This window comes from Flavonifractor sp. AGMB03687 (genome assembly GCF_017811815.1).
Lineage (GTDB): Bacteria > Bacillota > Clostridia > Oscillospirales > Oscillospiraceae > Flavonifractor.
The window spans coordinates 286,080-339,064 of the sequence record NZ_JADKZI010000003.1; the positions used below are offsets into that span (position 1 = coordinate 286,080).

The 52,985-nt window shown below is 62.3% G+C and carries 71 protein-coding genes and 1 pseudogene (2 of these 72 cut by a window edge); 16 read left to right on the forward strand and 56 right to left on the reverse strand.

The features are described from left to right. The 40 genes from rpsD to J9789_RS07955 form a co-directional block, all read right to left on the reverse strand. Positions 1-3: the 5' portion of a 30S ribosomal protein S4 gene (rpsD, locus tag J9789_RS07760; protein WP_209344235.1), read on the reverse strand. 627 nt of this gene lie to the left of the window's left edge; 3 of the gene's 630 nt are visible here — the first part of the coding sequence; the start codon lies at positions 1-3; its stop codon lies off the left edge, out of view. A gap of 20 nt (positions 4-23) precedes the next feature. Further along, the gene (gene rpsK / locus J9789_RS07765; protein WP_007494608.1) at positions 24-425 is read right to left on the reverse strand and encodes a 30S ribosomal protein S11; all 402 of its coding nucleotides are present in this window, start codon (positions 423-425) and stop codon (positions 24-26) included. A gap of 15 nt (positions 426-440) precedes the next feature. Further along, a complete protein-coding gene (gene rpsM / locus J9789_RS07770; RefSeq protein WP_087335593.1) occupies positions 441-809 on the reverse strand; it encodes a 30S ribosomal protein S13 in 369 nt (122 codons plus the stop codon). A gap of 19 nt (positions 810-828) precedes the next feature. After that, positions 829-942, reverse strand: coding sequence for a 50S ribosomal protein L36 (gene rpmJ, locus J9789_RS07775; RefSeq protein WP_006573428.1), 114 nt, complete (start codon positions 940-942; stop codon positions 829-831). A 114-nt stretch (positions 943-1,056) separates the two neighbouring features. Next, positions 1,057-1,275, reverse strand: coding sequence for a translation initiation factor IF-1 (gene infA / locus J9789_RS07780; RefSeq protein WP_087343141.1), 219 nt, complete (start codon positions 1,273-1,275; stop codon positions 1,057-1,059). Between the two features lie 4 nt (positions 1,276-1,279). Then, positions 1,280-1,558 (reverse strand): KOW domain-containing RNA-binding protein, encoded by a 279-nt coding sequence (locus J9789_RS07785; RefSeq protein ID WP_209344237.1) that lies wholly within the window; start codon positions 1,556-1,558, stop codon positions 1,280-1,282. A gap of 2 nt (positions 1,559-1,560) precedes the next feature. Continuing rightward, complete coding sequence (map, locus tag J9789_RS07790) at positions 1,561-2,313, reverse strand: type I methionyl aminopeptidase (RefSeq protein ID WP_209344643.1); 753 nt, start codon at positions 2,311-2,313, stop codon at positions 1,561-1,563. A 12-nt stretch (positions 2,314-2,325) separates the two neighbouring features. Then, positions 2,326-2,958: an adenylate kinase gene (locus tag J9789_RS07795; protein WP_209344238.1), complete on the reverse strand. Its 633-nt coding sequence runs from the start codon at positions 2,956-2,958 to the stop codon at positions 2,326-2,328. A gap of 13 nt (positions 2,959-2,971) precedes the next feature. After that, complete coding sequence (gene secY / locus J9789_RS07800; RefSeq protein ID WP_209344240.1) at positions 2,972-4,294, reverse strand: preprotein translocase subunit SecY; 1,323 nt, start codon at positions 4,292-4,294, stop codon at positions 2,972-2,974. Further along, a complete protein-coding gene (rplO, locus tag J9789_RS07805; RefSeq protein ID WP_209344242.1) occupies positions 4,295-4,735 on the reverse strand; it encodes a 50S ribosomal protein L15 in 441 nt (146 codons plus the stop codon). A 13-nt stretch (positions 4,736-4,748) separates the two neighbouring features. Then, a complete protein-coding gene (gene rpmD / locus J9789_RS07810; RefSeq protein WP_087187796.1) occupies positions 4,749-4,931 on the reverse strand; it encodes a 50S ribosomal protein L30 in 183 nt (60 codons plus the stop codon). A gap of 14 nt (positions 4,932-4,945) precedes the next feature. Further along, the gene (gene rpsE / locus J9789_RS07815) at positions 4,946-5,446 is read right to left on the reverse strand and encodes a 30S ribosomal protein S5 (RefSeq protein ID WP_087328901.1); all 501 of its coding nucleotides are present in this window, start codon (positions 5,444-5,446) and stop codon (positions 4,946-4,948) included. 17 nt (positions 5,447-5,463) lie between these two features. After that, a complete protein-coding gene (gene rplR / locus J9789_RS07820) occupies positions 5,464-5,823 on the reverse strand; it encodes a 50S ribosomal protein L18 (RefSeq protein WP_209344244.1) in 360 nt (119 codons plus the stop codon). Positions 5,824-5,837: 14 nt separating this feature from the next. Continuing rightward, complete coding sequence (rplF, locus tag J9789_RS07825) at positions 5,838-6,386, reverse strand: 50S ribosomal protein L6 (RefSeq protein ID WP_087187793.1); 549 nt, start codon at positions 6,384-6,386, stop codon at positions 5,838-5,840. Between the two features lie 16 nt (positions 6,387-6,402). Further along, positions 6,403-6,801: a 30S ribosomal protein S8 gene (gene rpsH, locus J9789_RS07830; RefSeq protein WP_007494638.1), complete on the reverse strand. Its 399-nt coding sequence runs from the start codon at positions 6,799-6,801 to the stop codon at positions 6,403-6,405. Between the two features lie 371 nt (positions 6,802-7,172). Further along, entirely contained in the window at positions 7,173-7,358 is a 186-nt protein-coding gene (locus J9789_RS07835; RefSeq protein WP_006573415.1) for a type Z 30S ribosomal protein S14, read from the reverse strand. Positions 7,359-7,372: 14 nt separating this feature from the next. Continuing rightward, complete coding sequence (rplE, locus tag J9789_RS07840; protein WP_087335580.1) at positions 7,373-7,927, reverse strand: 50S ribosomal protein L5; 555 nt, start codon at positions 7,925-7,927, stop codon at positions 7,373-7,375. A 19-nt stretch (positions 7,928-7,946) separates the two neighbouring features. After that, entirely contained in the window at positions 7,947-8,264 is a 318-nt protein-coding gene (gene rplX / locus J9789_RS07845; RefSeq protein ID WP_087187791.1) for a 50S ribosomal protein L24, read from the reverse strand. Between the two features lie 16 nt (positions 8,265-8,280). Beyond that, a complete protein-coding gene (gene rplN, locus J9789_RS07850; protein WP_087187790.1) occupies positions 8,281-8,649 on the reverse strand; it encodes a 50S ribosomal protein L14 in 369 nt (122 codons plus the stop codon). A gap of 12 nt (positions 8,650-8,661) precedes the next feature. Next, a complete protein-coding gene (gene rpsQ, locus J9789_RS07855) occupies positions 8,662-8,922 on the reverse strand; it encodes a 30S ribosomal protein S17 (RefSeq protein ID WP_050617190.1) in 261 nt (86 codons plus the stop codon). Positions 8,923-8,939: 17 nt separating this feature from the next. After that, positions 8,940-9,137 (reverse strand): 50S ribosomal protein L29, encoded by a 198-nt coding sequence (rpmC, locus tag J9789_RS07860; RefSeq protein ID WP_204245918.1) that lies wholly within the window; start codon positions 9,135-9,137, stop codon positions 8,940-8,942. Between the two features lie 2 nt (positions 9,138-9,139). Then, the gene (gene rplP, locus J9789_RS07865) at positions 9,140-9,574 is read right to left on the reverse strand and encodes a 50S ribosomal protein L16 (RefSeq protein WP_209344246.1); all 435 of its coding nucleotides are present in this window, start codon (positions 9,572-9,574) and stop codon (positions 9,140-9,142) included. Next, positions 9,574-10,434 carry a 30S ribosomal protein S3 gene (gene rpsC / locus J9789_RS07870; protein ID WP_087335572.1) on the reverse strand — a complete coding sequence of 287 codons (861 nt, stop codon included), beginning with the start codon at positions 10,432-10,434 and terminating at the stop codon, positions 9,574-9,576. Before rpsC ends, rplP begins: the two co-directional genes overlap by 1 nt. A 15-nt stretch (positions 10,435-10,449) precedes the next feature. Further along, positions 10,450-10,782, reverse strand: coding sequence for a 50S ribosomal protein L22 (gene rplV, locus J9789_RS07875; RefSeq protein WP_209344248.1), 333 nt, complete (start codon positions 10,780-10,782; stop codon positions 10,450-10,452). A 14-nt stretch (positions 10,783-10,796) separates the two neighbouring features. Further along, positions 10,797-11,069: a 30S ribosomal protein S19 gene (gene rpsS / locus J9789_RS07880; RefSeq protein ID WP_087187785.1), complete on the reverse strand. Its 273-nt coding sequence runs from the start codon at positions 11,067-11,069 to the stop codon at positions 10,797-10,799. 15 nt (positions 11,070-11,084) lie between these two features. Then, on the reverse strand, positions 11,085-11,918 hold the full coding sequence (rplB, locus tag J9789_RS07885) for a 50S ribosomal protein L2 (RefSeq protein WP_209344250.1): 834 nt from the start codon (positions 11,916-11,918) through the stop codon (positions 11,085-11,087). A 15-nt stretch (positions 11,919-11,933) separates the two neighbouring features. Next, a complete protein-coding gene (gene rplW / locus J9789_RS07890; protein ID WP_087187783.1) occupies positions 11,934-12,233 on the reverse strand; it encodes a 50S ribosomal protein L23 in 300 nt (99 codons plus the stop codon). Beyond that, complete coding sequence (gene rplD, locus J9789_RS07895; RefSeq protein ID WP_209344252.1) at positions 12,233-12,853, reverse strand: 50S ribosomal protein L4; 621 nt, start codon at positions 12,851-12,853, stop codon at positions 12,233-12,235. The genes rplW and rplD overlap by 1 nt, the downstream gene beginning before the upstream one ends. A gap of 17 nt (positions 12,854-12,870) precedes the next feature. Next, positions 12,871-13,596 (reverse strand): 50S ribosomal protein L3, encoded by a 726-nt coding sequence (gene rplC, locus J9789_RS07900; RefSeq protein WP_209344254.1) that lies wholly within the window; start codon positions 13,594-13,596, stop codon positions 12,871-12,873. 130 nt (positions 13,597-13,726) lie between these two features. After that, positions 13,727-14,041: a 30S ribosomal protein S10 gene (rpsJ, locus tag J9789_RS07905; protein WP_006573401.1), complete on the reverse strand. Its 315-nt coding sequence runs from the start codon at positions 14,039-14,041 to the stop codon at positions 13,727-13,729. A gap of 328 nt (positions 14,042-14,369) precedes the next feature. Beyond that, positions 14,370-15,818 (reverse strand): glycosyltransferase family 39 protein, encoded by a 1,449-nt coding sequence (locus J9789_RS07910; RefSeq protein ID WP_209344255.1) that lies wholly within the window; start codon positions 15,816-15,818, stop codon positions 14,370-14,372. Positions 15,819-15,962: 144 nt separating this feature from the next. Continuing rightward, positions 15,963-17,360 (reverse strand): shikimate dehydrogenase, encoded by a 1,398-nt coding sequence (aroE, locus tag J9789_RS07915; RefSeq protein ID WP_209344257.1) that lies wholly within the window; start codon positions 17,358-17,360, stop codon positions 15,963-15,965. 13 nt (positions 17,361-17,373) lie between these two features. After that, on the reverse strand, positions 17,374-17,829 hold the full coding sequence (gene aroQ / locus J9789_RS07920) for a type II 3-dehydroquinate dehydratase (protein ID WP_209344259.1): 456 nt from the start codon (positions 17,827-17,829) through the stop codon (positions 17,374-17,376). Further along, positions 17,826-18,320, reverse strand: coding sequence for a shikimate kinase (locus J9789_RS07925; protein ID WP_209344261.1), 495 nt, complete (start codon positions 18,318-18,320; stop codon positions 17,826-17,828). The genes aroQ and J9789_RS07925 overlap by 4 nt, the downstream gene beginning before the upstream one ends. Then, positions 18,317-19,480, reverse strand: a complete 1,164-nt coding sequence (pheA, locus tag J9789_RS07930) for a prephenate dehydratase (protein WP_209344263.1) — start codon at positions 19,478-19,480, stop codon at positions 18,317-18,319. Before pheA ends, J9789_RS07925 begins: the two co-directional genes overlap by 4 nt. A 79-nt stretch (positions 19,481-19,559) precedes the next feature. Continuing rightward, a complete protein-coding gene (gene aroC, locus J9789_RS07935) occupies positions 19,560-20,594 on the reverse strand; it encodes a chorismate synthase (RefSeq protein ID WP_348633663.1) in 1,035 nt (344 codons plus the stop codon). Beyond that, a complete protein-coding gene (aroA, locus tag J9789_RS07940) occupies positions 20,591-21,820 on the reverse strand; it encodes a 3-phosphoshikimate 1-carboxyvinyltransferase (protein WP_209344266.1) in 1,230 nt (409 codons plus the stop codon). Before aroA ends, aroC begins: the two co-directional genes overlap by 4 nt. Then, a complete protein-coding gene (gene aroB, locus J9789_RS07945; RefSeq protein ID WP_209344268.1) occupies positions 21,817-22,881 on the reverse strand; it encodes a 3-dehydroquinate synthase in 1,065 nt (354 codons plus the stop codon). The genes aroA and aroB overlap by 4 nt, the downstream gene beginning before the upstream one ends. 45 nt (positions 22,882-22,926) lie before the next feature. Further along, positions 22,927-23,946 (reverse strand): 3-deoxy-7-phosphoheptulonate synthase, encoded by a 1,020-nt coding sequence (aroF, locus tag J9789_RS07950; protein WP_209344270.1) that lies wholly within the window; start codon positions 23,944-23,946, stop codon positions 22,927-22,929. Between the two features lie 373 nt (positions 23,947-24,319). Then, entirely contained in the window at positions 24,320-25,690 is a 1,371-nt protein-coding gene (locus J9789_RS07955; protein ID WP_209344272.1) for an MATE family efflux transporter, read from the reverse strand. A gap of 132 nt (positions 25,691-25,822) precedes the next feature. Between J9789_RS07955 and J9789_RS07960 the strand changes: the two genes are divergently transcribed. Further along, positions 25,823-26,632: a dipicolinate synthase subunit DpsA gene (locus J9789_RS07960; RefSeq protein WP_209344274.1), complete on the forward strand. Its 810-nt coding sequence runs from the start codon at positions 25,823-25,825 to the stop codon at positions 26,630-26,632. Here J9789_RS07960 and J9789_RS07965 read toward each other — a convergent pair. From J9789_RS07965 to thiS, 5 genes are read right to left on the reverse strand one after another with little or no spacing between them, the layout of a single operon-like run. Continuing rightward, positions 26,574-27,170: a thiamine phosphate synthase gene (locus tag J9789_RS07965; protein ID WP_245185147.1), complete on the reverse strand. Its 597-nt coding sequence runs from the start codon at positions 27,168-27,170 to the stop codon at positions 26,574-26,576. The genes J9789_RS07960 and J9789_RS07965 overlap by 59 nt on opposite strands. Further along, a complete protein-coding gene (thiH, locus tag J9789_RS07970) occupies positions 27,157-28,344 on the reverse strand; it encodes a 2-iminoacetate synthase ThiH (RefSeq protein WP_209344276.1) in 1,188 nt (395 codons plus the stop codon). The genes J9789_RS07965 and thiH overlap by 14 nt, the downstream gene beginning before the upstream one ends. 15 nt (positions 28,345-28,359) lie before the next feature. Further along, positions 28,360-29,124, reverse strand: coding sequence for a thiazole synthase (locus tag J9789_RS07975; protein WP_209344279.1), 765 nt, complete (start codon positions 29,122-29,124; stop codon positions 28,360-28,362). Between the two features lie 26 nt (positions 29,125-29,150). Continuing rightward, a complete protein-coding gene (thiF, locus tag J9789_RS07980) occupies positions 29,151-29,780 on the reverse strand; it encodes a sulfur carrier protein ThiS adenylyltransferase ThiF (RefSeq protein ID WP_209344280.1) in 630 nt (209 codons plus the stop codon). A gap of 2 nt (positions 29,781-29,782) precedes the next feature. Then, positions 29,783-29,980 (reverse strand): sulfur carrier protein ThiS, encoded by a 198-nt coding sequence (gene thiS, locus J9789_RS07985; RefSeq protein ID WP_209344282.1) that lies wholly within the window; start codon positions 29,978-29,980, stop codon positions 29,783-29,785. A gap of 180 nt (positions 29,981-30,160) precedes the next feature. On the opposite strand from thiS, the gene J9789_RS17280 reads away from it, so the two are divergent. The 4 genes and pseudogenes from J9789_RS17280 to J9789_RS08000 all read left to right on the forward strand — a co-directional run bounded on the left by J9789_RS17280 (position 30,161) and on the right by J9789_RS08000 (position 32,430). Further along, positions 30,161-30,283, forward strand: coding sequence for a hypothetical protein (locus tag J9789_RS17280; protein WP_280842638.1), 123 nt, complete (start codon positions 30,161-30,163; stop codon positions 30,281-30,283). Further along, positions 30,265-31,716 (forward strand): recombinase family protein, encoded by a 1,452-nt coding sequence (locus J9789_RS17400; protein WP_209344284.1) that lies wholly within the window; start codon positions 30,265-30,267, stop codon positions 31,714-31,716. Before J9789_RS17280 ends, J9789_RS17400 begins: the two co-directional genes overlap by 19 nt. Continuing rightward, positions 31,691-31,843, forward strand: a pseudogene (locus tag J9789_RS07995) (dipicolinate synthase); the annotation flags it as partial. The gene J9789_RS17400 and the pseudogene J9789_RS07995, both read left to right, overlap by 26 nt. Positions 31,844-31,845: 2 nt before the next feature. Next, the gene (locus tag J9789_RS08000; RefSeq protein ID WP_209344286.1) at positions 31,846-32,430 is read left to right on the forward strand and encodes a dipicolinate synthase subunit B; all 585 of its coding nucleotides are present in this window, start codon (positions 31,846-31,848) and stop codon (positions 32,428-32,430) included. A 50-nt stretch (positions 32,431-32,480) separates the two neighbouring features. Here the strand turns inward: J9789_RS08000 and J9789_RS08005 are convergent, their stop codons facing one another. Next, entirely contained in the window at positions 32,481-33,689 is a 1,209-nt protein-coding gene (locus tag J9789_RS08005; protein ID WP_209344288.1) for an NADP-dependent isocitrate dehydrogenase, read from the reverse strand. A gap of 167 nt (positions 33,690-33,856) precedes the next feature. Between J9789_RS08005 and J9789_RS08010 the strand changes: the two genes are divergently transcribed. Beyond that, positions 33,857-35,176: an MATE family efflux transporter gene (locus J9789_RS08010; protein WP_209344290.1), complete on the forward strand. Its 1,320-nt coding sequence runs from the start codon at positions 33,857-33,859 to the stop codon at positions 35,174-35,176. Between the two features lie 3 nt (positions 35,177-35,179). On the opposite strand, the gene J9789_RS08015 is transcribed toward J9789_RS08010, so the two are convergent. Beyond that, positions 35,180-36,208, reverse strand: a complete 1,029-nt coding sequence (locus tag J9789_RS08015; protein WP_209344292.1) for a YeiH family protein — start codon at positions 36,206-36,208, stop codon at positions 35,180-35,182. Positions 36,209-36,410: 202 nt separating this feature from the next. On the opposite strand from J9789_RS08015, the gene asnA reads away from it, so the two are divergent. From asnA to J9789_RS08035, 4 genes are all read left to right on the forward strand, one after another. Further along, on the forward strand, positions 36,411-37,424 hold the full coding sequence (gene asnA, locus J9789_RS08020; protein ID WP_209344294.1) for an aspartate--ammonia ligase: 1,014 nt from the start codon (positions 36,411-36,413) through the stop codon (positions 37,422-37,424). A 310-nt stretch (positions 37,425-37,734) separates the two neighbouring features. After that, on the forward strand, positions 37,735-39,096 hold the full coding sequence (locus J9789_RS08025) for a short-chain fatty acid transporter (protein ID WP_209344295.1): 1,362 nt from the start codon (positions 37,735-37,737) through the stop codon (positions 39,094-39,096). Between the two features lie 147 nt (positions 39,097-39,243). Further along, a complete protein-coding gene (locus J9789_RS08030; RefSeq protein WP_209344297.1) occupies positions 39,244-39,654 on the forward strand; it encodes a DUF3842 family protein in 411 nt (136 codons plus the stop codon). 62 nt (positions 39,655-39,716) lie between these two features. Continuing rightward, the gene (locus J9789_RS08035) at positions 39,717-39,896 is read left to right on the forward strand and encodes a hypothetical protein (RefSeq protein ID WP_209344670.1); all 180 of its coding nucleotides are present in this window, start codon (positions 39,717-39,719) and stop codon (positions 39,894-39,896) included. A gap of 36 nt (positions 39,897-39,932) precedes the next feature. Here the strand turns inward: J9789_RS08035 and J9789_RS08040 are convergent, their stop codons facing one another. Next, positions 39,933-41,018, reverse strand: a complete 1,086-nt coding sequence (locus J9789_RS08040; protein ID WP_245185148.1) for a hypothetical protein — start codon at positions 41,016-41,018, stop codon at positions 39,933-39,935. A 67-nt stretch (positions 41,019-41,085) separates the two neighbouring features. Continuing rightward, positions 41,086-41,991 (reverse strand): selenium metabolism-associated LysR family transcriptional regulator, encoded by a 906-nt coding sequence (locus J9789_RS08045; RefSeq protein WP_209344299.1) that lies wholly within the window; start codon positions 41,989-41,991, stop codon positions 41,086-41,088. Between the two features lie 72 nt (positions 41,992-42,063). On the opposite strand from J9789_RS08045, the gene selD reads away from it, so the two are divergent. Next, a complete protein-coding gene (selD, locus tag J9789_RS08050) occupies positions 42,064-43,107 on the forward strand; it encodes a selenide, water dikinase SelD (RefSeq protein ID WP_209344301.1) in 1,044 nt (347 codons plus the stop codon). On the opposite strand, the gene J9789_RS08055 is transcribed toward selD, so the two are convergent. After that, positions 43,097-43,315, reverse strand: coding sequence for a hypothetical protein (locus J9789_RS08055; RefSeq protein WP_209344303.1), 219 nt, complete (start codon positions 43,313-43,315; stop codon positions 43,097-43,099). The genes selD and J9789_RS08055 overlap by 11 nt on opposite strands. Between J9789_RS08055 and yedE the strand changes: the two genes are divergently transcribed. The 4 genes from yedE (at position 43,309) to udk (ending at position 45,525) form a co-directional block, all read left to right on the forward strand. Then, entirely contained in the window at positions 43,309-44,382 is a 1,074-nt protein-coding gene (gene yedE / locus J9789_RS08060) for a YedE family putative selenium transporter (RefSeq protein ID WP_209344305.1), read from the forward strand. The genes J9789_RS08055 and yedE overlap by 7 nt on opposite strands. Positions 44,383-44,392: 10 nt before the next feature. Next, entirely contained in the window at positions 44,393-44,596 is a 204-nt protein-coding gene (locus J9789_RS08065) for a sulfurtransferase TusA family protein (RefSeq protein WP_209344307.1), read from the forward strand. Further along, a complete protein-coding gene (locus tag J9789_RS08070) occupies positions 44,574-44,834 on the forward strand; it encodes a DUF3343 domain-containing protein (protein ID WP_209344309.1) in 261 nt (86 codons plus the stop codon). Before J9789_RS08065 ends, J9789_RS08070 begins: the two co-directional genes overlap by 23 nt. Positions 44,835-44,907: 73 nt before the next feature. Next, on the forward strand, positions 44,908-45,525 hold the full coding sequence (udk, locus tag J9789_RS08075; RefSeq protein WP_209344311.1) for a uridine kinase: 618 nt from the start codon (positions 44,908-44,910) through the stop codon (positions 45,523-45,525). 49 nt (positions 45,526-45,574) lie between these two features. On the opposite strand, the gene J9789_RS08080 is transcribed toward udk, so the two are convergent. From J9789_RS08080 to J9789_RS08105, 6 genes are all read right to left on the reverse strand, one after another. Then, positions 45,575-45,736, reverse strand: coding sequence for a hypothetical protein (locus J9789_RS08080; protein ID WP_209344313.1), 162 nt, complete (start codon positions 45,734-45,736; stop codon positions 45,575-45,577). Next, positions 45,733-48,360: a M56 family metallopeptidase gene (locus J9789_RS08085; protein ID WP_209344315.1), complete on the reverse strand. Its 2,628-nt coding sequence runs from the start codon at positions 48,358-48,360 to the stop codon at positions 45,733-45,735. Before J9789_RS08085 ends, J9789_RS08080 begins: the two co-directional genes overlap by 4 nt. 6 nt (positions 48,361-48,366) lie before the next feature. Then, positions 48,367-48,726, reverse strand: coding sequence for a BlaI/MecI/CopY family transcriptional regulator (locus J9789_RS08090; RefSeq protein ID WP_209344317.1), 360 nt, complete (start codon positions 48,724-48,726; stop codon positions 48,367-48,369). A gap of 106 nt (positions 48,727-48,832) precedes the next feature. After that, positions 48,833-49,390, reverse strand: a complete 558-nt coding sequence (locus tag J9789_RS08095) for a hypothetical protein (protein WP_209344319.1) — start codon at positions 49,388-49,390, stop codon at positions 48,833-48,835. Further along, the gene (locus J9789_RS08100) at positions 49,387-51,021 is read right to left on the reverse strand and encodes a M56 family metallopeptidase (RefSeq protein WP_209344321.1); all 1,635 of its coding nucleotides are present in this window, start codon (positions 51,019-51,021) and stop codon (positions 49,387-49,389) included. The genes J9789_RS08095 and J9789_RS08100 overlap by 4 nt, the downstream gene beginning before the upstream one ends. Positions 51,022-51,024: 3 nt before the next feature. Continuing rightward, positions 51,025-51,390 (reverse strand): BlaI/MecI/CopY family transcriptional regulator, encoded by a 366-nt coding sequence (locus tag J9789_RS08105; RefSeq protein ID WP_209344323.1) that lies wholly within the window; start codon positions 51,388-51,390, stop codon positions 51,025-51,027. Positions 51,391-51,564: 174 nt separating this feature from the next. On the opposite strand from J9789_RS08105, the gene J9789_RS08110 reads away from it, so the two are divergent. Next, positions 51,565-52,985, forward strand: the 5' portion of a protein-coding gene (locus J9789_RS08110) for a DUF1846 domain-containing protein (RefSeq protein WP_209344325.1). The gene runs 64 nt beyond the window's last position; 1,421 of the gene's 1,485 nt are visible here — the first part of the coding sequence; its start codon is at positions 51,565-51,567; the stop codon falls past the right edge of the window.

The window sequence follows — 52,985 nt, forward strand, 5'->3', positions numbered from 1 at the left end:
CATAATTCGTACTCCTCCTTCTCTTACACGCGGCGGCGCTTAGGCGGACGGCAGCCGTTGTGGGGGATGGGGGTCACGTCCTTGATCAGGGTGACCTCCAGGCCCACGGCCTGCAGGGCGCGGATGGCAGCCTCACGGCCGGCGCCGGGGCCCTTCACGTACACCTCGACGGTCTTCAGACCGTGCTCCATGGCAGCCTTAGCGGCGGTCTCAGCAGCAGTCTGAGCGGCGAAGGGGGTGGACTTACGGGAGCCGCGGAAGCCCAGGCCGCCGGAAGAGGCCCAGGACAGGGCGTTGCCCCCCATATCGGTCACGGTGACCATGGTGTTGTTGAAGGAAGAGCGGATATGCACCTGGCCCTTTTCAACGTTCTTGCGCTCGCGGCGCTTACGGATAACTTTCTTACCCTTGGTAGCGGTAGCCATGTGTTTCTCCCTCCCTTACTTCTTCTTATTGGCGACGGTACGCTTGGGACCCTTGCGGGTACGAGCGTTGGTCTTGGAACGCTGACCACGGACGGGCAGGCCCTTGCGGTGCCGCATGCCGCGGTAGCAGCCGATCTCGGTGAGACGCTTGATGTCCATCGCCACGTCACGACGGAGGTCGCCCTCCACAGTGTAGCTGTGGCTGATGATCTCGCGCAGCTTGGCCTCATCGGCCTCAGTCAGATCCTTCACGCGGGTGTCGGGGTTGATACCGGCCTCAGCCAGGATCTTGTTGGCGCTGGTGCGCCCGATACCAAAGATATAGGTAAGGCCGATCTCGACCCGCTTATCCTTGGGCAAATCAATGCCAGCAATACGTGCCATACTGTTTCAGCACCTCCTATTAACCTTGTCTCTGCTTATGCTTGGGGTTTTCGCAAATAACCATGACCTTGCCCTTGCGCTTGATGATCTTGCACTTCTCGCACATGGGCTTCACGGACGGTCTAACTTTCATGTCATTAACCTCCTGTAGAGCCTGATGGCCCCGGCGCGGCGGAGGCAAGGCCCCGCTGACCCGCACCGGTCATTGATAGGGTCGGCAGGCCTCTGCCCGCCGCAATGAGCCGGATTACTTGCTACGCCAAGTGATCCGGCCCCGGGTTACGTCATAAGGGGACATCTGGACAGTCACCTTGTCTCCGGGCAGAATGCGGATGAAGTTCATCCGCAGCTTGCCGGAGATGTGGGCCAGAATGATATGGCCGTTTCCGATGTCCACTTTGAAAGTGGTGTTGGGAAGGGACTCGGTCACGACGCCCTCCACTTCGATCATATCGTCCTTTGCCAAAGCGTCATACCCTCCTTAATTCCTCAGCTCGGAAAGCGGCCAGCGCCCTCCGCACCTCTCGGTTTGTTATGGGGTTATCCGCCCGGATCGCATCCAGGACGGGGTGTTGGAAGTCCCCGGCATCTGCCGTGTGTACGGCCTTCTTCCGCTTGGGGGACTCTGCCTTTCGCCGTCTGCCGTCACAGAGCAGCAGATAGGGGCCGTCCTGGTCCAGGACGCAGAACAGCTGGCCCTTGTCGTGCCCTGCCAGAGATCGGACGATCCGCGGATGCTCCGGCGCCATGCTCAGTCCTCCGCCACGGTGAGCACTTCGGGCTCGCCGTCGGTGATGAGAATGGTGTTTTCATAGTGGGCGGTCATGCTGCCGTCGGCGGACACGGTGGTCCAGCCGTCCTTAAGCACTTTCACCCGCCAGTCGCCGGCGCACACCATGGGCTCCACCGCGATGGTCATGCCCGGCTGCAGCCGAGGACCGTGTCCGGCAGGTCCGAAGTTGGGGACCTCCGGGGCTTCGTGGAGCTTTGCGCCTACGCCGTGTCCCACAAAGTCCCGCACCACAGAGAAGCCGTTGGCCTCCACATACTGCTGGACGGCGTGTGAGATGTCGTACACCCGCTTGCCCGGCCGGGCCAGACGGATGCCTTCCCAGAAGCTCTGCTCGGTAACGCGAATCAGCCGCATGGCCTCTTCGCTGACCTCGCCGCAGGGGAAGGTGGCGGCGCAGTCCCCATGGAATCCATCCAGATAGGCGCCCACGTCAATGCTGACGATGTCGCCCTCCTGCAGCTTCCTGGGACCGGGAATGCCGTGGATCACCTGCTCGTTGATGGAAATGCAGGCGGAGCCGGAAAAGCCTCCGTATCCCAGGAAAGAGGGCTTGGCTCCGTGGCTTTCGATAAATTTGCGAACCGCGGTGTCGATCTCATGGGTGGTTACACCGGGCCGCACCATGGAACCGGCCAGCGCGCGGGCCCGGGCGGTCAGCCGCCCGGCCCGGCGCATCAGGTCGATTTCACGGGGAGATTTCAGTGAGATCATATCCATCTCAAATCACTTCCCCAGCAGTTCCATGATCTTTGCGTTGGTCTCTTCGATCCCGCCCAGGTCAGGCACGCTCAGCAGCACGCCGTGAGCCTGGTAGTAGTCCTTGAGGGGCTCGGTCTCGTTGTGATAAACCTCCAGCCGGTGCTTGACGGTCTCAGGCATATCGTCCTTACGCTGCTCCAGCTCGCCGCCGCACTTGTCGCAGACACCCTCCTGCTTGGGAGGAGCGGCCACGACGTGGTAGGTGGCGCCGCAGGTGTGGCAGGTGCGGCGACCGGTCATGCGGGCCTCGATGACGCTGTCGTCGATCTCCAGGGAGAGCACGGCGTCAAAGTGGATGCCGTGGGCATCCAGGGCCTCGGCCTGGGCGATGGTGCGGGGCACGCCGTCCAGGATAAAACCGCCTGCGCAATCGGACTCGGCCAGCCGCTCCTGAATGATGCCGATGATGACCTCATCAGGGACCAGCTTACCGGCGTCCATATAGCTCTTAGCCTCCAGCCCGATGGGGGTGCCGGCCTTAACGGCAGCGCGGAGGATGTTGCCGGTGGAGATGGTGGGGATGCCCAGCTTCTTGCTGATGATCTCAGCCTGGGTACCCTTTCCGGCGCCGGGGGCGCCCAGAAGGATGATTTTCATTGCTTATCGCCCCTTACTCAAGGAAGCCCTTGTAGTGACGCATCATCATCTGAGCCTCCATCGCCTTGGTGGTCTCCAGAGCGACGCCCACGACGATGATGACGGAGGTGCCGCCGATGGCCAGGCTGCTGACGCCGATGATGGCGCCGGTGACGATGGGAGCGATGGCGATGACAGCCAGGTACAGGGCGCCGAACATGGTGATCTTACCCAGTACCTTGTGGATGAAGTCGGCGGTGGGCTTGCCGGGACGGAAGCCGGGGATAAAGCCGCCGTTCTTCTTCAGGTTGTTGGCAACCTCCACCGGGTTGAACTGCATGGTGGAGTAGAAGTAGCTGAAGCCAACGATCAGCAGGAAATAGACCACGATATAGACGATGCTGGTGGTGTTGAACACCCGCAGGAACACACCCCAGCCGCCCTCGCTCTCGACGCTCTTGCCGAAGAACATGCCCACAGTGGAGGGCAGGGAGGCGATAGCCTGGGCAAAGATGATGGGCATAACGCCGCTCATGTTCACCTTCAGGGGGATGTGGCTGGACTGACCGCCGTACATCTTGCGGCCTACCACGCGCTTGGCGTACTGGACAGGGATGCGGCGCTCGGAGTTCTGGATGAACACGATGAGCACCACGATGGCCAGCATGCCGATCACGATGAGGATGGCGCCCCACCAGGGGAGATTGAATACCCCTTCGCCGGTGACGCCGTTGATGTTGTTCTGGATGCCGGTGTAAACGGTCATCACCATGCCGGGCACGCGGGACAGAATGCCAGCGAACAGGATGATGGAGATGCCGTTGCCGATGCCGAACTCGGTGATCTGCTCACCCAGCCACATAACAAAGGCGGAACCGGCGGTGAAGCACAGGATGATCACGATGGCGACCCACCAGCCGGGGAGGCCAGCGGTGTCGATCATGTTGTAGCTGTTGATCAGGGTGTAGTAACCCAGACCCTGCAGGATAGCGATAGCCACGGTCACGTAACGGGTGATGGCCGCGATCTTCTTCCGGCCCTCCTCGCCGCCGTCCCGCTGGAGACGCTCCAGAGCGGGGATGGCAACGGTGAGCAGCTGGATGATGATGGAGCTGTTGATATACGGCTGTACGCCCAGGGCGAAAACGGCGGCCATGGAGAAGGCGGTGCCGTTCATGGTGCCCAGCAGGGAGAAGATACCGCCCATGCTGTTGAGCGTGGTGCCCAGCGCTTCGCTGTTGATGAAAGGAACAGGAACCACCGAGCCCAGCCGGAAGATGAGCAGCGCGAAGATAGTAAAGAGGATCTTCTTGCGCAGCTCGGGGATCTTCCACGCGTTACGGATGGTCTCGATCACTTAGACCACCTCGTACTTTCCGCCTGCCGCCACGATCTTCTCCTTGGCGGAGGCGGAGAAAGCGGAGGCACGGACCGTCAGCTTCTTGGTCAGAGTACCATTGCCCAGCACCTTGTAGCCGTACTCGCACTTGGAGAGGATGCCCTTCTCCAGCAGGTCGCACACGTTGACCACAGCGCCGTCCTCGAACTTGTTCAGAGCAGCAACGTTGATGGCCTCCAGGGGCTTGGCAAAGATGTTGTTGAAGCCGCGCTTGGGGATACGGCGGGTCAGAGGCATCTGGCCGCCCTCAAAGCCCACGCGCACGCCGCCGCCGGAGCGGGCCCACTGGCCCTTCTGGCCGCGGCCGGCAGTCTTGCCGTTACCGGAACCGTTGCCGCGACCCTTGCGGTAAGCCTTGGGGTTGGAACCGGCAGCGGGGGAAAGATCATGCAGATTCATTTCGCGCACCTCCTTACTTTTCCTCGGTCACCTGCAGCAGGTAGCCGATGTGGGCAATCTTGCCGCGGGTAGCCTCGTTGTCGGGCTGTACGGTGGTGTCGCCGATGTGGCGCAGCCCCAGAGCCTCGGCGGTGGCCTTATGCTTGGCGATGCGGCCGTTCAGGCTCTTGACCAGCTTGATGTTCAGATTAGCCATGTTCACGGCCCTCCTTAACCTACGATCTCGCTGACGCTCTTACCGCGGATGCGGGCGACCTCCTCGGGGCCACGGAGAGCCTTCAGGCCCTCGAAGGTGGCGGAGACCACGTTCTGCGGGTTGTTGGAGCGCAGGCACTTGGCGCGGATGTCACGGATGCCAGCGGCCTCCATGACGGCGCGGACGGGGCCGCCGGCGATGATACCGGTACCGGGAGCAGCGGGCTTGAGCAGCACGCGGCCGGCGCCGAACTCACCGATGACCTCGTGGGGAATGGTAGTGCCGGACAGAGTCACGTTGCACATATTCTTCTTGGCGTCCTCAATGCCCTTGCGGATAGCCTCAGGCACCTCGGCGGCCTTGCCCAGACCGAAGCCCACGCGGCCCTTCTCGTCGCCGACCACCATCAGGGCGGCAAACTTGAAGATACGACCGCCCTTGACGGTCTTGGACACGCGGTTCAGGGCAACCAGCTTCTCGGTGAACTCGCTGGGTTCTCTTTCAAAACGAGCCATTTAATCTTCCTCCTCCCTTAGAACTGCAGGCCGCCCTCACGGGCGCCCTCGGCCAGGGCCTGCACGCGGCCGTGATAGACGTAACCGCCGCGGTCGAACACGACGTTCTCGATGCCGGCGGACTTAGCGCGCTCGGCAACGGTGACGCCGACCTTCTTGGCGGCCTCACAGTCGGAGCCCTTGCCCTCGAAGCCCTTTTCCATGGAGGAAGCAGACACCAGAGTCTTGCCGTTCACATCGTCGATGATCTGGGCATAGATGTTGGTGTTGCTGCGGAACACGTTGAGACGGGGACGCTCGGGCGTGCCGGAAATCTTGCCGCGCACTCTCTTGTGGCGCTTAAGCCGCTGAGCGTTGGTATCGGGTCTGTTGATCATAGTGGCACACCTCCTTATTTCTTCTTGACGCCGGTCTTGCCTTCCTTGCGGCGGATGACCTCGTCGGTGTATTTGATGCCCTTGCCCTTATAAGGCTCGGGGGGACGCTTCTCGCGCACTTCGGCGGCGAACTGGCCGACCTTCTGCTTGTCGACGCCGCTGATGACGATCTTGTTGGCGCTGGGAACCTCGATGGTGATGCCGTCGATCTCCTCGACGACCACCTGATGAGAGAAGCCCAGGTTCATGACCAGCTTGTTGCCTTCCTTGGCCACACGGTAGCCGACGCCGTTGACGTCCAGCTCCTTCTTGTAGCCCTCGGTCACGCCCACCACCATGTTGTGCAGCAGGGTGCGGGTCAGGCCGTGGAGGCTGCGGTTTTCCTTCTCGTCATTGGGGCGGGTGACATGGATCACATCGCCCTCCTGGGCAATGTTCATGTTGGGGTGCAGCTGCTGGGTCAGGGTACCCTTGGGACCCTTCACGGTAACCAGGTTACCGGCTTCGATCTTCACGTCCACACCGGCGGGGATGGAGATCGGCATTCTTCCGATACGAGACATTTTCTACTCTCCCTCCTTACCAGACAAACGCCAGGACCTCGCCGCCGACATGGGCTGCGCGGGCAGCCTTGTCAGTCATGACGCCCTTGGACGTGGACACGATGGCAATACCCAGGCCGTGGAGGACCCGGGGCAGCTCGTCAGCACCGGCATAGACACGCAGGCCGGGCTTGGAAACGCGGCGAAGACCAGTGATGACCTTCTCCTTGCCGGGGTTGTACTTCAGAGTAACGCGGATGACGCCCTGAGTGCCGTCGTCGATCAGCTGGAAGTTCTTGATATAGCCCTCATCCAGCAGGATCTGCGCGATGGACTTCTTCATGTTGGACGCGGGGACGTCCACGGTGTCATGCTTGGCGTTGTTCGCGTTGCGGATGCGGGTCAGCATATCCGCAATGGGGTCTGTGATGTGCATGAGTTTACCCTCCTTTTTGAATTACGGGCCGTGAGAAGACCCGTTAAGGCGGTAAGGTATCGGAGTTCGCGGGGCTCCGACCTTTTAACCGTCTGCCAAGGAAATATTATATCGTGAAAACCCTTGTGTGAAAAGGAAAAAGTGACTTTCCGCCAAACTTTTGTAGGAATGCCCTGCCCTACCCCGTGGAGAGGGCGTCACTTATTCATTTTTCACAGTCGGATTTGCACAATCTCAGGGTTTTTCTCCTAAACGGAGAATTTTATTTTTTGGACTGCAAAGCAAATCCAAAAACCTCATCACGCAACGCAAGCGCCTGACGTGCTTTCGCACGCCGGGCGCGGGCGCTTGCGTAATTCAGGCTGTCCTGATTACCAGGAGGCCTTCTTCACACCGGGGATCTGGCCCTTGTAGGCCAGCTCGCGGAAGCAGATACGGCAGATGCCGTAGTCCCGCAGGTAGGCGTGGGGACGGCCGCAGATCTTGCAGCGATTGTAGCGGCGGGTGGAGAACTTGGGCTCCGCCTGCTGCTTCAGAATCATAGACTTCTTAGCCATTACGTTCTCCTCCTTTAGCGGGCAAAGGGAGCGCCGATCAGGGTCAGCAGCTCTTTGGCCTCTTCGTCGGTCTTAGCGGTGGTGCAGATGACCACGTCCAGGCCGCGGATCTTGTCGATCTTATCGTACTCGATCTCGGGGAAGATCAGCTGCTCCTTGATGCCCAGGGCGTAGTTGCCGCGGCCATCGAAAGAGTTGCCGTTGATGCCCCGGAAGTCACGCACGCGGGGCAGGGCCACGTTGAACAGGCGGTCCAGGAACTCCCACATACGGTCGGCACGCAGGGTGACCTTGGCGCCGATGGGCATACCCTCACGCAGCTTAAAGTTAGCCACGGACTTCTTAGCCTTGGTGATGATGGCCTTCTGGCCGGTGATCTTGGTCAGATCGCCCACAACGGCCTCCAGAACCTTGGCATTGTCGCGGGCCTCGCCGCAGCCGCAGTTCACAACGATCTTGTCGATCTTGGGGATCTCCATGGTGGACTTGTAGCCGAACTTCTGCATCAGAGCAGGAGCGACCTCGGCCTGGTACTTCGCCTTCAGATTGGGCACTTTCTTATCAGCCATTGTCTATACTCCTCCTCTCTCAGATCTCGGCGCCGCACTTCTTGCAGATGCGGACCTTCTTGCCGTCGGCCAGCAGCTTGTGAGCGGGCCGGGTGGGCTTGTTGCACTTGGGGCAGACGCGCTGCACCTTGCAGGCGTAGATGGGGGCTTCCTTCTTGATGATGCCGCCCTGCTCGCCCTGCTTGCGGGGCTTGGTGTGACGGGAGACCACGTTGATCTTCTCGACGACGACCTTGCCCTCCTTGGGCATGACCTCCAGGACCTTGCCCTGCTTGCCCTTGTCCTTACCGGACAGGACGATGACGGTATCGTCCTTACGAATGCTCATCTTATTCATGTCTTCTCCTACCCCCTTACAGCACTTCGGGAGCCAGGGACAGGATCTTCATATAATCCTTGTCGCGCAGCTCGCGGGCCACGGGCCCAAAGATACGGGTACCGCGGGGATTCTTGTCGTCCTTGATGAGGACGGCAGCGTTCTCGTCGAAACGGACATAGCTGCCGTCGGCACGGCGGACGCCCTTAGCGGAACGGACGATAACGGCCTTCACGACCTCGCCCTTCTTCACGGTGCCGCCGGGCTGAGCCTTGCGGACGGAAGCCACGATCACGTCACCGATGTTGCCAAACTTGCGGCTGGAGCCGCCCAGCACGCGGATGGTCTTGATTTCCTTGGCGCCGGTGTTGTCGGCCACCTTCAGATAAGTTTCCTGCTGAATCATACCGGCACCTCCTTACTTCGCCTTCTCGATGATCTCGACGACGCGCCAGCGCTTGTCCTTGGACAGGGGCCGGGTCTCCATGACCCGCACGCGGTCGCCGATGCCACACTCGTTGTTCTCGTCGTGGGCCTTCAGCTTGTAAGTGCTCTTGACGATCTTCTTGTACAGGGGGTGGGCCACACGGTCGGCGATGGCCACCACCACGGTCTTGTCCATCTTATCGGAAACCACCAGGCCGACTCTGGTCTTGCGGGAAGAAGTTCTGTTTTCCATGATCTAGTTCCTCCTTCTTATCGGCCTGCGAGCTCAAGCTCACGGATAACGGTCTTGACGCGGGCGATGTCCCGCTTGACCTCAGCGATCTTCACCGGGTTCTCCAGCTGATTGGTGGCATGCTGAAGACGGAGCTGGAAGAGATCCTTCTTCAGGTCGCCCAGCTTGCTGGTCAGCTCCTCGGCGCTCATCTTACGGATTTCAGTAGCCTTCATCTTCATTCACCACCATTCTCGGTCTCGGCGGTCTGCTTAGCCACGATCTTGCACTTAACAGGCAGCTTGTGGGAAGCCAGACGCAGGGCCTCGCGGGCGACCTCTTCGGAAACGCCGGCGATCTCGAACATAACACGGCCGGGCTTAACCACGGCCACCCAGTACTCAGGGGAGCCCTTACCGGAACCCATTCGGGTCTCAGCAGGCTTCTCAGTGATGGGCTTATCGGGGAAGATCTTGATCCACACCTTACCGCCACGCTTGGTGTAACGGGTCATGGCGATACGGGCGGCCTCGATCTGGTTGCTGGTGATCCAGCTGGGCTCAGTGGCCTGCAGACCGAAATCACCATAGGTCACGGTGTTGCCCTTCAGGGCCTTGCCCTTCAGGCGGCCGCGGTGCACGCGGCGATACTTAACGCGCTTAGGCAGCAGCATTACTGAGCGCCTCCTTCCTTGGCAGCGGCAGGACGAGCACCGCCCTGAGGACGGCCGCCCTGGGGACGGTTGTTATTGAAACCACCCTGGCGGTTGCCGCCGTTGCGGTTGAAGCCACCGTTGCGATTGAAGCCGCCCTTGCGGTCGCCGTCGCGGCGGTCGCGGCGGGGACGGTCGGAACGCTCCTTGAAGTTCTTGGTGTCCAGGGTGCGGGGAGTGGTGCGCAGGGTCTGAGTGAGCACCTCGCCCTTGTAGATCCACACCTTCACGCCGATGCGGCCGTAGGTGGTGGCAGCCTCAGCGAAGCCGTAGTCGATGTCGGCGCGCAGAGTCTGCAGGGGGATGGTGCCGTCGTGATAGTGCTCGGTGCGGGCGATCTCAGCGCCGCCCAGACGGCCGGACACCTGAGTCTTGATGCCGCGGGCGCCGATGCGCATAGCGCGGCCCATGGCGTTCTTCATAGCGCGGCGGAAACCGATGCGCTTCTCCAGCTGCTGAGCGATGTTCTCGGCCACCAGCTGAGCGTCCATGTCGGGGCTCTTGACCTCAACGATGTTGAGGGCCACGGGCTTGCCGATCATCTTCTCCACCTTCAGGCGCAGGGCCTCGATGGCCTCGCCGCCCTTACCGATGACCACACCGGGACGGGCGCAGTGCAGGTAGATGCGCACCTTGGCGTTGTCGCGCTCGATCTCGATCTTGGGGATACCGGCGGAATACAGGGTCTTCTTCAGGTAGTCCCGGATCTTCTTGTCCTCGACCAGCAGGTCGCCCACCTTCTCGTTGCGGGCATACCAGCGGGAGTCCCAATCCTTAATGACACCCACGCGCAGCCCGTGGGGATTCACTTTCTGTCCCATATTCTTCCTCCTCCCTTAGCGCTCAGCCACGCAGATGGTGATGTGAGAAGTGCGCTTGTTGATCCGATAGGCGCGGCCATGAGCCCGGGGACGCATCCGCTTGATGATGGGGCCGGGGCAGGCGAACACCTGGGAAACATACAGCTTCTCGGGGTCCATCTGATGGTTGTTCTCCGCGTTGGCAGCGGCGCTCTTGAGGAGCTTGAGCAGCAGCTCGGAGGCAGCCTTGGGGGTGGCCATCAGGATGGCGTTGGCCTGGGCTACGCTCTTGCCGCGGATCAGGTCACAGACGATCTGGACCTTACGGGGAGAGATACGGGTATATCTCAGATGTGCTTTAGCTTCCATATTCTCTCTCCTCCTTACTTACCAGACTTGGCGCCGGCGTGGCCGCGGAAGGTACGGGTGGGGGCGAACTCGCCCAGCTTGTGGCCAACCATATCCTCGGTCACATAGACGGGAACGTGCTTGCGGCCGTCGTGCACGGCAAAGGTGTGTCCGACGAAGGAGGGGAAGATGGTGGAGGCGCGGCTCCAGGTCTTCAGGACCTTCTTCTCGCCGGTCTGATTCATTTCGTCGACCCGCTTCAGCAGCTCGGGGGCGCAAAAGGGGCCTTTCTTGATACTTCTGCTCATCTTTTACTGCCTCCCTTACTTCGCGTTACGGTGCTTGACGATGAACTTCTCGGTGCGGTTCTTCAGCTTGCGGGTCTTGTAACCCATAGCAGGCTTGCCCCAGGGGGTAACAGGGCCGGGACGACCGACGGGGCTCTTGCCCTCGCCGCCGCCGTGGGGGTGGTCATTGGGGTTCATGACGGAACCACGCACGGTGGGACGCCAACCCATGTGACGCTTACGGCCGGCCTTACCGATCTGGATGTTGGCCCAGTCGGTGTTGCCGACCTGGCCGATGGTGGCCTTGCAGTTCTCGCGGATATAACGCACCTCGCCGGAGGGCAGGCGGACCTGAGCCATGCCGTTCTCCTTAGCCATCAGCTGAGCAGCCTCGCCAGCGGCGCGGACCAGCTGAGCGCCCTTGCCGGGGTACAGCTCCACGCAGTGGATCATCTCGCCCACGGGGATGTTGGCGATGGGCAGGCAGTTGCCGGGCAGGATGTCGGCGTCGGGACCGGTCATGATGATGTGGCCGGCCTTCAGGCCCACAGGAGCCAGGATATAGCGCTTCTCGCCGTCCTCATACTGGATGAGGGCGATGTTGGCGGAACGGTTGGGATCGTACTGCAGGTTGATAACAGTAGCGGTACCTTCCTTGTCGCGCTTGAAGTCGATGATGCGGTACTTCTTCTTGTTACCGCCGCCGCGGTGGCGGACGGTGATGCGGCCGTAGCTGTTGCGGCCGGCGTTCTTCTTCAGGTTCTCCAGCAGGCTGCGCTCGGGCTTAGCCTTCTTATCGATGCCCTCGAAGGCGCTCACGGTCATGTGGCGGCGGGAGGGCGTAGTGGGCTTATAAGTTTTGATAGCCATTGTTCCTTATCCTCCTTACACCATGCCCTCGAAGAACTCGATGGTCTTGGAGTCCTCGGTCAGGGTAACCATAGCCTTCTTCCAGTTGGCGCGGCGGCCAGCGGGGAAGCGGCCGGTGCGCTTGGCCTTGCCCTGCATGTTCAGGGTGTTGACCTTAGCGACCTTCACGCCGAAGATCTCCTCGACGGCCTTGGCGATCTCGATCTTGTTCGCGCTCTTGGCCACCTCGAAGGTGTACTTCTTAGCCTCGGTCTCGGCCATGGACTGCTCGGTGATGATGGGGCGCTTGATGATATCATAAGCGGTGGTAGCCATTACGCAAACACCTCCTCGATGACGGCCAGGGCGGCCTTATCTACGATAAACTTGCCAGCGTTCACGATGTCGTACACGCTGAGGATCTTGGCGGTGGTAGTCACCACGCCGGGGATGTTGCGGGCGGACTTGATGACGGTCTCGTTGACCTCGGGGGTCACGATGACGGCCTTCTTGGCGCCCACGGTGCTCAGGAAGCCCTGCATGGCCTTGGTCTTGATGGCGTCCATGGTCAGGCTGTCCACAACCACGATGTCGCCGGAGGCGGCCTTGGCGGACAGAGCGGACTTCAGAGCCAGACGCTTGACCTTCTTGTTCAGCACGTAGCTGTAGTCGCGGGGCTTGGGAGCAAAAACGATACCACCGTGAGTCCACTGGGGAGCACGGGTGGAACCCTGACGGGCACGGCCGGTGCCCTTCTGACGCCAGGGCTTGATGCCGCCGCCGGAAACCTCGGCGCGGGTCAGAGCGGACTGAGTGCCCTGACGGCAGTTGGCCAGGTGGTTCTTGACCACCTCGTGGACAACGGTCTGATTGGGCTCGATCCCGAACACAGCTTCGGAGAGCTCCACTTCGCCGACCTGGTTGCCGGCCATGTTCACAAGAATTGCCTTAGGCATTTGAGTTCTCTCCTTTCTTACTTGTTACGGGCGGAAGCCTTCTGGGGATTGACGCGGGCGGAAGCCTTCTGCGGGTTGCTGGAGATGCCGGCAGCGGCGCCCTTCTCCTTGACGTTGATCACGGAGTTGCGCAGGTACACGATGCCGCCCTTGGGGCCGGGGATGGCGCCGCGGACAGCGATGATGCCCAGCTCGGAGTCGACCTTGATGACGTCCAGGTTCAGAACAGTGACCTGCTCGTTACCCATCTGACCGGCGCCGATCTTGCCCTTGAAGATACGGGAGGGATCGGTGCTGGAGCCCATGGAGCCGGCGTGACGATGCACAGGGCCGGTACCGTGGGATTCCTTCAGGCGGGCAGCGCCGTGACGCTTGATAACGCCCTGGTAGCCGTGACCCTTGCTGATGCCGGTCACGTCCACGCGGTCGCCCTCGGCGAACACGTCAACCTTCACCTCGTCGCCCACGTTCAGGGCGTCGCAGTTGGCCAGCTTGAACTCCTTCAGGGTGCTCTTGCGGGCCTCGCCAGCCTTCTTCAGGTGACCCAGCTCAGGCTTGGTGAGCTTCTTCTCGGCTACGTCGCCGTAGCCCAGCTGAACAGCGTTGTAGCCGTCCTTCTCCTCGGTCTTCTTCTGCACCACGGTGCAGGGGCCCGCCTCGATGACGGTGACCGGGATGACCTTGCCGGCTTCGTCGAAGATCTGCGTCATGCCGACCTTCTTGCCGATAATGGCCTTTTCCATGTGTTTTCCTCCTTAATAAGGTTATTGGTCGGGAGAGTTACCCATTGGGCCGGTATTGCTCTCGCGACTTGACCCGTCCGCCTCAAAACGCGGCGGACTGCGGTACTAACAAAGGAATGGTGGCTGTCTCTTACAGCTTGATCTCGATCTCCACACCGGCGGGGAGCTCCAGGCTCATCAGGGCCTCGACGGTCTTGGGAGAGGGCTTCAGGATGTCGATCAGGCGCTTGTGAGTGCGGCGCTCGAACTGCTCGCGGGAGTCCTTGTACTTGTGGACAGCGCGCAGGATGGTGACGACTTCCTTCTTGGTGGGCAGGGGGATGGGGCCGGACACGGAAGCGCCGGTGCGCTTGGCGGTCTCAACGATCTTCTCAGCGCTCTGGTCGATGAGCTGATGATCATAGGCCTTCAGACGGATGCGGATCATTTCTTTCTGAGCTGCCATGGTGAATAGTTCCTCCTTAAACATACGAAGTGGTGCGCTCTCGCCGGGTCCACGGGGCTTAAGCGCAGTGTCTTTCCTCGCTTCGTACGGTGAGGGATTTCAGTACACGTTTCCGTGCGTATCATTCCGTGACATGAAGAAAACCGGCACAAGCAGGCCGGTTTTACCCATACGCGGCGATATACGCCGTGTACAGATCCCTCAGCCGCCCGATTCTAGCTCGGACATACTCCGCGGAAGTTACCTCATTGCTGAGCAATCTCCCGCATCATCGCAGACTGCGCCCCAAACAGGCGCTTGATTATGATACTCTAAAACCCATGCTCTGTCAAGGGCTTTCCTGCGTTTTTTGAAAAATTTTTGTTTTTGCCGGGGCGGGGGCGAAGAGGGCCCCCTGCCCCAGCAGCAAAAGCACCGGCAGAATGGAATAATGGTAGCGTCCCGCCACCTCCACCAGCATCTGCGCCGAGGTAAGCCCCAGCACATACAGGGGAAGCAGCAGCACCAAGGAACGGCTTCCCTGCCGCCACAGCCGGATCAGTCCCACAGCAGCCAGCAGGATGGCCGCATAATAGAAGCTGTTGCAGGCCAGAGAGAAGAAATTCGCGTGCCGCAGCACCGAGCTGGCATAGCCCACGCAGGCGCTGTCCGTTCCCAGGAAGATGCGCACCTTCTCTTTCATCAGATGGAAAAAGGAGATTTCTCCCGAGGTGATGCGTTCTTTGGCCGCCGCCATGGCTTTCTCCTGGGCCTGCTGGGCCGTGGCCCCCGGCTCATCCCGGAAGGCAAAGAGCAGATCACTGTCCTCCTGGTTCCACTGACCGTTGTATTGGGGATTGAAGCCTACCAGCACACTGTATCCCGGGGTGGTGGCCGGCTCCTCCCCGATGCGCCGGGTCAGATGGGCCTGCCACAGGGGACCGGTGATGAGATAGGCCGCCAGCAGGGCAACCAGAGCAGGCAGCCAGCGCCGCCGCCCCTGCCGCTGTCCCAGCTCCTCCGGTTTGAGCAGAAAGCGCCAGATCAAAAGGGCGATGACTACCACCAGAGCGATGGGCCGCACGCCGTTGAGCCACCGCAGCAGCAGTCCGGCCACCGCCCCCAGCAGGATGGGCCGTTTTCCCCCATCCTCCCACCGGGTCAACAGCAGCAATATCCCCAGCAGCATAGCCGTGTACAGAGGCTCCGACAGCACCATGCTGTTATAGATGGTCTGAGAGGGACAGAAGATCCACAGCAGATAGGCGGAGATACCGGCAGCCAGCCCCCACCACCGTCTGGCCAGCAGGAACAGGAAGCTGCCCGACAGGGCAGTCAGCAGCACATTCAGCCACTGTGCCAGCAGTTCCCCGCTGCCGAACAGGCGGATAAACCAGCTGAGGAAGGAGGAATAACCAAAGATATGGGGGAAAAGGGCCATGTACTCCCCGTTGTTCAACACCGGCAGCTCGGCCAGCCAGTTGGCATACCCCCAGAAGGTGGCGTAGTCCCCCGCCAGGGGTATCCGTACCAGCACCACCCAGGCTCCCTTCAGTACCAGGCAGAGTACTGTCAGGAGGATCCATACCCGGACCGCCCCCAGTTTGGCCAGGCGGCCAGTCAGCCAGGGAAATCCCTTCCACAGCACCGCCGCTGCTATCACCGCCAGGCCAAAGGCCTTTGCGGTCTCCCCGTTCTGACGGACGCCCAACAGCAGGGCGGCACCCAGCAGCGCCAGGGCCAGCGCCAGCATGATGCGGGTCAATATGGTTGCAGCACCAGTCAGCCGCTCTGTCATAGGGCAGTTCTCCTTTCCTGTCGTCTGGTTTTTCCTTGCTTGCAAGTTTCCGGCCGGTCCGGCCTGTTTTTCCCATTTGGTCAAACAACGGCGAAGGCACCGTGTCCATTGTGGACACCGGTGCCTTCCTGTATACCGTTTTTCTCAAAGCACATCCGCAATGCGCTTTTTCATGTCGGCGGCATCAATGGCTGTCCCGGTAAAATACTCCAGAGAGAGCACCGCCTGGTTGACCAGCAGCCCCAGCCCGTTGGCGGTCCGGTGGCCCCGCTTTCTGGCCTGACGCAACAATTCGGTCTCGGCGGGGGCGTAGATCAGGTCCACCACCGGCGCGCTCTTGGCCAGGCTGTCCAGGAAGGAGAAGTCGGCAAACTGTCCGCTTGCTCCCTCCATGCCCAGAGAGGTGCAGTTGACCAGCAGGTCGCACTGCTCCGCCTCCCGAGCCAGCTCCTCAGGGGTAAAGCCCGTCGGACGCAGATGGTCCGGGTCGTGGTTGCAAATGGTCTGGGCCTTGTCCAGCGTGCGGTTGCATACCACCACCTCCGCCCCGGCCTGGGCCAGCTTGAGGCACACCGCCTTGGAGGCGCCGCCGGCGCCCAGTACCATCACCCGCTTGCCCGCCGGGTCAATGCCCTCGTCAGCCAGGGAACGGAGAAAGCCCTCTCCGTCGGTGTTGTAGCCGTAAGCCTTGCCGTCCCGGATGCACACGGTGTTCACCGCGCCGATGAGCCGGGCGTCCTCATCCAGCTCATCCATCAGGGGCACCAGTTCCTCCTTGTGGGGCATGGTGGCGTTGAACCCGGCGTAGTCCGCGAACTTGGCGCAGTCCAGCCAGGCCTTGCACTGACCCCGGGGCACCGGCTGGCAGAGGTACACATAGTCCAGGCCCAGAGCCTTGATCATGGTGTTCTGGATCAAGGGGGACTTGGAATGCCCCACCGGATCGCCGATGACGCACAGCTTGCGGGTGCTGTTTTTCACTTCTACCGTCATATCCATACCTCCCCGCTCCGATTCAGGCCGGTGGTCGGGCAGAGCCGCGTTGACCGCCAGGGCCACCAGCAGGCCCACAATGGTCTCGATGATCCGGGCCACGGCGTAGTAGTACCGGGTGACCCCGGTCACCCCGGTGATGAGGATCACACAGGGCAGGATGCAGGCCATGCCGCAGGCGGTGGGCCGCTTGATGAGCAGGCACAGCCACACCCCCGCCACACACACCATGCCCAGAACAATGGTTTTGAGCCAGAAATGCTCCAGGGCGGGCCCCAGCAGCAGGGTGGCGGTACCCAGAGCGCCGCCCACCAGTACGCCGATGAGACGGGATATGCCCTGGTAGAAGGTCTGACCCAGGCTACTCTGGGTGCAGATGATACAGGCGATGCAGGCGTACAGCGGGCCCATCTGGCCCAGCACGCCCCCCAGCTCCTCCCGATAGGTGAGGCCGAAGGGGAGAAACAGGGCGTAGGACACCATCACCGCCACGGCGGTCTTGATGACCCGCATGCCGATGCGGGGCAGGGGAACGGAAGGATGTTTCATAATCTCTCCTTGCTCATTTATGGAAGCTCTCTTTGCCTACTTTCTCTCTCGAGAGAAAGTAGGACATCGCCGCCTCGTAGCCGTACAGCCCCAGGCCGCAGATCTGGCCCACACAGGCGGGAGCGGTAACGCTCTTGTGCCGGAACTCCTCCCGCTGGTGGACGTTGGAGATGTGGACCTCGATGCAGGGCACATCCACCGCCTTGAGGGCGTCCAGAATGGCGTAGCTGTAGTGGGTGTAGGCCCCGGGATTCATGACGATGGCGTCATACACCCCGTCGGCTCCATGAATGGCGTCGATGATGGCCCCCTCGTGGTTGGACTGGAAGCAGTGGGCGGTAGAACCGTGGGCGGCAGCGAAGTCCTCCAGCCGCTTGCACAGGCTTCCATAGGTATTCTCCCCATAAATGCCCGGCTCCCGCTTGCCCAGCAGGTTCAGGTTGGGCCCGTTGATGATGAGGAATTTCATTTCAGCACCTCCAAAATCCGCTGGACGGTCTCCTCCGGGGTGGCCTGTACCTCCACCACATGGTCGGCCCACGCCTGATAGATGGGCTCCCGCCCGGCGTACCGCTCCAGGAAGGCCTCTCTCCCCTGCTGGCCCAGAGGACGGCCGCCCATGGACACGTTGTCGTAGATCTCCCCCGGGTCCCGCCGGAGGAAAATCACAGTACCGCTGTACTTCAGGGAGGCGATGGAATCCGCCCGGGTGGGCAGGCCGCCGCCGCAGGCGATGACCTGACCCTTCCCCAGGGCTAGCTCCTCCGCCGCGCCCAGCTCCTGGTCCCGGAAGAAGGCCTCCCCCTCCTTGGCAAAGATGTCGGGGATGGTCCGGCCCAGGGCCTCCTCAATATATTGGTCGGTATCTACGAAGGCAAAGTCCAGCGCTTCGGCCAGCAGCTTTCCCACCGTGGACTTGCCGCAGCCCATCATACCGATGAGCACCACATTGTCCCTCATGCCTGCTCCTCCCAGGCCTTGTAGTTGCCCAGAATGCGCACCTCGGTGGCCAGCTGGCTCAGCTCGTGGAGCACCCCGTCCATGCCGGGGGCGGTGAGGTCACCGGTGAAGTCCAGGAAGAAGAGATACTCAAATCCCCGGCCGGGAATGGGCCGGGACTCGATCTTCAGCAGGTTGAGCCCCTGAACGGCGAAGATGGTGAGGATCTCATGGAGGGAGCCGCTCTGGTGGGGCAGACGGAACACGGCGCTGATCTTGTTGCGGTCGGGCCGCAGCTCGGGCACCGGGGACACCACCGCAAACCGGGTGTGGTTCATGGTGTTGTGGTTGACCCGCTCGGCCAGGATGTTGAGGCCGTACAGCTCGGCGGCCCGCTTGGAGCAGATGGCGGCGGCGGTGCGGTCCCCCTTCTCCGCCACCAGCTTGGCGGAACCGGCGGTGTCCAGGGTGGGCACCCGCTTCCAGTCCCGGTGGGCGTCCAGATACTTCTCGCTCTGCATCAGGCCCTGCTCGTGGGAGTATACCGTCTTGATGTCAGCCAGCTCCACCCCGGGCAGCGCCATCAGGCAGTGCTCCACCGGCACCTGCCACTCCCCTACAATATAATAATGATACTGGGCCATCAGATCGTATACCTGACGGATGGACCCGGTGGAGGAGTTCTCCACCGGCAACACGGCGTAGTCCACCTCGCCGCTTTCCAGGGCGGCAAAGACGTCGTTGAACCAGGGCTTGCCCACGCTGTTCACGTCCTTGCCGAAGTAGCCTACGGTGGCCTCCTCGCTGTAGCAGCCCGGCTCCCCCTGGTAAGCCACCCGGGGATTGGCCACTGGCTGGCGTGCCTTGGCCACATCAGCCAGATAGGCGGCGTAGCCCGGGTCCTCCGTCCCCTCCTTCACCAGGTGGCGCTGCTGACGGCGGGAGATGGCCATGATGCTCTCATAAAGGGCGGCCAGATCCGCCTTGCGGGCGGGGTCGTCGGTAAGGGCCGTCTTGGCGGCGATGACCTGCTTCTCCCGGCCGGCATCCAGCACGGGAATGCCCTCCCGCTGCTTATATTCCCCCACCTTGCCGGTAACAGCCATCCGCTGCAAAAAGAGCTGCACCAGTTCCCCGTCAATGCGGTCGATCTCCTGCCGATATTGCTCCAGTTCGGTCATGTTCCATCGCTCCTTTTTACGGGCGGGTGTGGGCACCCGCCCCTACGTAGGGGCCGATGCCCTCATCGGCCCGCACATTTCAGATCCCCAGCACTTGGCAGGCAGCCAGCGCCGCCGCCGCCTCGATGACCGGCACAGCCCGGGGCACGATGCAGGGATCATGCCGGCCCTTGATCTCCATCTCCACCTCTTCCCCGGTGCGCAGATCCACGCTCTCCTGGGGCAGGGCAATGGAGGGGGTGGGCCGGATGGTGACCTCAAAGGTCACCGGCATGCCGTTGGTGATGCCGCCGTTGACGCCGCCGGCGTGGTTGGTCTTGGTGACCACCTTGCCGTCCTCCACGGCGAAGGGGTCGTTGGCCTCGCTGCCCCGCATGAGGGAGAAGGCCACACCGGCGCCGAACTCGATGCCCTTCACCGCAGGTACCGCAAAGAGGTACTGGGAAAAGATGCCCTCCACATTGCAGCCGAAGTCGGGAGCGCCCAGCCCGGCGGGCAGGCCGGTGACGGCGCACTCGATGGCGCCGCCTACACTGTCCTGCTCCTCCTTGGCCTCCAGAATGGCCTGGCGCATCTCCTCCCCCTTGCTGTCGTCCAGCACCGGGAAGGCCTTGGCGGCCACACCCTTCAGGTCCTCCGGGTCCTCCAGGGCAGCGTCGCAGATACCGTAGATGGAGCTGATGTGGGCCCCCACCTTCACGCCATGACCGGCCAGCACCTGCTTGGCTACCGCGCCAGCAGCCACCAGGGGCGCGGTGAGTCGGCCGGAGAAGTGACCGCCCCCCCGATAGTCCAGGCAGCCCTTGCTCTTGATAAATCCGGCGTAATCCCCGTGGCTGGGCCGGGGGGTGTACCGGATGGATTCGTAGTCCTTGGAGTGCTGGTCGGAGTTGTGGATCACCATGGCCAGGGGAGCCCCGGTGGTCTTGCCCTCAAACACTCCGGAGAGCACCTCCACCAGGTCGCTCTCTTTCCGGGCAGTGGCGGTGGGGTCCTGGCCCGGCTTCCGCCGGTCCAGCTCCTTCTGCACCTGTTCCAGATCCAGCTCCAGTCCGGCGGGCACCCCCTCCAGCACCACGCCGATAGCGGGGCCGTGGGATTCGCCGAAGATCATATGTCGCATGTCAGTTTTCCTCCCAATCTGCGGTAATCCTCCCAGAACCGGGGATAGGACTTTTTCACGCACTCCGCGCCGGTGATGGTCACCGGCTCCTCACACCGGATGGCGGCAATGGCCGCCATCATGGCGATACGGTGGTCGTTGTGGCCGGAGACAGTGACGCCCCCCGCTAACTTCTCCCACCCGTGGATCACCAGGTAGTCTTCATGCTCCTCCACCTGGGCGCCCAGGGCGTTGAGCACCTCGGTCACGGTGGCCAGCCGGTCACTCTCCTTGATGCGCAGCCGCCCGGCATTGACAATGCGGGTGGTTTCCCCTGCCCGCAAGGCAGCCATGGCAGCCAGCGGGGGCACCAGGTCGGGGCACTGGCTCACGTCCAGGTCCACCGCCCCCTGCCCCTGCAGCTTCATGAAATAGGGCACGATGTGCATATCCCCCTGGACGGAATAGGCATTGAGCCCCTGGATATCTACCTGGCACCCCAGGCTCACCGCCCCATACCAGAAGGCGGCGTTGGACCAGTCTGCCTCGATGGCCAGATCCCGGTGCTGGTAGTACTGATTGCCCGGCACATGGAAGGTGCGGGCTCCGTCGTACTCCGCCTTTACCCCGAACTGCTCCAGGGCGTCCAGGGTCATATCCACATAGCCCCGGCTCTCCAGATCGGTGGTGAGCAGAATCCGGCTGTCCCCCTCCAGCAGGGGCAGGGCGTACAGCAGGCCGGTGATAAACTGGGAGGACACGTTACCCGGCAGGGTGTAGTCTCCGGGAGTCAGCTTGCCCCGTACCGTCAGCACTCCATCCTTCTGCTCATAGAAGATGCCCTTCTCCCGGAAGAGGGCAAAGTAGGGCTCCTGGGGCCGCTCCATCAGCCGCTCGTGGCCGGTGAACTTGCCGCCTCCTTTGAGGGCCAGGGCCACCGGAATGAGAAAACGGAGGGTGGAACCGCTCTCTCCGCAGTCCATCACCTCAGAGGCGGGCTCCTCGTGGCCGTCCACCAGGTCGGCGCCCCGGATGATGGTGCCGTCGGCAGAGGCGTCGGCGTCCAGGGTGCGCATACACCGCAGGGTGGCCTGAATGTCCTCCGACAGGTCCACGTTGGACAGCTTACAGAAGCCGTCGGACAGAGCGGCGGCAATGATGAGCCGGTGGGCCTGGCTCTTGGAGGGGGGCGGGGTCACCGCTCCCGCCAGCGGGGTGGGCGTAATGGTCACGTTCATTTCAGTTCCTCCAGCAGTGCGGCTTTGGGCATTTTATGGGGGATGGCACGGCCCATCTCTTCCAGCAGGATCACGCTGATATCCGCCCCCGCCCCCTTCTTATCCAGGCCGATGGCGGCGGCGTACTCCTCATGGGTGCAGGGGATGTCCACCGGCAGGCCCAGGGGGGTGAGCAGGGCGGCGACACGATCCGCCGTCCCCGCCGGGGTGATGCCCAGGGTCTCCCCCAGTTGGGACGCACGCACCATACCGGCAGCCACCGCCTGGCCGTGGGTCCATGTCTCATAGTGGCCCGCCTTCTCATAGGCGTGGCCCAGGGTGTGGCCGAAGTTGAGGAGCATCCGTTTTCCTGTGTCCCGCTCGTCTTCTTCCACTACCATTCGTTTTAAATTGCAGCAGGTATACAAAACGTGTTCGATTTCCGCCATGATTCCCTCCCGGCTGGGCCGGGCGGCCAGGAAATCGAAGAAGGCGCCGTCCAGGATGCAGCCGTACTTAATGACCTCCGCCATGCCGTCGGCGAAGGTGGCGTCGGGCAGGGTGTTCAGAGTCTCCGGGTCCATCAGTACCAGCTTGGGCTGCCAGAAGGCACCGGCCAGATTCTTGCCCGCCTGGAGGTCGATGGCCACCTTGCCGCCCACGGAGGAGTCCACCTGGGAGAGCAGGGTGGTGGGGATCTGGACAAAGTCCACCCCCCGCAGGATGGTGGCAGCGGCAAAGCCCGCCAGGTCCCCCACCACGCCGCCGCCCAGGGCCACCACGGCGTCGGTGCGGGTGAGGCCAAAGTCCATCATGCACTCCCACAGACGGGTGAGCTCTCCGGCACACTTGGAGGCCTCCCCGGCTGGAATCTCGCAGACAGCGGTCTTAAAGCCGGCGGCCTCCAGAGGAGGGATGACCCGGTTCAGGTACAGGGGGCCCACCGTGGAGTCGGTCACCACAAAAAGGCAGCTGGCTCTGGGCAGAGCGGCCCGGCACAGCTGGCCCGCCCGATCCAGCAGACCCCGCTGAATCAGGATATCATATTCCCGCCCCGGCAGGGCGACGGTGAGGGTTTTCATGGCTGTCCCATCCTTTCCACAACAGCGTGGGTTGTCATGCTGCGCTTATTTTACCAGTTTCTTTTCAACCAGGTCAACCAGGGCCCCCACCTTGTGCATCAGAGCGTCGAACTTCTGGGGGGTCAGGGACTGCTGGCCGTCGCACTTGGCGTGGGCGGGGTCGTTGTGGACCTCAATGATGAGGCCGTCAGCGCCCGCCGCCACGGCGGCCAGGGCCAGGGGCTCCACCATCCAGTACATACCGGCGGCGTGGGAGGGGTCCACGATGATGGGCAGGTGGCTCATCTGCTTGATGGCGGGGATGGCGGACACGTCCAGAGTGTTGCGGGTGTAGGTCTCAAAGGTGCGCACGCCCCGCTCGCACAGGATCACGTTCTCATTGCCGGAGGCCATAATGTACTCGGCAGACATGATCCACTCCTCGTAGGTGTTGGACAGGCCCCGCTTGAGCAGGATGGGCTTGCTCATCTTGCCCACTTCCTTCAGCAGCTCGAAGTTCTGCATGTTGCGGGCGCCCACCTGGACCACATCCACCTCACGCTCGAAGAGCTCGCACATCCGGGGGTCCATGATCTCGGTGACGATGGGCAGACCGGTCTTGGCCCGGGCCTCCACCAGCAGATCCAGACCGGCGGTGCCCATGCCCTGGAAGGAGTAGGGGGAGGTACGGGGCTTGAAGGCGCCGCCCCGCAGCATGGCCGCGCCGGAGCGCTTCACGTCCTCGGCCACGGCGCAGATCTGCGCCTCGCTTTCCACCGAGCAGGGACCGGCGATGACGGAGAAGTAGCCCCCGCCGATCTTGGCATTGCCCACGGTGACCACGGTGTCCTCGGGGTGGAACTTGCGGTTGGCCTTCTTGTAGGGCTCCTGCACACGCATGACTCGCTCCACGTTGGGGTTGATGGAGATCTTGTCCATATCCACAGCGGTGGTGTCGCCCACCAGGCCCAGAATGGTGCAGCCCACGCCGTTGGTGATGCCAACCTCCAGGCCCTGTTCCTTCAGCTTGCCGACCAGCTGGTCAATATCCGCCTGGCGGGTACCGGGCTTCATAACAACTACCATGATGCTCGCTTCCTTTCAAAATACAAAATGGGCGCCCATTGATGAAATCAATGAGCGCCCTGTCATACATACAAGGTGTGATCCGGCCCTATAAGGCCCACCCATTCACTCCATCCTCTTATTTTCCCATGCCAAAAAAGCCGGTGCCCATAAATCGAGCCCAGCCATAGGAAAACAGGAAGGATGCAGTTGTGAGGGAACGTTTGGACATACTTGCGCGCCTCACTTTTCCAGGTTGCAGTCATTATAACCCCTCCCGCCCCGGATTGCAACCGCAATTGTGTACAAATGCGCCTCTTTCTTCCTCTTCCGCCCTGCAAGTTTCCCATAACAGAATGCCCTGGCGGGATCGGTTCCCGCCGGGGCACTGTGCTCAGATGTGGATATGTCCGTTCTGGGACTCTCCCTCCGGCATGTGGCGCAGCAGCTGCCGCAGGCACAGGGCGAAGAGCACCGAGCTAATGGACCAGGTCAAGGGGTAGGCCCAGTACACCACCCGGATGTCCGGGATGATGCTGACCGTGATGGTGATGTAGGTGATGCGCAGGGCACACCAAACCGCCAGCATAATGGCCATGGGCACGATGGGTCGTCCCATGCCTCGCAGGATACCGGCGCAGCAGTGGGAGAAAGCCAGCAGGCAGTAGAACAGGGACACGGTGCGGGCGTAGGCGGTACCAAAGGCCACCACCTCCGGTTCGCTGTTGAAGGCGGCCACCAGCAGCGGGGAGGCCAGGAAGATAATCGCTCCGATGAGTTCCGCCAGCAGGGGGCTGCACAGCAGGCCAAATTTCATACCCGCCCGCACCCGGTCAAACTTCCGGGCGCCTACGTTCTGGCTCACAAAGGTGGACAGAGCCAGGGCGAAGCAGGTCACCGGCAGGAAGGCGAAGCCCTCAATGCGGCTGTAAGCGCCGCAGCCCGCCATAGCCGCCGACTCAAAGGCGTTGATGTTGGCCTGGACGATGACGTTGGCCAGGGAGACCACCGAGCTCTGCACGCCGGAGGGGATACCCAGGGTAATGATCCGCTTGAAGGTGGGGCCCTCAAAGCGCACCCGCCGCCAGTTCACCCGGTAGCCCTCCTTGGTGAGGGTCAGCTTGCGGAAGGCCAGGAAGGCGGCCAGGCACTGGCTGAGGATGGTGGCCAGGGCGGCGCTGCCCACTCCCATGTGGAGCACCGCCACGAAGAGCAGGTCCAGCACCACATTGGTGAGGGAGGCGGCGATGAGGTACTTCATGGGACTGCGGCTGTCACCCACCGACTGGAGGATACTGGCCCCCATGTTGTAGAGCACCACGGCGGAGGAACCGCAGAAGTAGATCCGGAAGTAGAGGATGGAATTCTCAATCACGTCGGCGGGGGTGCCGATCCACTTCAGGATCTGGGGCGTCAAGATCACGCCCACCGCCGTCAAGATCACACCTGCTGTCAGGCCCAGGGCCACGGTGGTGTGGACGGCCCGTTCCATGTTGTCGTCGTCCTCCGCCCCGTAGTACCGGGCGATGAGTACGCCCGCGCCCAGTGACACGCCGTTGATAAAGCCCACCATCAGCAAAATCATGCTACTGGAGGAGCTGACCGCCGCCAGAGCGGCTCGGCCGATGAAGTTGCCCACGATGAGGGAGTCCACAGCATTGTACATCTGCTGGAACAGGTTGCTCAAAAAGATGGGCAGGGCAAAGGCCAGCATCTTTTTTGGGACGCTGCCCTCCGTCAGTCGATTCTGCTCATTGCGATTCATTGGGTTCCATCTCCGCTCTCTGTGATATTCCTTTATTATTAGCCTGCGGAGCGGAAAAGTCAAGGCGGCCAGTCACCCTTCCCGGCAGACGGAATAGGATGGAGCAGTCACTGGGAACGGAGGGCACGCGCCATGAGACATGAATTGAACCTGTGGGTGGCGGGAGGCGACCTGCGGCAGGCCAAACTGGCGGAGCTGCTGGCAGCCGACGGCCACACGGTACATACCTGGGCCCTGGAGGGCCACGGCCCTCTGGCCGGGGTCCATATGGAAGAGGACCCGGCCGGCGCGGAGCTGGCCGACTGTGTGATCCTGCCCCTGCCGGCGGAGGAGGAGGGCGGACTGCTTCATACCCCCCTGTCCGACCGCCCCCGGCCGCTGGCGGAGCTGTTGGCCCCCCTGCGGCCCGGCCAGCTGGTGTGCGCTGGGATGGTAGGTCCCACTCTCACCGCCCTGGCGGCGGAGCGGGGCCTGGTCCTGCAAGACTACTTTGCCCGGGAGGAGCTGGCGGTGGCCAATGCCGTGCCCACCGCCGAAGGGGCCATCCAGATCGCCCTGGAGGAGCTGCCCATCACCCTCCACGGGGCCCGGGTGCTGGTCATCGGCTTCGGCCGCATCGGCAAGGCCCTGGCCCGGCGGCTGGCCGGTCTGGGGGCCAAAGTGAGCGTGGCCGCCCGCAAGTGGTCCGACCTGGCCTGGGCGGAGAGCTGCGGCTACTGCGGCGAGCAGACCGAGCACCTGGCGGGCTGGCTGTGCGGCTATGACCTGGTGGTCAACACCGTCCCCGCTCCGGTGCTGGGCCTCACCGAGCTGAGTGACCTGAAGCCGGGCTGTCTGGTCATCGACCTGGCCTCCAAGCCAGGGGGGGCTGGTGTGGCAAAGCTCAGGGCAGTCTTTCCCGCAGTTCCCGTACCGTCTGCGCCGGATGGGGGCAGGTCATGAGGCCGCTCATCAGGCAGGCCCCCGCCGCTCCAGTCCGGGCCACATCGGCCAGATTGTCCGGCCCGATCCCCCCGATGGCGTACACCGGGATGTCCACCGCACTGCACACCGCCCGCAGAAAGTCCAGACCCCGGCCGGGCAGGCCCTTTTTGCAATCCGTTGCAAAGACGTGCCCGGCGGTGACATAGTCCGCCCCCAGAGCCTGAGCCCGGATGGCCTCCTCAGGAGCGTGGATGGACACCCCCAGCAGCTTCACCTGCGCCCGCAGGGCGGGATAGGCCTCCAGCTCCCCCAGGGACAGGTGGAGTCGGGACACCCCCAGCCTTTGGCACACCTGGGGAAAGTGGTGGAGCACCACCTTGTCTCCCCCGGCGTCCAGCACCTGCCGGGCCAGGGCCTCATATTCCGCCTCGCTCAGGTCCTTTTCCCGCAAAATGATCCGGCTGATGCCGCCCCGGCACAGCTCGCCCACCCGTCGGGGCAGGTCGTCGGCACACAGCCCCCGGTGGGTGACGCACACCAGATCAAACATAGACATAGTCGTTCATCACCGGCTGAAGGCCCTGGTCCCGGATGGCCTGAGCCACCTGGTCCACATTGCGGCCGTCGGCAATCTCAAACTGGTCGTCGCCCTCCTCCTCTCCGGTGTGGCCGCCGATGCCGGTGGACACGCCGGCGGAGATCTTGGTGGCGGCAATGTCGATAACCCGATCCCGGAAGCCCGCTCGCTCCCGGGTGGAGATGGTCATGCCGGCAAAGGGCATGAAGAGCCGGTAGGCGCACATGACCTGGAGCAGCTGCCGCTCGTGGACGTCCTTGGGGTTGATCTTGTCGTTGTTGACGATGGGCCGCAGCCGGGGGCAGGAGAAGGAGATCTCAGCGTGGGGGTACTTGCGCTGGAGAAGCCAGGCGTGCATGCCGGTAGCAAAAGCGTCCTTGCGGAAGTCATCCAGACCCAGCAGGGCGGCAAAGGCCACCCTCCGCATGCCGCCCATGAGAGCCCGCTCCTGGGCCTCCACCCGGTAGGGAAAGATGCGCTTGTGGCCCGACAGGTGGAGCTGCTCATACCGGGTATCGTCGTAGGTCTCCTGGAATACGGTGACGTAGTCCACCCCGCACTGGTGGAGGTAGGCGTACTCATCCACGTTCATGGGGTAGACCTCGATGCCCACCATCTTGAAGTATTTCCGGGCGATCTTACAGGCCTCGCCGATGTACTGTACATCGCTCATCTTGCGGCTCTCGCCGGTGAGGATGAGGATCTCCTCCAGGCCGGTCTTGGCGATGGCAGCCATCTCCGCCTCGATACCCGCCATGTCCAGCTTGGCCCGGCGGATCTTGTTGTGGCAGTTGAAGCCGCAGTAGATGCAGTAGTTCTCACAGTAGTTGGAGATGTAGATGGGGGTGAAGAGGTACACGTTGTCGCCGAAGTAGCGCCGCTTCTCCATCCGGGCCTTCTGAGCCATCTCCTCCAGGAAGGGCTCGGCTGCCGGGGAGAGCAGGGCGGCAAAGTGCTCCGGGGTACGCACATCGGCATCCAGAGCAGCTCGCACGTCCTGAGCGGTGTAGGCAGTCTCGTCATAGCCCGCCCGTGCCGCAACCACCTGCTGGCGCACGGAGGGATCGATCTGTTCCATACCGGGGAGATAGGTCATGTGGTCGATCTTGTCCTTGACCTCTACCACGGTGATGCCTTCCATAGGCTGATCCATGCTCAAACCCTCCTTTCAGTCCGCCAGAAATCCGGTGAGGGGGGAGGAAGCCGCCGCCCCGTGGTCCAGTACCCGGCCCAGACCGGCCAGATAGGCCGCCCGGCCCGCCTCAATGGCGGACTTGAAAGCACCGGCCATGGCCGCGATGTCTCCGGCGGTGGCGATGGCGGTATTGGCCATCACGGCAGCAGCGCCCATCTCCATGGCCTCGCAGGCCTGGGAGGGTCGGCCGATGCCGGCATCTACGATGACGGGCAGGCTGATCTCATCAATGAGAATGCGGATAAATTCCTTCGTAGCCAGGCCCTTGTTGGAGCCGATGGGGGCGCCCAGAGGCATGACGCAGGCAGCGCCGGCGTTCACCAGGTCCCGGGCCACGTTCAGATCGGGATACATGTAGGGCATGACTACGAAGCCCTCCTTGGCCAGGATCTCAGTGGCCTTGATGGTCTCGTAGTTGTCGGGCAGCAGGTACTTGCTGTCCCGCATGATCTCGATCTTCACAAAGTCGCCGCAGCCGCAGGCCCGGGCCAGCCGGGCGATGCGCACCGCCTCATCGGCGTTGCGGGCGCCGGAGGTGTTGGGCAGCAGAGTGACCCCCTCCGGGATGTGGTCCAGGATGCTGTCGGTGTCCGAGTTGGCCCGGCGGAGGGCCAGGGTGATGATCTGGGCCCCGGCGTGCTCCACCGCCGCCCGGATCAGGTCCAGAGAGTATTTGCCCGAGCCCAGGATGAATCGGGAAGTAAAGGCGTGTCCGCCCAGAATCAGTTCGTCTGCCATTGTTCTTCGTTCCTTTCTGTTCTGTGTTACGGCTCTGTCTGTCCCAGCAGCAGCCGCATGACCATGGTGGCCTGATGTGCCGCGCACACCGCCACCCGGGGGGCCATCAGCCCCTGGCCCTGTTCAATGTCGCTCTCTCCGTCGCCGCAGAGGTAGAAGCGTCCCATGGCCTTCCGGGTGCGGATGGTGTTGGCCGAGCCGCTTCCCGCCATACCGGAGCCCGCCACCAGCAGGGTGTCCGGAAGGCCGGTGAGGATAGCCTGGGTCAGCATGGCCTTCTGGTCTGCCTGGTCAAAGGCCTCGCACACCACCTGGCATCCCTGAAACAGGGTACAGGCGTTGTCCGCCGTTACCTTGCAGGTGTGGACCTCGTAGTCCAGCCATGGGTTGATCTGCCGCAGCTGCTCCGCCAGGGCCTCGGTCTTATGCCGTCCCAGGTGGTGGATGAAATAGTGCTGCCGGTTCAGGTTGGTCACATCCACCTGGTCAAAGTCGGCCAGCACCAGCCGCCCCACCCCCAGCCGGGCCAGGTGGACGGCGATGTGGGAGCCCAGGCCCCCCAGGCCCGCGACCCCCACCGAGGCGGCGGCAAATTTCTTCTGGTTCTCCGCCCCGTGGCGGGCGATGAGGGCCTGTTCCAGCGTCTCCCGGTCCATGGTTATCCACCTCCCACGAACCGGACCACCTCCAGTTTATCCCCATCGGACAGGGCAGTTGTGGAAAACTCCTCCCGTTTCAGGATGGCGCCGTTGTGCTCCACCGCCACCTGGGCGGCCTTCCAGCCCTGCTTGTCCAGCAGGTCCTGCACGGTGCTCAGCCCGGTCTGGTCCATGGTCTGTCCATTGACTTGCAGCATGCTTTCCCTCCTTTTGCGCAACAAAAAAAGGCATCACGAAGAACTACACCCGCGGTGGTGTACCCCTTCGTGATGCCTTTTTGGCTTCACTCTGAGCAATACGATAGCACCCGACCTTTCCCTTGTCAAGGCATAATTTCCCGCCGCCGCCGTAAATCTGGTGGAGAAAGGAGGGTGTGTATGCAGGAACCTATGGACGTGATCTGTACCTTTCCCCAGGAGGGTCCCACCCTGGAGGATGTGCTGGCTACCTTGCTGTCCGGGCCCAAAACGGAGGAGCCGCCGTGGGCGGGGCGCGGGTAGGGCTCTACCTCCGCCTCTCCCGGGAGGACGAGGGGGCGGGGGAGTCCATGAGCATCGAAAATCAGCGGGCCTATCTGCTGGACTACGCCGCCGGGCGGGGCTGGACGGTGGAACAGATCTACCAGGACGACGGCTGGACGGGCACCAACTTCCGCCGCCCCGGCTTTCAGGCCCTGCTGGCCGACATTGAGGCGGGGCGCATCGACCTGGTGCTCACCAAGGACCTGTCCCGGCTGGGTCGGGACCAGGCGGGGACGGTATACTACTACCAGTGCTACTTCCCCGCCCACGGGGTGCGCTATGTGGCCGCCGCCGAGGGCTTTGACACCGCCGCCGGGCAGAGTGCCATCGCCCTGCCCTTTCTGGCGGCCGCCAACGACTTCTACACCGCCGACATCTCCCGCAAGGTGCGGGCCGCCCTGGACACCCGGCGGAAGGGCGGGCTGTTCATCGGCGCCGCCCCGCCTCTGGGCTATCGCAAGGACTCGGACCGCAAGGGTCATCTCCTCCCCGATCCCAATACCGCCTGGGTGGCCCAGGCCGTCTTTTCCACCTACCTGGCCCGCACCTCGGTGCGGGGGACCGCCCGGGCCCTGACGGAGTCGGGGGTACCCACTCCCGCCCAGTGCAAGGGCGGGCCGCCGGGGGTATGGAGTGATACCATGGTGCGCCGGGTGCTCACCAACCCCACCTACGCCGGTCACCTGACCCAGAACCGCTCGGAGAAGGCGGGCTACAAGGTGGACCGCCGCCGCTACCACAGGCCGGAAGACTGGACCGTGGTGCCCAACACCCACCAGCCCCTAGTGTCCCAGGCCGACTTCGACCGGGTGCAGGCCCTGCTGACGGTGCGGAGCTACACCCCCAGGGGCGGCCCGCCCCACCGGCTCACCGGACTGGCCTTCTGCGGGGACTGCCACTCCCCCATGGCCTATGTGAAGGAGGGAAAGCGGCTTTATCTGCTCTGCCGCCGCTCCCGCACCAACGGCGGCTGCACCTCCCACCGGATGGCCGAGGACAAGATCCTCTCCGCCCTCAAAAAGGAGCTGGACCGGCTCACCGCCGGGGTGGTTCTCCCTGCTTCTGTTCCCGTCCAAGAGGATGCCAAAACCCGCCGGGCCCTGGAGGGGGAGCTGCGGCTGCTCCGTCAGGCGGGGGCCGCGCTCTACCGGGACCGGGCGGCGGGGGTGCTGGAACCGGAGGAGTTTCCCGCCCTGCTGGAGGCCCATCGGGCCGCCGTCCGGCAGGTGGAGGGGCGGCTGGCTACCCTGACCCCTCCCGCCGCTCCGCCCCCTTCCCTGCCCGACCTGCTGTCCCGCCCAGCTCTGCTGGCTCTGGTGGAACGAATCGAAATCGGGGCAGGCGGCTCACTCACCCTCTCCTTCCGCTTCCAGGACCCGCACCTTTGCCACACCAGCCGGGGTGGACTTTGAGGCGGCAGCCCGGCTGGGGGTCAAGGTCATCTGGGCTCTGTCCCTGCCCGGCAAGGTGGCGCCGGTGACGGCGGGCCGGTGCATCCAGACCACCATTTATAACATATTGCGGGAAATGGGAGTGTGAGCATGGAACAAGTGAAGGTTGGATTCGCCTTTTGCGGATCCTTTTGTACATTGAGCATGGCTATGACCGCCCTGGAGCGGGTGAAAGCCCGGTTTGGGGACGTGACCCCCATCGTGTCGGAGGCTGCCGCTGCCAACGACACCCGGTTCGGCCCGGCCCATGAGTTCATGCGGGAGATGGAGCGCATCTGCGACAAGCGGGTGATCGACTCTCTGGTGAAGGCGGAGCCCATCGGCCCCAAAAAGCTGCTGGATGTGCTGGTGATCTGTCCCTGCACCGGCAACACCCTGGCAAAGCTGGCAAACGGCATCACCGACTCCACCGTTACCCTGGCGGCCAAGGCCCACCTGCGCAACGGCCGGCCCCTGGTGCTCTGCCCCGCCACCAACGACGCTCTGGCCGCCTCAGCCAAAAACATCGGGGCCCTGCTGGACAAGAAGCACGTCTATTTCGTCCCCTTCCGGCAGGACGATCCCCAGGGCAAGCCCACCTCCCTGGTGGCCGACTTCTCCCTGGTGCCCGACGCCATTGCCGCCGCCCTGGAGGGCCGCCAGCTCCAACCTCTGCTGCTGGGCAGCCCCGCCTGAGGGCAAAAAAAGCCTGCCGCGATGCGGCAGGCTTTTTTCATAGGATGTACTTAGGCTTCCAGCTTGGCACGGATGGCCTTCAGGAAATCCAGGGAGTTGACGCCCTGGGCGGGAGTCTCGCCCTCCCACAGGCCAACCAGGTCCTTGGTCATGACGCCGCCCTCGATGGTGTCGATGGTGGCCTTCTCCAGCTTGTCGGCAAAGGCCATCAGGTCGGCGTTGCCGTCCAGCTCGCCGCGCTTGCGCAGGGCACCAGACCAGGCAAAGAGGGTGGCCACCGGGTTGGTGGAGGTCTCCTCCCCCTTCAGGTACTTGTAGTAGTGGCGGGTGACGGTGCCGTGGGCGGCCTCGTACTCGTACTTGCCGTCGGGGCTGACCAACACGGAGGTCATCATGGCCAGGGAGCCGAAGGCGGTGGACACCATGTCGCTCATCACGTCGCCGTCGTAGTTCTTGCAGGCCCAGATAAAGCCGCCCTGAGAGCGGACCACACGGGCCACGGCGTCGTCGATGAGGGTGTAGAAGTACTCGATGCCCAGCTCATCGAACTTGGCCTTGTACTGCTCGTCAAAGATCTCCTGGAAGATATCCTTAAAGGTATGGTCGTACTTCTTGGAGATGGTATCCTTGGTGGCAAACCACAGGTCCTGCTTGGTGTCGATGGCGTACTGGAAGCAGGCGTGGGCAAAGGAGCGGATGGAGCTGTCCTTGTTGTACTGGCCCTGAAGCACGCCGCCGCACTCGAAGTCATAGATGGTCTGGCGGAACTGCTCCTTGCCGTCCTCGCCGGTGAACACCAGCTCGGCCTTGCCGGGACCGGGCACCCGGTACTCGGTGGACTTATACACGTCGCCGTAGGCGTGACGGGCGATGGTGATGGGGCGTTTCCAGGTCTTCACCACCGGGGAAATGCCCTTGACCATGATGGGGGCACGGAACACGGTGCCGTCCAGGATGGCACGGATGGTGCCGTTGGGGGACTTCCACATCTGGGAGAGCTTGTACTCCTCCACACGCTGGGCGTTGGGGGTGATGGTGGCGCACTTGACTGCCACGCCATACTTCTTGGTGGCCTCGGCGGAGTCCACGGTCACCTGATCCCCGGTCTCCTCCCGATGGGGCAGGCCCAGGTCGTAGTACTCGGTCTTCAGGTCGATGAAGGGCAGGAGCAGCTCGTCCTTGATCTGCTGCCACAGCACCCGGGTCATCTCGTCGCCGTCCATCTCCACCAGGGGGGTGGTCATCTGAATCTTTTCCATGGTCTCCTCCTTGCGTTTTTCTGCAATTTCGGAAAAAATTATACCCCCATTCCGGTGAAAAGGCAAGCGGCACATGGAGGGCCAATCCTGTGGGTTTTGCCCATTGCGGCCCCGCCGCCGGGGGGAGTATACTTTTAAAATCCGCAAAGAAAAAGAGAGTGACCCCCGTGTTTAACAAGCAAGCCCTGAAAAAACTCATCATTCCCCTGATCATTGAGCAGTTCCTGGCCGTCATGGTAGGCATGGCCGACATCATGATGGTCTCCTCCGCCGGTGAGGCCGCCGTGTCCAGCGTGGCCCTGGTGGATCTGATCAACGTGCTCATCATCAACGTCTTTTCCGCCCTGGCCACCGGCGGCGCGGTGGTGTGCGCCCAGTCCATCGGCGCAGAAAACCTGGAGCGGGCCAACCGTTCCGCCAACCAGCTGATGTACATCGTCACCGCCGCCGCCCTCATTATTATGGCCCTGTCCCTGGTTCTGTGCCGTCCCCTGCTGGGGCTGCTCTTCGGCCAGGTGGAACCGGCGGTGATGGAGGGCGCGGTGACCTACTTCATCATCTCCGCCCTGTCCTACCCCTTTATTGCCCTGTACAATGGCTGCGCCGCCCTGCTGCGGGCCATGGGCAACTCCAAGGCCTCCATGTATGTCTCTGCCTGGATGAACGGGCAGAACATCGTAGGCAACGCCATCTTTGTCTTCGTCTTCCACCGTGGGGTGGACGGCGTGGCCCTGTCCTCCCTGTTCTCCCGTATGGTTGCGGCCGGTATCATGCTGGTGCTCCTCCACAGCCATCGCAATCCGGTGCGGGTGTCCGGCCTGCTGAAGTTCCAGTTCGACCCGCCCATGATGGGCCGTATCCTGCGCATCGGCATCCCAAACGGCCTGGAGAACTGCTTCTTCCAGCTGGGCCGGGTGCTGCTGGTCAGCCTAATCTCCACCTTCGGCACCGCCCAGACCGCCGCCAACGCGGTGGCCAACAACATCGACAACTTCGGCGTCATCCCCGGCACCGCCATGGGCCTGGCTCTCATCACCGTGGTGGGCCAATGCGTGGGCGCGGAGGCCTGGGATCAGGTCCGCTTCTACACCGTCAAGCTGGTGAAGATGACCTACCTCTTCACCTGGGTCCTCAACGGAGCCCTGCTGCTGGGTCTGCCCCTGATCCTCAGCCTGTACAGCCTGACCCCCGAGACCCACTGGTACGCCACCGTCCTTATTTTCATCCACAACGGCTGCGCCATGCTGTTCTGGCCCATGGCCTTTACCATGCCCAACGCCCTGCGGGCCACCGGTGACGTGAAGGTACCCATGGTCATCTCCATCTGCTCCATGATCATCGTGCGGCTGGGGTGCAGCTACATTCTGGGCGTCCACTTCGGTCTGGGCGTCATCGGCGTGTGGATCGCCATGGTGGGCGACTGGATCGTGCGTATCATCTGCTTCCTCATCCGGGTCCGGCAGGTATTCCGCAAGCATCCACTCTGAGTCTTACCAAATCCCCAGCACGTGCTGCATGCCCAAGCTGACCGCCGTAATGGCAACCCAGCAGCAGGCACCCATGAGAATGGGCTTGCCGCCGGTCTTCACCAGCTTCACCAGGTCCGTATTCAGACCGATGGCCCCCATGGCCATGACGATGAAGAATTTGCTCAGCTCTTTGAAGGGAGCAAATACCCCGCTGTCCACGCCGATAGAGGAACACACCGTGGTGATCACCGAGGCCAGCACGAAGAACAGAATGAAGAAGGGGAAAATTTTTCGGAGATTGAAGTCGCCCTCCTTCTCCCCGCCGGCCCGCTTGGCCCGGACCACACGGAAGAAGGCCAGCGCCAGCGTAATGGGAATGATGGCCAGGGTGCGGGTGAGCTTGACAATGGTGGCGGTATCCAGGGTGTTGGCCCCGGGGTGCATCCCGTCCCATGCGGCGGCGGCAGCCGTCACCGAAGAGGTATCGTTCACCGCCGTACCGGCAAACAGGCCAAAGCCCTCATTGCTCAGGCCAAGCATCTCTCCAAAGGTAGGGAACACCAATGCCGCGGCAATGTTGAACAGGAAAATCACCGAGATGGACTGGGCGATCTCTTCATCATCCGCCCCGATCACCGGTGCGGTGGCGGCGATGGCAGAGCCGCCGCAGATGGAAGAGCCCACACCCACCAGCGTGGAAATGTTGGTGGGGAGCTTCATCACCTTATGTAGCGCGAAGGCCACCACCAGAGAGGTGCCGATGGTGGAAACAATGATGGGCAGGGAGGTCAGACCCACTTCGGCCACCTGGCCCAGGTTCAGGCCAAAGCCCAGCAGTATCACCGCCAACTGCAAAATATACTTCGATGTGTAGGCGATGCCCGCCTGGGTGCTCTTCTTCTCCCGGTAAAACAGGGCGATCACCATACCTGCCAATATGGCAAACACCGGCCCGCCGATCACCGGCACCGCCTTACCCAACAGCCAACAGGGGATGGCCACGGCCAGACACAGCAAGATTCCCTGGATGCGCTCGCTCCATTGCTTCATAACAAATGACTCCTTCCAACATCTGCATCGTTCACATGCAGTATATCTCTCTTTTTCCATCATGTAAACTTATGATATTTTATTTCGCCATAACAAATTTTTATAGTTCACCATATTGCATCGTTGAATAGAGGCTCTTGCCGCAGGCGCACTTTTCTTGTATAATGTGGTGCATCGAAGTCCAGGAAAGAAGGATCATTTTATGCTGCAAACCGTCATTCCCCAGGGGTATGCCCCCTGTCTGAATCTCTACGATACTCAGAAGGCCATCGGCCTGCTCAAGCGCCTCTTTGAGGACACCCTGGGCGGCGCCCTGCACCTGCGCCGTGTGTCCGCCCCCCTGTTCGTGGAGGCCTCCACCGGCCTCAACGACGACCTGAACGGCGTGGAGCGTGCCGTATCCTTTGATATTCCCGATGCCGGCCGGGACGCCCAGGTGGTCCACTCCCTGGCCAAGTGGAAGCGCATGGCCCTGTACCGCTACCAGTTCTCGGTGGGCGAGGGCCTGTACACCGACATGAACGCCATCCGCCGGGATGAGGAGCTGGATAACCTCCACTCGGTCTACGTGGACCAGTGGGACTGGGAAAAGGTCATCGCCCCCCGGGACCGGACCGTGGACTATCTGAAGGCCACCGTCACCACCATCGTCAAGGCCATGGCAGAGACCCAGTCTACCCTGCGCTCCGTCTTCCCCCAGCTCACCGCCCTGCCCCCCCTGGACACCGAGGTGTCCTTTGTCACTACTCAGGAGCTGGAGGACCGCTGGCCCGACCTGTCCCCCAAGGAGCGGGAGGATGCCTGGGTGAAGGAGCATCCCACCACCTTCCTCATGGGCATCGGCGGCGCCCTCAAGTCGGGCAAGCCCCACGACGGCCGCGCCCCCGACTACGACGACTGGAACCTGAACGGCGATATCCTGCTGTGGAACCCGGTGCTGGAGCGGGCCTTTGAGGTGTCCTCCATGGGCATCCGGGTGGACCCCGCCGCCATGGACCGTCAGCTCACCATCGCCGGCTGTGACGACCGCCGAGAGCTGCCCTTCCACAAGATGCTGCTGGAGGGCAAGCTGCCCCTCACCATCGGCGGCGGCATCGGCCAGTCCCGGCTGTGTATGTTGCTGCTGGGCAAGGCCCACATCGGCGAGGTCCAGGCCAGTGTGTGGGACGAGCAGACCATCCAGGCCTGCCAGGATGCGGGTGTTATTTTGCTGTAATTATCTTACAGTTCAGTAAACCACTGTTTTCTTCTGGTTCTCGTCACTTTTTACAGCATTAACCCACGAAATTTCCAGCCTCTTCCCTTCAGGCACCGGTCTATTTGAAACAGACCGGTGCTTTTTTGTCCTAATCGTGTGATTTCTTTTCCATTTTCACTTCTTATGGCTTATTTTCATTTTTCGTCATTTTCCACTAAACTACCCGGTCCCTGTTGACATGACAGGGGGTACTTACTATAATGCCAGTGTGTTTGGTGAGATCATGTGTGTCCCTGTGTGAACGTGTGAGAGTGAGGAGGAAATCGTAATGTTCAAAAAGTTCACGAACGGGTGTGTTCGTGTGGTCAACCGTTGGCTGCCCGATCCCTTCCTGTTCGCCATCATCCTGACCATCGTGGTCTTTATCGCCGCCATGGCCGGTACCCAGCAGGGTCCCCTGGAACTGATCTGGGCCTGGGGCGGCAAGGGTGCTACCAAGGACGGCTTCTGGAGCCTGCTGGCTTTCGCTATGCAGATGGCTCTGGTGCTGGTGCTTGGCTCCGCCATGGCTTCCGCCAAGGTGTGTAAGCGTGCTCTGGGCGCCATTGCGTCCCTGGCTCATAACAAGCGCTCCGCTATCCTGATCACCACCTTTGTGTCCACCATCTGCTGCTGGCTGAACTGGGGCTTTGGCCTCATCGCCGGCGCTCTGCTGGCCCGCGAGGTTGCCAAGCGCGTGAAGGATGTGGACTATCCCCTGCTGATCGCCGCCGCTTACTCCGGCTTCGTGATCTGGCACGCCGGTCTGTCCGGCTCCATCCCCCTGCAGATCGGCGCCGAGGCCGGTACCGAGATCCTGGGTGTCAGCTATTACGCTCCCACCAGCGCCACCATCTTCCATCCCATGAACCTGCTGATGGTGGGCGTGATTCTGGTGCTGATGCCTTTCGTCAACTACGCCATGCACCCCGACAAGGATCACACCATCGTGGTGGATCCCGCCCTGCTGGTGGACGAGAAGGAGCGGGAGTACAAGATCGAGACCCCCGCTGACAAGATCGAGCACAGCCGCATCCTGTGGGTCATCACCCTGGTGCTGGGCTTTGCCTACATCGTGTACTACTTCGTGCAGAAGGGCTTCAACCTGGACCTGAACATCGTCAACATGATCTTCCTGTTCCTGGGCATTCTGCTCCACGGCGACCTGCGCAAGTACGTTGACGCCATCGGCGACGCCGCTGCCGGCGCTGCTGGCATCCTGCTCCAGTTCCCCTTCTATGCCGGTATCATGGGCCTGATGGTGGCTTCCAACGCTGACGGCGTTTCCCTGGCCGGTATCATCGCCAACTTCTTCACCAACGTGTCCAACGATGTCACCTTCCCGGTGCTGACCTTCCTGTCCGCCGGTATCATCAACTTCTTCGTTCCCTCCGGCGGCGGCCAGTGGGCCGTTCAGGCTCCCATCGTCATGCCCGCCGCTACCGAGATGGGCATCGAGTATGGCCGCGCCGCCATGGCTATTGCCTGGGGCGACCAGTGGACCAACATGATCCAGCCCTTCTGGGCTCTGCCTGCCCTGGGTATCGCCGGTCTGTCCGCCCGCAACGTCATGGGCTATCTGGTGATCGTTCTGCTGTTCACCGGCGTTGTGGCCTGCGGCGGCTTCCTGCTGTGGGGTCTGTTCTTCTAAGCAGCCCCATAAATTGATCCCACCAACCGGCTCCGTGCACAACGGGGAGCGCCATTGGCGCTCCCCGTTCTTTTTTATTGTGTGCCGCCTTTTCCTGTGCTATCATGAGAGAAAACACATGCTCAGCAAAGGATTGGGAGGATTTTTATGGAAATTCTGGTAGTAGACGGCCAGGGCGGTCGGATCGGCCAGCAGCTGGTGCGGGCCATTACCACCCGTTACCCCCAGCTGAAGGTCTTTTCCGTCGGCACCAACACGATGGCCACGTCGGCCATGATGAAGGGCGGCGCCGTACAGGGTGCCACCGGAGAAAACGCCCTGCTGGTAGCCTGCCGTAAGGCCGACGTGATTCTGGGGCCTCTGGGCATTGTCATTGCCGACGCCCTGCTGGGTGAGATCTCCCCGGCCATGGCTCTGGCAGTGGGACAGTCCCGGGCCAAAAAGATCCTCATCCCCATGAATCAGTGCGACAACATCGTGGCCGGCGTGGCCGAGCTGCCGGTGGGCAAGCTGCTGGACAGCGCCCTGGCCGAGCTGGACAAGCTGCTGAACGAATAAGCCCTGCATAGGATGGAGCGCGGGGCCATGCTCCGCCATTCTTTTCCTGTGAGGTGCTTTTTGTGAAACAGCTCCTGCACTGCATGATGCAGGTCCAAAATCTGGTCACCCTGCTTCTGACCCTGGGTTTTCTCCACCTGTCCATTTCCGGCCGCTTGGCCGCTGATCAGTTCCTCACCATCTTTTCGGTGGTGATCGCCTTTTACTTTGGCAGTCAGTCCCAGAAAAATCAAACCACATAAGGCAAGGGCCGCCGGTTCCGGCGGCCCTTGTTTTGGTTAGCCCTCCAGCGCCAGGAAGGCCTCAATGATCTCCTCCCCCCGCTGATGGACCTGGTCAAAGTCCACGTGGGGGTTATAGAGCCCCTCCAGCTCATCGTGCATGGCCTTGGCCTGGCCCAAGGCGTCCACCGCCTCCTCCAGCAGGGCGGCGGTTACTTTGTGGGAGAACCGCAGCCGGGCCCGGCTGCGCCGCAGCAGCTCGCCGTCCGCCATGGCGTCCAGCCGGATGCGGCGGTAGGGCCGATGGGGCCAGGGCAGCTCCGGGGTGGTGCTGACGAAAGCCAGGGACAGGGAGGGGATGAGCAGATGGGCCATCCGGTCGGGGAACAGGGGATCGGGGCAGGCCACCACGTCGTGGCCCGCCGCCATGGCCCCGGCGGCCAGACAGGTCAGCATGGTGTGGGCCAGGCCGTAGGTGTCGCTTAGTTCGTAGACCTTGCTGCACTGGGTCTCCACCGTGCCGTACTCCCGCAGCACACCCTGCCAGGTGATACCTCCCAGGAAGCGCTGCACCGCCCGTCCGGCCTGGTCCCCCGCCCCCTTGATCTCCCGGGACAGGATGCCTCTGGCCCGCTTGGCCATCTTGGCCTCCAGGGCGGGGGTGACCAGTAGCGCCCGCACGTCCTCCTCCAGCTGGGCGGCAGCGGTGAGGCAGCGGTAGGCCCTGTTGTAGCAGGCTTTGTAGCCCTTCATGCACCCCTTCAGCTCCGGGCCCACCGCCTGAAGGGCGGCCCGGTCATAGCATGCTCCCAGATCCACATAGCTCTCCACCAGGCCGGGGTATTTGGGCTCCACCACGTGGGGGGCCGTGCCGTCCACCACCGCCGCTCCCAGGGCGGGGATGACCACCGCGTCCAGGGAGTCGGGATCGCCGGAGCAGCGGATGTACTCCACGGCGTAGCCTCGCTCCTCCAGAGCCGCGCCCACCTGCTTCATGAGGGTGGACTTGCCGCAGCCCGGCCCGCCCTTGAGGATGCGCACATCCCGGGCAGTCTCGGGGTCGATGAGCTGGTCGTACAGGGAGTAAAAACCCGACGGCGTGTTGGCCCCTAAGTAATAACAGATTCTTGCCTCTGCTTCCATAAATGACCCTCCAAGAGTAAGTTTCTCACTCTCAGGGTATGCATGGACAGGCCGTCCGGTGCGCCACTTATACCCCGTCCCGGTAGAAGTAGAGCAACTCCTCCACCAGCATGGACGCCGCCGGGGACAGGGGGCTGGACCGGCGGTAGAGCAGGTAGAACTGCCGCTCCAGCTGGGGACTTTCCGGGGCAAACACCAGGATTTTCCCCTCCTCTGCCGCCTCCCGGGCGGCACAGCCTGACAGGATGGAGATGCCCAGACCGTTCTTCACCCCCCGGAGGATGCTCTCGGTGCTCTCCAACTGGGCCGCCAGGGTCAGGCTCTTGGGCTCCACCCCTATGCCCTTCAGGTACTGCTCGGACTGCTTGCGGGTACCGGAGCCCGGCTCCCGCACCAGAAATGGGGAACGCTTCAGCACGTCGGGGGTCATCTGACCCCGCAGGGCCTGGTACTCCGGGGTGTTGGGAGTGGCGATGATCAGCCGCTCGGTGAAGAAGGGTACGCACAAAAGCCCCACCCGCTGAACCGGGGCGCCCACCAGTCCCAGCTCCGCCCCGTTCTCCGCCATCCACTGGGTGACCTGTCCGCTGTCCCCCTGGCGGATCTGGAAAAACACCTCGGGATACCGCTGCCGCAGCAGGGGAAGTACCTGGGGCAGCAGGTACTGGGAGGGCACGGTGGAGGCGGCGATGGACAGGGTGCCCGAGATGGAGGAGGCAGCGGTGCGCACATCCTGGGCCGCCCGCTGGCACAGTCCCAGGATCTCAGCGGCGTACCGGCTCAGCACCCGCCCGGCGACGGTGAGCCGCAGTTCCTTGGTGGAGCGCACCACCAGCTGGGTGCCCAGTTCGTCCTCCAGGGCCGCCACATGGGCACTGACGGTAGGCTGGGTGAGATAGAGGGCTTCGGCCGCCTTGGAAAAGCTGCGCTGGCGGGCCACTTGTACAAAGACTTCCAGTTGTTTCAGCTGCATGATAAGCCTCCGATTGCTTTTTCTCCCGGAATGGGTTACACTGTTGGTACCAAATCAACAGGGGGTGATGAGATGCCGTATGAGAAGCTGCGCCTGACCGCCATGACCACGGCCGGTGGGTGAGGGGCCAAAATAGGGCCGGGTGTCCTAAGGAATGTATTGTCGGGCCTGCCCAAAGCGGCGGACCCCAACCTGCTGGTGGGTTATGACTCCAGCGACGACGCCGCCGTCTACAAGGTCAGTGACGACGTAGCCATGATCCAGACGGTGGACTTCTTCCCCCCGGTGGTGGACGACCCCTATACCTTTGGTCAGATCGCCGCCACCAATGCTCTCTCCGACGTATACGCCATGGGCGGCACGCCCACCCTGGCCATGAATCTGCTGGCCTTCCCCTCCTGCCTTCCGGTGGAGGCGGTGGGCGATATTCTGGCCGGCGGCGCCTCCAAGGTGCTGGAGGCCGGTGCGGTTATCGCCGGCGGCCACAGCATTGAGGACCAGGAGCCCAAGTACGGCTTGTGCGTCACCGGACTGGTCCACCCCAGCCGCATCCTCACCAACAGCGGCGCCAAAGAGGGGGACATTCTGGTGCTCACCAAGGCGCTGGGCACCGGCATCCTCTCCACCGCCGCCAAGGCGGAGCTGCTGGAGGAGACCGACTACAAGCACATGGTGGAACTGATGACTACCCTGAACAAGTACGCCGCCCAGGCGGTGGGCCCGGTTGCCCTCAATGCCTGCACCGACGTCACCGGCTTCGGCCTGGTGGGCCACGTGAAGGAGATGGCCGAGGGCTGCGGAAACACCATCGAGCTGTGGGCGGGTAAGGTACCCATCGTGCCCAAGGCCCTGGAGCTGGCCCGGGACGGCATCATCCCCGCCGGGGCCTACCGCAACATGGACTTCACCGCCGACGACACCCTGGAGGACTCCACCGTCCCCCGAGAGGTACTGGACTGTCTCTATGACCCCCAGACCGCCGGCGGCCTGCTGCTTAGCGTGCCGGAGTCCCTGCTGTCCGACCTGCTGGCCCGGATGGCGGACGCCGGGGTACCCGCCGCCGCCATCGGTGCGGTGGTACCCAGAGGGGAAAAACTGGTCCACATCAAACCATAATCCATCCCAAAGCAGGCGTGCCGCCCTGGCGGCGCGCCTGCTTTTTGTTCTGCCCTACAGTATAGCTCTCTTTATAGATTTTTTCTATATCTTTCATTTGATTTATGGAAAATTCGTATTTCAAATTTTCGGCTGCGGGGACTATAATCACCTCAGAGAAAGAAATTTTAGCTTTCCTGAAAATTTTGTGAGGTGTTGTGTGTGACAAAGCTCAAAGAGCACCTGCCGGTCATTCTGGCCGGTCTGGTGGTAGGCATCGCCTCGGTGGTGCTGGTTGCCCTGGGCAACCCGGTGAACATGGGCTTCTGTATCGCCTGCTTCCTGCGTGATATCGCCGGCGGCGTGGGGATGCACCGGGCCCCCATTGTTCAGTACATCCGCCCCGAGATCATCGGTCTGGTGCTGGGCGCCATGATCATGGCCCTGGCGGGCAAGGAGTTCAAGGTGCGGGGCGGCTCCTCCCCCATGACCCGGTTCGTGCTGGGCTTCTGCGTGATGGTGGGCGCCCTCATGTTCCTGGGCTGCCCCCTGCGGATGGTCATCCGCCTGGGCGGCGGCGACGGAAACGCCATCCTGGGCCTCATCGGCTTCATCATCGGCATTTTCGTGGGCACTCTGTTCCTGAAGAAGGGCTTCTCCCTCAAGAAGTCCCAGCCCCAGCCCAAAATTGAGGGCGTGCTCATGCCCGCCGTCAATGTGGGCCTGCTCATCCTGGTGATCGCTGCTCCCGCTTTCATCTTCTTCTCCACTGAGGGCCCCGGCTCCATGCGGGCCCCCATCGCCGCCGCTCTCATCGCCGGTCTGGTGGTGGGCGCCATCGCCCAGCGCAGCCGTCTGTGCATGGCCGGCGGCATCCGGGACGCCATGATGCTGAAGGACTTCCACCTGCTCATGGGCTTTGTGGCCATTTTCGTGGCCGTGCTGGTGGGCAACCTAATCGTGGGCGCCGCCGGTCTCCGCGGCGGCTTCAACCCCGGCTTTGCCGGTCAGGCCGTGGCCCACACCGACGGTCTGTGGAACCTGCTTGGCATGGTTCTGGTGGGTCTGGGCTCCGTGCTGCTGGGCGGCTGCCCCCTGCGTCAGCTCATCCTCTCCGGCAGCGGCAACAGCGACTCCTCCGTGGCCGTGCTGGGCATGGTGGTAGGCGCCGCCTTCTGCCACAACTTCGGCCTGGCCTCCTCCACCGACGGCCCCACTTTTGCCGGTAAGGTAGCTGTCATCATCGGTCTGGTCCTGGTCTGCGCCATCGGCGCGGGCAACACCAAGAAAGCGTGAGGTGAACGGTATGAATCAAGTGGACGCCAGAGGCTATTCCTGTCCTGAGCCGGTGCTCATGACCAAGAACGCCCTGAAAAACGGCACCCCCCTGGTGGTGCTGGTGGACAACGAAACTCCCCTCCAGAATGTGCGCCGGTTTGCCACCAACAACGGCTACCAGGTGACCTGGAAAGAGGTTGGCGAGGATTATGAGCTCACCATCACCAAGTAAGGAGCACATCGCCACCTTCCACACCCACTTCGGGGCCCTCTCCTTCCATAAGAAGCTGAAGAGCCTGGGAGACGGGGCGGTGATGATGCCGGTGCCCCGCAAGCTGTCCGCCTCCTGCGGCACCTGCGTGAAATTTTCTCTCCCCTTCGACCCGGCCTGGGCCGACGAGGATCTGGACGCGGTCTACCTCCACGAGGCGGGGGACTACCGGCTGCTCTTTCAAAATGAAGAGGAATAGCAAACTGCCCGGATGGCCTGTACCATCCGGGCAGTTTGTGGTATACTGAAAAAAAAACGGGGGAGCGGACGAAATGGACACCATGATCATCGGCATCGCCGGAGGTACCGGCTCGGGCAAGACCACCCTGACCCTGGGTCTGAAGGAGCGCTTTGGGGACTCGGTCTCCATCCTGTACCACGACAACTACTACAAGCAGCACGACGACATGCCCTACGAGGAGCGGTGCAAGCTGAACTACGACCACCCGGACGCCTTTGACACCCAGCGTCTGGTGGACGATCTGGACGCCCTGCGCCGGGGGGAGACGGTTTACAGCCCCACCTACGACTACACCATGCACAACCGGGCCGCCGAGACCGTGGAGGTCCGCCCCGCCAAGGTCATTCTGGTGGAGGGCATCCTCATCTTTGTGGAGCCCGCCCTGCGGGAGCGGATGGACATCAAGCTCTTCGTGGACACCGACGCCGACGTGCGCATCCTGCGCCGCATCATGCGGGATGTGAAGCAGCGTGGCCGCTCCCTGGATTCGGTGGTGCAGCAGTACCTCACCACCGTCAAGCCCATGCACGAGCAATTTGTGGAGCCCTCCAAGCGGTACGCCGACCTCATCGTGCCCGAGGGCGGCCGCAACCAGGTGGCCATGGACATGATTATCGGGCGCATTCGCAGCCACATTGCCACGGAGTAAATCAGTTTATAACAAAAGGGGACCTGCCAGCCGGCAGGTCCCCTTTTTGTTATTGAAAGCGATATCCCTTTTGCTGCAAGTCTTGGAGAAACCCCATAAAATGCCCGTGATCCCGGAAGGCCAGCAGCCGCCAGTCCTCCATGGGGTGGAAGGAGACGATGCGGCCCTCATCGTCCAGCCACAGTTGATGGACCGTTTCTGTTCCTGTCATAGCTTCCGCAGCGCCTCCTCCAGGGTGCAGACATAGGTCAGCGTCCCGTCCTTGTACCGGTATATTCCGTCTTCTCCATCCACATCGGCCTCCACCATGTTGCTATACTCCCGTTGGATATTGCCCATCAGGCCGGTGTAGTCGGCAAACTCCGCCCCCACTTCCTGGGCAATGTCTATCTTGTGGAGCTCATCCTCGTAATAGTCGTAGATCATCAGCTTTCTTTTTTCGCCGGTAGGCCAAGCCATCGCCTCATAGATCCCGTCATCGTCCAGATCGTGGAGTTCCACAGTGGGATTCTCCTGTACCGCCATCAGGTAGAGATAGAGCTGACCACTCTCCAGATAGAAAGTGGTGGCCTTTCCGTCCACTCCATAGTCCACCCGTACCCGGTTGGTCCCCGAGTCGGTCATGAGCCAGAAGCAGAAGCCCCAGCCCTGCTCCTGATCTAAAATCACGCTGGCTGTATTGGGTCGGGTAAAGAGGGACTGGGGCCAGTCTTCCTCCTCCATGGTGTACCACTCGGGCGACACCACTTCCCAAGTCAGGTCCGTCAGGCCGGACAATACCGAAAGGACCTCCGGATTGACCACCAGGCCTTGTACGCTGCTGCCGGTCCTGTGGATCAGCTCCATCTCTCCTTCTGCTGCCAGCTTTAGGTCTTCCTTGGCCTGGGTCACGCTCTCCGGTTCCACCGTTTCCGCCGTCCACGCAACGTCATAGGCACGGAAACTCTCCGCCATGAGCTGGAGCACCTGGGGCTCAATGGCGATATAGGGATACTCGTCCGCCTTGCTCACCGGGCAGCAGGTGTCGATCTCCCAGATCTGTCCGTTTGCCCCATCCACCAGATACCGGTACATGATAATAAAGCCGCTTTCCTGCTTCCACACCCGCTGGGCCTCATCCACAGGTTCATAGCCCGCCTGCCGGTAGAGAGCCGGGAGTACGTCCATGGTATCGCTGGTAATCCGGTTGACTTTCAGTATGGTGGAAGAGGCGCGGTACTCCGACCGCCACCCCCAGTTGTTCCCATCGCCTTTGTACTGCTTCCACGCCGTTACTGGGATGTAGAGGTACCAGCCGTCCCCGTCGTAGCGATGGACCGGCAAAGTGCCCTGGTACGTCTCGGGATAAGTAATCTGATTGCTCCAGTCCTCCACATAGAGAGGCAGGTCCAGGCCCTGGTCGGTCACATACCAGTCGTAGATGGCCTCCTCATAGCTGTTGTGATAGCCATAGAAATCCAGATTGTCGTTGACCGGCTGATCATAGAGAACATTATAGCTGCCGTCGGGGTAGCGCAGGGAGATGATGTTGTGGCCCCCCTGGCCCTCCAGGTCAAACCAGCCGTCCTCCTCGTACATGCCGCCTACCAGTGCAACCTCTTCGGGGGGAACATCCAACTGCACCAGGTAGTTGAAGGTCCAGGCCTCCAGGGTACCTTCGGGGGCCAGCCCCTCCAGCTCCCCCTGTTTCTCCAGCCAGGCCACCTTGGTGCCGGTGACCTGAGCAGTGGCCTCCTCATCAGCGACCGTCTCATTGGAGAATCTGTGGTAGGTCACCTCTTTGACCTGCTCCATGGTTTTCTGGGCAAAGTCCTCCATGCTCCGATACGGTCCACTGTTGCCGATGGGCGTCTCACGGCTCTCCTCAGCGGGGTTGGATGCGCAGGCGGCGATGACCGCCACGCAGGCGATGCAGGCCACGGCGGACAGCCACACCCGGGGCCGCTTCCACCGCAGCAGGTTGCGGATGCGCCCCTTGGGGTCCCCCTCCCCGAAGGCCAGAGGAGTACCTGCGATGGTGAGCCGCCCGGTGGCCAGGGTGAGCAGGGAGGCGGAGTAGTCCGCCTTCACGTTCTCTCCCAGTTCTTTCACCACCGCCTCATCGCACCGCATCTCCATGTCCTTGCCCGCCAGCACAAAGGCCGCCCACACCAGGGGGTTGAACCAGTGGAGACACAGGGCGGCGAAGGCCACCACCTTCACCACATGGTCCAGATGGCGGATGTGGTACTGCTCATGGCGGATGATGTAGCCCATCTCCCCCTCGGTCAGGGTGGAGGGCAGATAGATTTTGGGCCGTACCAGCCCCAGCACAAAGGGGGTGGAAATGTGGTCGGCCAGGTAGATATTGTCCCTCAAATGCAGACTGCCCACTAGTCTGCGCCGCAAACGGAGCAGGGCAAAGATGCTGTACCCCGCCATACCCGCTGCCCCCGCCAGCCACACCCAGGCGGCCACGGCGGACCAGTCCATCGACGCTTCCGGCGTCACCGGTGTCACCGGATCAGGCTCAGAGGTGTCAGGCTCTGACGGCAGGGGCTCCGACTGGGGCACCTCTTCCACCGGTCGGGGAGGCTGGACATAGGTGACAGTGCTCACCACCGGACTGGCCTGCTTGGCGGGGGCGTCCAGGGCCCCCAACAGGGAGAAGCCGGAGGGCAGGGACACCGGGCACAACAGCCGGAAGAGTACCACCGCCCACAGGGCGTAGGAAAAGATTTTCGGGGCCCGCTTCAGAAACAAACGCGCCACGATCACGCACAGGATCACAATGCCCGCGGTGAGACTCATGTTGAACAGGGCGGGCAGGAACGTTTGGGACAAAAAGGCCGTCATGTCAGCTCACCCCCGATTCTCTTCGATCAGCTGCTGTAACTGCTCAATTTCCTCCAGGGACAGCTTTTTCCGCCGGGTAAAGGCGGTCAAAAAGGCGGGCAGGGACCCGAAGAAGGTCTCCTCCACAAATTCCTCGCTCTGGCGGGCGTAAAGCTCCTCCCTGGACACCAGGGAGGTCACCACCCCGTCCTGATTCTGAAAAATGCCCCGCTGGCACAGCCGCTTGAGCACCGTATAGGTGGTGGACTTCTTCCAGCCCAGCACCTCCTCCGCACGGCGCACCAGCTGGGTGGAGCTCATGGGCTCCCCCTGCCAGATGAGATCGGCAAACCGGGACTCCACCGCCCCCAGCTTCCAGTCGCTCATGGTAGTTCCTCCTTTGGTCTACTACTTGTCGTCCTCATCTGTAGTCTACAGTTTATAGACCAATCTGTCAATGACGATTTGGTTACAAAAAAGGGACGACCTGTATTCAGGTCGTCCCTTCACAGCACATTTTACGGGCCCGGATAAGCAAGCCTATCATGCAAAGGCACATCACTATGCCGGCCAGCGCCAGTAGGGCGGACAGGAGTTCCCACTCCTGCCAGGGCAGAGGGAGCATCGTAACGGCCCGCAGGACCGCCTCCCCGTTGCGGACTCCGCGCAGCGCGCCCGCATCGATGTTCCGGGCCTCCACCAGAGCGGCCACATCGGTGAGCATCTGGAAGTTGAAGTAGATGGAGATGCAGATCACCAGTGCGTATACCAGATAAAACCAGTAAAGCACGGTCTCCCCCGTCAGCAGCACCCCCAGCCAGTTCACGCCCTCTGCGATCCCCAGCAGAACGCAGAAGGGTTTCAGCAGGGGCAGGTCCCGCACCTCCCCCTCCAGCAGTCCGATGGCGGAGAAAAAGAGCAGATAGCTGACCCAGTTGGGCAGCACACTCAAACTATGCCCATTCACGCCCAGGTTGAGGTCCAGGTAAAGAAATACATAGCCCCAGATGATCCTGGTCAGGGCAGAGCGGAGCTGTTGTGTGTCTGTCATGGAGCCACCTCCTCTGGCCAGGCAATACCGTTGTATACCTGGTCTCTGTATTGGAACCTCACCGCCAAAGCGGCGGGGGATTGCTGGTGGTCGCAGCCTGTGGAATCGCTGCCGCCTCCGCCCCCAAGTCCGTGCTCCTCCGGCGTACGGACGGAGCGGTGTCCAAACTGTTCAGGGATCTCTCCCGCCTCCGCTTCCTCCCTGGTCAGGGGTTCATACCAGACCGTGAGGGAGATCTCCTCCTCCCCCTTCCAGGTCCGGCCGCCGGCAGAGCGGTAGTAGTCGGTAAAGAGCGCGGCAGGCTTGGGCACCGTATCCAGCCGATCGCTGCTGTATGTGCCGAAGAAATCGGTGTCGTCCACCTGTACCCGGTTATCCACCTGCAACAGGTACTGATAGTTAATCTCCACCCGGAAATCCTCCACCTGGGCCGTATAGGTCAGGGCAGGCAGAACAGAATTGACGTGGGTGGCCAGGGTACACTCCGGATCCACAGCTGTCCAATCCTCCAGAGGCTCCACCGCCCAGAAGTTCCCCTCCCGGACAATCCGCACCGGCTGGGACACCGCCACCGACTGGAAGTCCCCAGTGGAGTGGGCGAACCAGGTGGTATAGGCGTCCAGCACCAACAGGCCGGTGTAGTTCCCATCCGCCCCCTCCAGCAGGTTGTAGACTGCCCACTCCGCCTGCACGCCGTCCTCTTTCTCGATACCCAGCAGCTCCAGCGGATAGGGGGTATCCAGCCCTTTCCGGGCCTGGGCAGCTGCAAACAGTTCTCCCTGCGCTTCCTCCGGGGCGGCCATCATCAAATAAATAGGGCTGTCTTCCATTATAGCCTTGGCGTAGGTGTCCAGGGCTCCGGCCACCGTGGTGGCCCGGTTCATCCTGGCCCTGGCCAGGGACACGGAATCGGCTGCCCATTGTTCGGGCATCTCCACCGCCCCGCTGGTCCCCACCAGGCAGGCCGCCGCCAGCACCACCGCCACGCACCAGGAACCCAGAGCCACTCCCTGGGGGTAGCGCTTGAACCGGGCAATGGCCCCGATGCGGTGTTTGATGTTTTTTCCGCCGTTGGCCATGGAGGTGGTGCCGGGTGCGCGTGCATACCGATTGTCCGCCATGGACAGGAGGATCACGCCGTACTCCCGGCGCTCCTCCCCCTCCAGCCGCTCCAGCACCCGCTGGTCGCACAGGGCCTCACTGTCGTTCTGGGCCTGGTCCCAGCAGTACCACAGCAGGGGATTGCACCAGTGGAGGCACCGCAGCAGGCATACCGCAACTCCGGCAGCGTAGAGATAAAAGAGCCAGTCGGTGATGCTGACCGGCCCCGCCAGCCGCACCAGAGGAATGGGCGCCAGAACCTCCGTCAGCCCATAGGGGTCGGTGAGGACAGAGGAAAGGGAGCTCTCTGCCCCGGTCTTGGCTGCTTCCAGCGCCACATCCAGGCCGGGAATCAGGGTCCGGCCAAAGAACCCGGCAGGCAGCAGCAGTCGAATGGCCAGAATGGCCCACACCCCATACTGCCACCGGGGAGACAATTTATCCAGAAAGAGCCGCTTGGCAATGAGCAGCACCGCCGCCGTCAGGGATGCGGCCAGGGTCTGCTCCAAAAAGGCCCAGATGTTTTCCATGGATCATACCTCCATGTCGTCCAACAGCTGCTTCAGCTCCTCCCGCTCCTGGGCGGTGAGCTTCTCCTCCTTCAGAAAGGCGGCCACCAGCTTGCCCGCCGAGCCCTGGTATACCCGCTCCAGCAGGCCCCGCCGCTCCTCCGCCGCGCAGGACTCCCGGTCCACCCCCGCTCGGTAGCGGTGTGGGGTCTCCTCCTTGTCAATGTGCACCAAACCCTTGGCCTCCATGCGGGTCAGGTAGGTGAGCACCGTGTTGCGGCTCCAGCCGGTGGCGGGGCGCAGGGCTTCCACCGCCGCCCCCAGGGAAAGCCCCTCGGGCGCATCCCACAACGCATCCAGCACCCGCCACTCCTTCTCGCTCAGCTTCATAGCAAGCCCTCCTACACCTGTAGTATCCATCTACATACTACAGGTGTAGGACGCCATTGTCAACACTTTCGCCAAAATTTCGTAAAACGCGAAAAAAACCTACAGACCAGCCTCCAATTGTGGTACAATAGCCGTTGAATGAAAAAATGACACGAGAAGGGACGGAGACCGGAAATGGATAAAATCGGCTTTGACAATCAGAAATATCTGGAGCTCCAGTCGGCGCACATCCGTGAGCGGATCAGCCAGTTTGACAACAAGCTCTACCTGGAGTTTGGCGGCAAGCTCTTTGACGACCATCACGCCTCCCGGGTGCTGCCGGGCTTTGAGCCGGACAGCAAGATCCGCATGCTGAAGGAGCTGCGGGACTCGGTGGAGGTGGTCATCGCCATCTGCGCCAACGATATCGAAAAGAACAAGGTCCGCGGCGACCTGGGCATCACCTACGATGTGGACGTGCTGCGCCTCATCGACGCTTTCCGGGGCCAGGGCCTGCTGGTGGGCAGCGTGGTCATCACCCAGTACGCCGGCCAGCCTGCTGCCGACGCCTTCCGGCGCCGGATGGAGCACTTGGGCGTCAAGACCTACCTGCACTACCCCATTCCCGGTTATCCCCATAACATTTCCCTCATCGTCAGCGATGACGGCTACGGCAAGAACGACTATATTGAGACCCAGCGGCCCCTGGTGGTGGTCACCGCCCCCGGCCCCGGCAGCGGCAAGATGGCGGTGTGCCTGTCCCAGCTGTACCACGAGTACAAGCGGGGCGTGAAGGCGGGCTACGCCAAATTTGAGACCTTCCCCATCTGGAATCTGCCCCTCCAGCACCCGGTGAACCTGGCCTACGAGGCCGCCACCGCCGACCTGGGGGACGTGAACATGATCGACCCCTTCCATCTGGCCGCCTACGGCGAGACCACGGTGAACTACAACCGAGACGTGGAGATCTTCCCCGTCCTCTCCGCCATGTTCGAGAAGATCATGGGGGAGTGTCCCTACAAGTCCCCCACCGACATGGGCGTGAACATGGCGGGCAAGTGCATCGTGGACGACGACGCGGTGTGCGCCGCCGCCCGGCAGGAGATCGTCCGCCGGTATTACACCGCCCTGTGTGACCGCCGCATCGGTACTGCCACCGACGATCTGGTGTACAAGCTGGAGACCGTCATGCAACAGGCCCATGTGGACGTGTCCATCCGCCCGGTGGTGGCTGCCGCCGCCCAGGTGGCCGAGGAGACCGGCAACCCCGCCGGCGCCATCGAGCTGCCCAGCGGCGAGGTGGTCACCGGCAAGACCACCGATCTGATGGGCGCCTCCTCCGCCACCCTGCTCAACGCCCTCAAGCGGCTGGCCGGCATCGACCATGAGCACCACCTGATCTCCCGGGAGGCTCTGGAGCCCATCCAGCAGGTGAAGGTCCACCACCTGGGCTCTGTGAATCCCCGGCTCCACTCCGACGAGATCCTCATCGCCCTGGCCATCTCCGCCACCGCCAATCCCCTGGCCAAGCGGGCTCTGGATCAGCTCTCCGCCCTGCGTGGCTGCGAGGCCCACTCCTCCGTTATTCTCTCCCCCGTGGACTCCCACACCTACAG

Coding starts and splice junctions, on each gene's coding strand:
- rplD (WP_209344252.1), bottom strand. CDS start 12,853: ATGCCTAAGGCAATTCTTGTGAACATGGCCGGCAACCAGGTCGGCGAA.
- rplO (WP_209344242.1), bottom strand. CDS start 4,735: ATGAATCTGCATGATCTTTCCCCCGCTGCCGGTTCCAACCCCAAGGCT.
- J9789_RS07785 (WP_209344237.1), bottom strand. CDS start 1,558: ATGGCGCCGGAGCATCCGCGGATCGTCCGATCTCTGGCAGGGCACGAC.
- J9789_RS07795 (WP_209344238.1), bottom strand. CDS start 2,958: ATGAAAATCATCCTTCTGGGCGCCCCCGGCGCCGGAAAGGGTACCCAG.
- rpsH (WP_007494638.1), bottom strand. CDS start 6,801: ATGCACATCACAGACCCCATTGCGGATATGCTGACCCGCATCCGCAAC.
- asnA (WP_209344294.1), top strand. CDS start 36,411: ATGCTGCAAACCGTCATTCCCCAGGGGTATGCCCCCTGTCTGAATCTC.
- aroC (WP_348633663.1), bottom strand. CDS start 20,594: ATGATCTTCGGCGAATCCCACGGCCCCGCTATCGGCGTGGTGCTGGAG.
- aroB (WP_209344268.1), bottom strand. CDS start 22,881: ATGAAAACCCTCACCGTCGCCCTGCCGGGGCGGGAATATGATATCCTG.
- rpsM (WP_087335593.1), bottom strand. CDS start 809: ATGGCACGTATTGCTGGCATTGATTTGCCCAAGGATAAGCGGGTCGAG.
- rpsK (WP_007494608.1), bottom strand. CDS start 425: ATGGCTACCGCTACCAAGGGTAAGAAAGTTATCCGTAAGCGCCGCGAG.
- rpmD (WP_087187796.1), bottom strand. CDS start 4,931: ATGGCTAATCTGAACATCAAGCTGGTCAAGAGCCTGAACGGCCGCATC.
- aroQ (WP_209344259.1), bottom strand. CDS start 17,829: ATGAAATTCCTCATCATCAACGGGCCCAACCTGAACCTGCTGGGCAAG.
- thiH (WP_209344276.1), bottom strand. CDS start 28,344: ATGGATCAGCCTATGGAAGGCATCACCGTGGTAGAGGTCAAGGACAAG.
- rplR (WP_209344244.1), bottom strand. CDS start 5,823: ATGATCAACAGACCCGATACCAACGCTCAGCGGCTTAAGCGCCACAAG.
- pheA (WP_209344263.1), bottom strand. CDS start 19,480: ATGACCGAACTGGAGCAATATCGGCAGGAGATCGACCGCATTGACGGG.
- J9789_RS17280 (WP_280842638.1), top strand. CDS start 30,161: ATGCAGGAACCTATGGACGTGATCTGTACCTTTCCCCAGGAGGGTCCC.
- J9789_RS08085 (WP_209344315.1), bottom strand. CDS start 48,360: ATGACGGCCTTTTTGTCCCAAACGTTCCTGCCCGCCCTGTTCAACATG.
- rpmJ (WP_006573428.1), bottom strand. CDS start 942: ATGAAAGTTAGACCGTCCGTGAAGCCCATGTGCGAGAAGTGCAAGATC.
- J9789_RS07960 (WP_209344274.1), top strand. CDS start 25,823: ATGAGACATGAATTGAACCTGTGGGTGGCGGGAGGCGACCTGCGGCAG.
- J9789_RS07955 (WP_209344272.1), bottom strand. CDS start 25,690: ATGAATCGCAATGAGCAGAATCGACTGACGGAGGGCAGCGTCCCAAAA.
- rpsQ (WP_050617190.1), bottom strand. CDS start 8,922: ATGGAAAACAGAACTTCTTCCCGCAAGACCAGAGTCGGCCTGGTGGTT.
- J9789_RS08045 (WP_209344299.1), bottom strand. CDS start 41,991: ATGCAGCTGAAACAACTGGAAGTCTTTGTACAAGTGGCCCGCCAGCGC.
- J9789_RS08095 (WP_209344319.1), bottom strand. CDS start 49,390: ATGACAGACACACAACAGCTCCGCTCTGCCCTGACCAGGATCATCTGG.
- rplC (WP_209344254.1), bottom strand. CDS start 13,596: ATGGAAAAGGCCATTATCGGCAAGAAGGTCGGCATGACGCAGATCTTC.
- J9789_RS08000 (WP_209344286.1), top strand. CDS start 31,846: ATGGAACAAGTGAAGGTTGGATTCGCCTTTTGCGGATCCTTTTGTACA.
- rplB (WP_209344250.1), bottom strand. CDS start 11,918: ATGGCTATCAAAACTTATAAGCCCACTACGCCCTCCCGCCGCCACATG.
- J9789_RS07975 (WP_209344279.1), bottom strand. CDS start 29,124: ATGGCAGACGAACTGATTCTGGGCGGACACGCCTTTACTTCCCGATTC.
- rplN (WP_087187790.1), bottom strand. CDS start 8,649: ATGATTCAGCAGGAAACTTATCTGAAGGTGGCCGACAACACCGGCGCC.
- thiS (WP_209344282.1), bottom strand. CDS start 29,980: ATGCTGCAAGTCAATGGACAGACCATGGACCAGACCGGGCTGAGCACC.
- J9789_RS07925 (WP_209344261.1), bottom strand. CDS start 18,320: ATGAGGGACAATGTGGTGCTCATCGGTATGATGGGCTGCGGCAAGTCC.
- rplE (WP_087335580.1), bottom strand. CDS start 7,927: ATGGCTGATAAGAAAGTGCCCAATCTGAAGGCGAAGTACCAGGCCGAG.
- J9789_RS08015 (WP_209344292.1), bottom strand. CDS start 36,208: ATGAAGCAATGGAGCGAGCGCATCCAGGGAATCTTGCTGTGTCTGGCC.
- rplW (WP_087187783.1), bottom strand. CDS start 12,233: ATGGCTACCACCGCTTATGATATCATCAAGCGCCCCATCATCACCGAG.
- J9789_RS08025 (WP_209344295.1), top strand. CDS start 37,735: ATGTTCAAAAAGTTCACGAACGGGTGTGTTCGTGTGGTCAACCGTTGG.
- rpsJ (WP_006573401.1), bottom strand. CDS start 14,041: ATGGCAGCTCAGAAAGAAATGATCCGCATCCGTCTGAAGGCCTATGAT.
- rpsE (WP_087328901.1), bottom strand. CDS start 5,446: ATGGCTCGTTTTGAAAGAGAACCCAGCGAGTTCACCGAGAAGCTGGTT.
- J9789_RS07910 (WP_209344255.1), bottom strand. CDS start 15,818: ATGACAGAGCGGCTGACTGGTGCTGCAACCATATTGACCCGCATCATG.
- aroE (WP_209344257.1), bottom strand. CDS start 17,360: ATGAAACATCCTTCCGTTCCCCTGCCCCGCATCGGCATGCGGGTCATC.
- aroA (WP_209344266.1), bottom strand. CDS start 21,820: ATGAACGTGACCATTACGCCCACCCCGCTGGCGGGAGCGGTGACCCCG.
- J9789_RS08070 (WP_209344309.1), top strand. CDS start 44,574: ATGAGCTCACCATCACCAAGTAAGGAGCACATCGCCACCTTCCACACC.
- rplP (WP_209344246.1), bottom strand. CDS start 9,574: ATGCTGCTGCCTAAGCGCGTTAAGTATCGCCGCGTGCACCGCGGCCGC.
- J9789_RS08065 (WP_209344307.1), top strand. CDS start 44,393: ATGAATCAAGTGGACGCCAGAGGCTATTCCTGTCCTGAGCCGGTGCTC.
- rpsS (WP_087187785.1), bottom strand. CDS start 11,069: ATGAGCAGAAGTATCAAGAAAGGCCCCTTTTGCGCCCCCGAGCTGCTG.
- aroF (WP_209344270.1), bottom strand. CDS start 23,946: ATGGTAGTTGTTATGAAGCCCGGTACCCGCCAGGCGGATATTGACCAG.
- J9789_RS08090 (WP_209344317.1), bottom strand. CDS start 48,726: ATGAGCGACTGGAAGCTGGGGGCGGTGGAGTCCCGGTTTGCCGATCTC.
- map (WP_209344643.1), bottom strand. CDS start 2,313: ATGATCTCACTGAAATCTCCCCGTGAAATCGACCTGATGCGCCGGGCC.
- rplF (WP_087187793.1), bottom strand. CDS start 6,386: ATGTCTCGTATCGGAAGAATGCCGATCTCCATCCCCGCCGGTGTGGAC.
- J9789_RS08100 (WP_209344321.1), bottom strand. CDS start 51,021: ATGGAAAACATCTGGGCCTTTTTGGAGCAGACCCTGGCCGCATCCCTG.
- J9789_RS08040 (WP_245185148.1), bottom strand. CDS start 41,018: ATGGAAGCAGAGGCAAGAATCTGTTATTACTTAGGGGCCAACACGCCG.
- J9789_RS08080 (WP_209344313.1), bottom strand. CDS start 45,736: ATGACAGGAACAGAAACGGTCCATCAACTGTGGCTGGACGATGAGGGC.
- rplV (WP_209344248.1), bottom strand. CDS start 10,782: ATGGAAGCTAAAGCACATCTGAGATATACCCGTATCTCTCCCCGTAAG.
- rpmC (WP_204245918.1), bottom strand. CDS start 9,137: ATGAAGGCTACTGAAATCCGTAAGATGAGCGCCGAGGAGCTGACCAGC.
- thiF (WP_209344280.1), bottom strand. CDS start 29,780: ATGGACCGGGAGACGCTGGAACAGGCCCTCATCGCCCGCCACGGGGCG.
- J9789_RS07965 (WP_245185147.1), bottom strand. CDS start 27,170: ATGTCTATGTTTGATCTGGTGTGCGTCACCCACCGGGGGCTGTGTGCC.
- rpsC (WP_087335572.1), bottom strand. CDS start 10,434: ATGGGACAGAAAGTGAATCCCCACGGGCTGCGCGTGGGTGTCATTAAG.
- J9789_RS08030 (WP_209344297.1), top strand. CDS start 39,244: ATGGAAATTCTGGTAGTAGACGGCCAGGGCGGTCGGATCGGCCAGCAG.
- udk (WP_209344311.1), top strand. CDS start 44,908: ATGGACACCATGATCATCGGCATCGCCGGAGGTACCGGCTCGGGCAAG.
- J9789_RS07835 (WP_006573415.1), bottom strand. CDS start 7,358: ATGGCTAAGAAGTCTATGATTCTGAAGCAGCAGGCGGAGCCCAAGTTC.
- J9789_RS08005 (WP_209344288.1), bottom strand. CDS start 33,689: ATGGAAAAGATTCAGATGACCACCCCCCTGGTGGAGATGGACGGCGAC.
- rplX (WP_087187791.1), bottom strand. CDS start 8,264: ATGAATAAGATGAGCATTCGTAAGGACGATACCGTCATCGTCCTGTCC.
- J9789_RS08105 (WP_209344323.1), bottom strand. CDS start 51,390: ATGAAGCTGAGCGAGAAGGAGTGGCGGGTGCTGGATGCGTTGTGGGAT.